This window comes from Allobosea sp. GW821-FHT12C12, assembly GCF_058807355.1.
The window spans coordinates 1-54952 of sequence record NZ_JBXAQP010000014.1 but is presented as its reverse complement, the minus strand read 5'-3'; the positions used below and the strand labels follow the sequence as shown (position 1 = coordinate 54952).

At 68.5% G+C, this 54952-nt stretch carries 54 protein-coding genes, 1 tRNA gene and 1 pseudogene (1 of these 56 cut by a window edge); 28 read left to right on the top strand and 28 right to left on the bottom strand.

The features are described from left to right. From AC1RRW_RS18215 to AC1RRW_RS18195, 5 genes are all read right to left on the bottom strand, one after another. Nucleotides 1-1146 carry the 5' portion of a winged helix-turn-helix domain-containing protein gene (locus AC1RRW_RS18215; RefSeq protein WP_492902539.1) on the bottom strand. The gene continues 15 nt to the left of window position 1, outside the view, so the window shows 1146 of its 1161 coding nt (coding positions 1-1146); the start codon lies at nt 1144-1146; its stop codon lies beyond the left edge, outside the window. 81 nt (nt 1147-1227) lie between these two features. After that, entirely contained in the window at nt 1228-2769 is a 1542-nt protein-coding gene (locus AC1RRW_RS18210) for a hypothetical protein (RefSeq protein ID WP_492902537.1), read from the bottom strand. Between the two features lie 429 nt (nt 2770-3198). Continuing rightward, nucleotides 3199-4212, bottom strand: coding sequence for a WD40 repeat domain-containing protein (locus AC1RRW_RS18205; protein ID WP_492902535.1), 1014 nt, complete (start codon nt 4210-4212; stop codon nt 3199-3201). A gap of 87 nt (nt 4213-4299) precedes the next feature. After that, nucleotides 4300-5262 (bottom strand): CobW family GTP-binding protein, encoded by a 963-nt coding sequence (locus tag AC1RRW_RS18200; protein ID WP_492902534.1) that lies wholly within the window; start codon nt 5260-5262, stop codon nt 4300-4302. Nucleotides 5263-5360: 98 nt separating this feature from the next. Next, nucleotides 5361-5654 (bottom strand): metal ABC transporter solute-binding protein, Zn/Mn family, encoded by a 294-nt coding sequence (locus AC1RRW_RS18195; protein WP_492902532.1) that lies wholly within the window; start codon nt 5652-5654, stop codon nt 5361-5363. Between the two features lie 135 nt (nt 5655-5789). Here AC1RRW_RS18195 and AC1RRW_RS18190 point away from each other — a divergent pair. Further along, nucleotides 5790-5972 (top strand): annotated as a pseudogene (locus AC1RRW_RS18190) (BrnA antitoxin family protein); the annotation flags it as partial. 15 nt (nt 5973-5987) lie between these two features. Here AC1RRW_RS18190 and AC1RRW_RS18185 read toward each other — a convergent pair. Beyond that, nucleotides 5988-7598, bottom strand: coding sequence for an OpgD/OpgG family glucan biosynthesis protein (locus AC1RRW_RS18185; protein WP_492902531.1), 1611 nt, complete (start codon nt 7596-7598; stop codon nt 5988-5990). 149 nt (nt 7599-7747) lie between these two features. Beyond that, on the bottom strand, nt 7748-7987 hold the full coding sequence (locus tag AC1RRW_RS18180) for a hypothetical protein (RefSeq protein ID WP_492902529.1): 240 nt from the start codon (nt 7985-7987) through the stop codon (nt 7748-7750). A 147-nt stretch (nt 7988-8134) separates the two neighbouring features. On the opposite strand from AC1RRW_RS18180, the gene AC1RRW_RS18175 reads away from it, so the two are divergent. The 6 genes from AC1RRW_RS18175 to AC1RRW_RS18150 all read left to right on the top strand — a co-directional run bounded on the left by AC1RRW_RS18175 (nt 8135) and on the right by AC1RRW_RS18150 (nt 13818). Beyond that, entirely contained in the window at nt 8135-9724 is a 1590-nt protein-coding gene (locus tag AC1RRW_RS18175; RefSeq protein WP_492902527.1) for a gamma-glutamyltransferase family protein, read from the top strand. A 16-nt stretch (nt 9725-9740) separates the two neighbouring features. Next, on the top strand, nt 9741-10937 hold the full coding sequence (locus AC1RRW_RS18170; RefSeq protein ID WP_492902525.1) for an amidase: 1197 nt from the start codon (nt 9741-9743) through the stop codon (nt 10935-10937). Between the two features lie 144 nt (nt 10938-11081). Further along, nucleotides 11082-11696 carry a nitrile hydratase subunit alpha gene (nthA, locus tag AC1RRW_RS18165; RefSeq protein WP_492902523.1) on the top strand — a complete coding sequence of 205 codons (615 nt, stop codon included), beginning with the start codon at nt 11082-11084 and terminating at the stop codon, nt 11694-11696. Beyond that, the gene (gene nthB / locus AC1RRW_RS18160; protein ID WP_492902522.1) at nt 11693-12352 is read left to right on the top strand and encodes a nitrile hydratase subunit beta; all 660 of its coding nucleotides are present in this window, start codon (nt 11693-11695) and stop codon (nt 12350-12352) included. Before nthA ends, nthB begins: the two co-directional genes overlap by 4 nt. After that, nucleotides 12339-12740, top strand: a complete 402-nt coding sequence (locus tag AC1RRW_RS18155) for a nitrile hydratase accessory protein (RefSeq protein WP_492902520.1) — start codon at nt 12339-12341, stop codon at nt 12738-12740. The genes nthB and AC1RRW_RS18155 overlap by 14 nt, the downstream gene beginning before the upstream one ends. A gap of 136 nt (nt 12741-12876) precedes the next feature. Next, a complete protein-coding gene (locus tag AC1RRW_RS18150) occupies nt 12877-13818 on the top strand; it encodes a DUF6454 family protein (RefSeq protein ID WP_492902518.1) in 942 nt (313 codons plus the stop codon). A 221-nt stretch (nt 13819-14039) separates the two neighbouring features. On the opposite strand, the gene AC1RRW_RS18145 is transcribed toward AC1RRW_RS18150, so the two are convergent. The 7 genes from AC1RRW_RS18145 to AC1RRW_RS18115 form a co-directional block, all read right to left on the bottom strand. Further along, nucleotides 14040-14174: a hypothetical protein gene (locus AC1RRW_RS18145; protein WP_492902516.1), complete on the bottom strand. Its 135-nt coding sequence runs from the start codon at nt 14172-14174 to the stop codon at nt 14040-14042. A 107-nt stretch (nt 14175-14281) separates the two neighbouring features. Beyond that, nucleotides 14282-14470, bottom strand: coding sequence for a hypothetical protein (locus AC1RRW_RS18140; protein ID WP_492902515.1), 189 nt, complete (start codon nt 14468-14470; stop codon nt 14282-14284). An 85-nt stretch (nt 14471-14555) separates the two neighbouring features. Then, a complete protein-coding gene (locus AC1RRW_RS18135; protein WP_492902513.1) occupies nt 14556-15362 on the bottom strand; it encodes an aspartate dehydrogenase in 807 nt (268 codons plus the stop codon). Next, nucleotides 15359-16183, bottom strand: a complete 825-nt coding sequence (locus AC1RRW_RS18130; protein ID WP_492902512.1) for an alpha/beta fold hydrolase — start codon at nt 16181-16183, stop codon at nt 15359-15361. Before AC1RRW_RS18130 ends, AC1RRW_RS18135 begins: the two co-directional genes overlap by 4 nt. Beyond that, entirely contained in the window at nt 16180-16500 is a 321-nt protein-coding gene (locus AC1RRW_RS18125) for an NIPSNAP family protein (RefSeq protein WP_492902510.1), read from the bottom strand. The genes AC1RRW_RS18130 and AC1RRW_RS18125 overlap by 4 nt, the downstream gene beginning before the upstream one ends. Nucleotides 16501-16659: 159 nt before the next feature. Then, on the bottom strand, nt 16660-18006 hold the full coding sequence (locus AC1RRW_RS18120) for a sensor histidine kinase (RefSeq protein WP_492902509.1): 1347 nt from the start codon (nt 18004-18006) through the stop codon (nt 16660-16662). Continuing rightward, on the bottom strand, nt 18003-18719 hold the full coding sequence (locus AC1RRW_RS18115) for a response regulator (protein ID WP_492902507.1): 717 nt from the start codon (nt 18717-18719) through the stop codon (nt 18003-18005). Before AC1RRW_RS18115 ends, AC1RRW_RS18120 begins: the two co-directional genes overlap by 4 nt. A gap of 278 nt (nt 18720-18997) precedes the next feature. Between AC1RRW_RS18115 and AC1RRW_RS18110 the strand changes: the two genes are divergently transcribed. The 5 genes from AC1RRW_RS18110 (at nt 18998) to AC1RRW_RS18090 (ending at nt 24217) form a co-directional block, all read left to right on the top strand. Continuing rightward, entirely contained in the window at nt 18998-20005 is a 1008-nt protein-coding gene (locus AC1RRW_RS18110; protein ID WP_492902505.1) for an LLM class flavin-dependent oxidoreductase, read from the top strand. A 70-nt stretch (nt 20006-20075) separates the two neighbouring features. Beyond that, complete coding sequence (locus AC1RRW_RS18105) at nt 20076-20894, top strand: transglutaminase-like domain-containing protein (protein ID WP_492902503.1); 819 nt, start codon at nt 20076-20078, stop codon at nt 20892-20894. Between the two features lie 297 nt (nt 20895-21191). Then, nucleotides 21192-21641, top strand: coding sequence for a Fur family transcriptional regulator (locus tag AC1RRW_RS18100; protein ID WP_492902502.1), 450 nt, complete (start codon nt 21192-21194; stop codon nt 21639-21641). A gap of 79 nt (nt 21642-21720) precedes the next feature. Continuing rightward, entirely contained in the window at nt 21721-22965 is a 1245-nt protein-coding gene (locus tag AC1RRW_RS18095) for an aminopeptidase (protein WP_492902500.1), read from the top strand. Between the two features lie 22 nt (nt 22966-22987). Continuing rightward, nucleotides 22988-24217: an MFS transporter gene (locus AC1RRW_RS18090; protein ID WP_492902498.1), complete on the top strand. Its 1230-nt coding sequence runs from the start codon at nt 22988-22990 to the stop codon at nt 24215-24217. 8 nt (nt 24218-24225) lie between these two features. Here the strand turns inward: AC1RRW_RS18090 and acs are convergent, their stop codons facing one another. Beyond that, a complete protein-coding gene (gene acs / locus AC1RRW_RS18085; protein ID WP_492902497.1) occupies nt 24226-26172 on the bottom strand; it encodes an acetate--CoA ligase in 1947 nt (648 codons plus the stop codon). 253 nt (nt 26173-26425) lie between these two features. On the opposite strand from acs, the gene AC1RRW_RS18080 reads away from it, so the two are divergent. Beyond that, the gene (locus AC1RRW_RS18080) at nt 26426-27565 is read left to right on the top strand and encodes a T6SS phospholipase effector Tle1-like catalytic domain-containing protein (RefSeq protein ID WP_492902496.1); all 1140 of its coding nucleotides are present in this window, start codon (nt 26426-26428) and stop codon (nt 27563-27565) included. Nucleotides 27566-27577: 12 nt separating this feature from the next. On the opposite strand, the gene AC1RRW_RS18075 is transcribed toward AC1RRW_RS18080, so the two are convergent. The 4 genes from AC1RRW_RS18075 to tsaD form a co-directional block, all read right to left on the bottom strand. Next, nucleotides 27578-27985 (bottom strand): EVE domain-containing protein, encoded by a 408-nt coding sequence (locus AC1RRW_RS18075; RefSeq protein WP_492902494.1) that lies wholly within the window; start codon nt 27983-27985, stop codon nt 27578-27580. 68 nt (nt 27986-28053) lie between these two features. Beyond that, a complete protein-coding gene (locus tag AC1RRW_RS18070; protein ID WP_492902492.1) occupies nt 28054-28380 on the bottom strand; it encodes a hypothetical protein in 327 nt (108 codons plus the stop codon). A 10-nt stretch (nt 28381-28390) separates the two neighbouring features. Continuing rightward, on the bottom strand, nt 28391-29389 hold the full coding sequence (locus AC1RRW_RS18065; protein ID WP_492902490.1) for an NAD(P)H-dependent glycerol-3-phosphate dehydrogenase: 999 nt from the start codon (nt 29387-29389) through the stop codon (nt 28391-28393). A 13-nt stretch (nt 29390-29402) separates the two neighbouring features. After that, nucleotides 29403-30446, bottom strand: coding sequence for a tRNA (adenosine(37)-N6)-threonylcarbamoyltransferase complex transferase subunit TsaD (gene tsaD / locus AC1RRW_RS18060; RefSeq protein ID WP_492902488.1), 1044 nt, complete (start codon nt 30444-30446; stop codon nt 29403-29405). Between the two features lie 197 nt (nt 30447-30643). Here tsaD and hemC point away from each other — a divergent pair, with 197 nt between their 5' ends. From hemC to rpoH, 5 genes are all read left to right on the top strand, one after another. Continuing rightward, the gene (hemC, locus tag AC1RRW_RS18055) at nt 30644-31594 is read left to right on the top strand and encodes a hydroxymethylbilane synthase (RefSeq protein ID WP_492902486.1); all 951 of its coding nucleotides are present in this window, start codon (nt 30644-30646) and stop codon (nt 31592-31594) included. A 26-nt stretch (nt 31595-31620) separates the two neighbouring features. After that, on the top strand, nt 31621-33573 hold the full coding sequence (locus tag AC1RRW_RS18050; protein WP_492902485.1) for a uroporphyrinogen-III synthase: 1953 nt from the start codon (nt 31621-31623) through the stop codon (nt 33571-33573). A 17-nt stretch (nt 33574-33590) separates the two neighbouring features. Continuing rightward, entirely contained in the window at nt 33591-35330 is a 1740-nt protein-coding gene (locus tag AC1RRW_RS18045; protein ID WP_492902483.1) for a heme biosynthesis protein HemY, read from the top strand. Nucleotides 35331-35376: 46 nt separating this feature from the next. After that, entirely contained in the window at nt 35377-36408 is a 1032-nt protein-coding gene (locus tag AC1RRW_RS18040) for an RluA family pseudouridine synthase (RefSeq protein WP_492902482.1), read from the top strand. A 213-nt stretch (nt 36409-36621) separates the two neighbouring features. Beyond that, nucleotides 36622-37518 carry an RNA polymerase sigma factor RpoH gene (gene rpoH, locus AC1RRW_RS18035; protein ID WP_492902480.1) on the top strand — a complete coding sequence of 299 codons (897 nt, stop codon included), beginning with the start codon at nt 36622-36624 and terminating at the stop codon, nt 37516-37518. Between the two features lie 52 nt (nt 37519-37570). Here the strand turns inward: rpoH and AC1RRW_RS18030 are convergent, their stop codons facing one another. After that, entirely contained in the window at nt 37571-38623 is a 1053-nt protein-coding gene (locus tag AC1RRW_RS18030) for a DUF2125 domain-containing protein (RefSeq protein ID WP_492902478.1), read from the bottom strand. Between the two features lie 114 nt (nt 38624-38737). On the opposite strand from AC1RRW_RS18030, the gene AC1RRW_RS18025 reads away from it, so the two are divergent. Further along, nucleotides 38738-39337, top strand: coding sequence for a gamma-glutamylcyclotransferase (locus AC1RRW_RS18025; RefSeq protein WP_492902476.1), 600 nt, complete (start codon nt 38738-38740; stop codon nt 39335-39337). Here AC1RRW_RS18025 and AC1RRW_RS18020 read toward each other — a convergent pair. The 5 genes from AC1RRW_RS18020 to ftsE all read right to left on the bottom strand — a co-directional run bounded on the left by AC1RRW_RS18020 (nt 39294) and on the right by ftsE (nt 43065). After that, entirely contained in the window at nt 39294-39683 is a 390-nt protein-coding gene (locus AC1RRW_RS18020; protein WP_492902475.1) for a hypothetical protein, read from the bottom strand. The two genes, AC1RRW_RS18025 and AC1RRW_RS18020, sit on opposite strands and share 44 nt — an antisense overlap. A gap of 98 nt (nt 39684-39781) precedes the next feature. Continuing rightward, complete coding sequence (locus AC1RRW_RS18015; protein WP_492902473.1) at nt 39782-40543, bottom strand: lysophospholipid acyltransferase family protein; 762 nt, start codon at nt 40541-40543, stop codon at nt 39782-39784. A 48-nt stretch (nt 40544-40591) separates the two neighbouring features. Then, a complete protein-coding gene (locus tag AC1RRW_RS18010) occupies nt 40592-41389 on the bottom strand; it encodes a YdcF family protein (protein ID WP_492902472.1) in 798 nt (265 codons plus the stop codon). A gap of 67 nt (nt 41390-41456) precedes the next feature. After that, entirely contained in the window at nt 41457-42419 is a 963-nt protein-coding gene (locus AC1RRW_RS18005; RefSeq protein ID WP_492902470.1) for a cell division protein FtsX, read from the bottom strand. Beyond that, the gene (gene ftsE, locus AC1RRW_RS18000; RefSeq protein WP_492902468.1) at nt 42406-43065 is read right to left on the bottom strand and encodes a cell division ATP-binding protein FtsE; all 660 of its coding nucleotides are present in this window, start codon (nt 43063-43065) and stop codon (nt 42406-42408) included. Before ftsE ends, AC1RRW_RS18005 begins: the two co-directional genes overlap by 14 nt. A gap of 272 nt (nt 43066-43337) precedes the next feature. Here ftsE and AC1RRW_RS17995 point away from each other — a divergent pair, with 272 nt between their 5' ends. From AC1RRW_RS17995 to AC1RRW_RS17955, 9 genes are all read left to right on the top strand, one after another. After that, nucleotides 43338-44111, top strand: coding sequence for a zinc-ribbon domain-containing protein (locus AC1RRW_RS17995; protein WP_492902466.1), 774 nt, complete (start codon nt 43338-43340; stop codon nt 44109-44111). 157 nt (nt 44112-44268) lie between these two features. Then, a complete protein-coding gene (hpt, locus tag AC1RRW_RS17990; RefSeq protein ID WP_492902465.1) occupies nt 44269-44829 on the top strand; it encodes a hypoxanthine phosphoribosyltransferase in 561 nt (186 codons plus the stop codon). An 11-nt stretch (nt 44830-44840) separates the two neighbouring features. After that, nucleotides 44841-45215 carry a response regulator gene (locus AC1RRW_RS17985; RefSeq protein WP_492902463.1) on the top strand — a complete coding sequence of 125 codons (375 nt, stop codon included), beginning with the start codon at nt 44841-44843 and terminating at the stop codon, nt 45213-45215. A 15-nt stretch (nt 45216-45230) separates the two neighbouring features. Beyond that, nucleotides 45231-45542, top strand: coding sequence for an RNA-binding S4 domain-containing protein (locus AC1RRW_RS17980; protein WP_492902461.1), 312 nt, complete (start codon nt 45231-45233; stop codon nt 45540-45542). Between the two features lie 208 nt (nt 45543-45750). Next, entirely contained in the window at nt 45751-46089 is a 339-nt protein-coding gene (fdxA, locus tag AC1RRW_RS17975; RefSeq protein ID WP_492902459.1) for a ferredoxin FdxA, read from the top strand. A gap of 384 nt (nt 46090-46473) precedes the next feature. Beyond that, nucleotides 46474-47076: a CarD family transcriptional regulator gene (locus tag AC1RRW_RS17970; protein ID WP_492902457.1), complete on the top strand. Its 603-nt coding sequence runs from the start codon at nt 46474-46476 to the stop codon at nt 47074-47076. A 611-nt stretch (nt 47077-47687) separates the two neighbouring features. Continuing rightward, nucleotides 47688-48557, top strand: coding sequence for an RNA polymerase factor sigma-32 (locus AC1RRW_RS17965; protein WP_492902456.1), 870 nt, complete (start codon nt 47688-47690; stop codon nt 48555-48557). Nucleotides 48558-48748: 191 nt separating this feature from the next. After that, on the top strand, nt 48749-49072 hold the full coding sequence (locus AC1RRW_RS17960) for a hypothetical protein (RefSeq protein WP_492902454.1): 324 nt from the start codon (nt 48749-48751) through the stop codon (nt 49070-49072). Beyond that, nucleotides 49063-49139: transfer RNA gene (locus AC1RRW_RS17955), tRNA-Arg, on the top strand. The genes AC1RRW_RS17960 and AC1RRW_RS17955 overlap by 10 nt, the downstream gene beginning before the upstream one ends. Nucleotides 49140-49636: 497 nt before the next feature. Here the strand turns inward: AC1RRW_RS17955 and AC1RRW_RS17950 are convergent. Genes AC1RRW_RS17950 through AC1RRW_RS17940 form a run of 3 tightly spaced genes read right to left on the bottom strand, consistent with a single transcriptional unit; the run spans nt 49637 to nt 53857 of the window. Beyond that, nucleotides 49637-50302, bottom strand: coding sequence for a hypothetical protein (locus AC1RRW_RS17950; RefSeq protein WP_492902452.1), 666 nt, complete (start codon nt 50300-50302; stop codon nt 49637-49639). After that, nucleotides 50286-53372, bottom strand: coding sequence for an HsdM family class I SAM-dependent methyltransferase (locus AC1RRW_RS17945; protein ID WP_492902451.1), 3087 nt, complete (start codon nt 53370-53372; stop codon nt 50286-50288). The genes AC1RRW_RS17950 and AC1RRW_RS17945 overlap by 17 nt, the downstream gene beginning before the upstream one ends. Beyond that, a complete protein-coding gene (locus AC1RRW_RS17940) occupies nt 53369-53857 on the bottom strand; it encodes a hypothetical protein (RefSeq protein ID WP_492902449.1) in 489 nt (162 codons plus the stop codon). Before AC1RRW_RS17940 ends, AC1RRW_RS17945 begins: the two co-directional genes overlap by 4 nt. Nucleotides 53858-54952: the final 1095 nt, after the last annotated feature.

Below are 54952 nucleotides of genomic sequence, written 5' to 3'. Positions count from 1 at the left end.
GAAGCGCTCGAACCGGGCGAGCGCGGTCTCGATCAGCGCCTTCTCCTGCAGCGTGCCCTGTCCGTGCAGCCAGGTCCATTGCTGGATCAGGAGCCTGCCCGCCGCCCGGTCGGTCTTGAGGTCGAGCACCGCGACGATCCGGTCCCCGACAAGCACCGGCAGCGCGAAATAGCCGAAGACGCGCTTCTCTTTCGGCAGATAGGCCTCGAAGACATGGCCGTAATCGAAGATCAGCCTGGTCCGCTTGCGCTGGATGATCAGCGGATCGAAAGGCGAGAGGATGTGGACGAGGCCGGCCTCCAGCTCCGGAATGGGTGTGTCGAGCAGGTCGCGCCTGATCCAGTGCGGCGTCTTCTCGGCGCCTTCGATTTTGACCTGCACGAGCTCCCGGCGCTTCACCCGGGTCGCGATCAGCTCGGCCACCGCCTTCTTGCGCGGTGCATCGAGATGGCAGATCGAATCGAGGCTGACCACGCCCTGCGCGCGCAAGGCCCGGTCGAGCACATAGGCCGTGACCTGCCGCTCGCTCGCCGGCATCGGACGCTTCTCCCAGCCGAAATGCCGCTCCATCAGCTCATAGGTCTTGAGCATCCCGGCGCGGGCCGAGATCACCAGCTCGCCATCGTGGAAGGCGCGCTCGAGCAGGCCTTTGGACGGCTTCTTGCTGGCCCAGAGATGGGCCTTCTCGATCAGCACGTCGGTGTCGATGTCGCGGATGGTGAGCGCGCCGTCCCTGCGGATGCGGCGCAGCAGCTTGCGCGTCTCCTCCCGCCCGCCGACGGCCGACCAGCGCTTCGGCTCCTCGCGATGCGCCTTCATCGCCGGCAGGACATAACGCAGGTCGGATGTCGCGACGTAGGACAGCGCATGCGTCCAGTACTCGAACACGGATTTCTCGAGGGACTGCGCCGCCGCGAGGTCGGCGCGGCGGTAGGATGGAATGCGGCTGTAGAGGATGTGGTGGTGGCAGCGCTCGATCACGTTGATCGTGTCGATCTGGACATAGCCGAGATGCGCCACCGCCGCCGCCACGGCTTGCGGGCCTGACCCGAAGGGCTCCGGCGTATCGAGCCGCTGGGCGCTGAGCCAGATGGCGCGGGCCTGGGACGTGGTCAGGGTCGGAAGCGGTCTCGGTCGGAGGGCCATCCGGCGAGGATAGCAAAGCCAACCGGTAAGGGCAGCGCCCGTCGGCGCGCTGCTGACAGCAGCCGGCAGGAGGACGCGATCTCAGAACTCGCCCGTCATCCCCATCCTGGCTCCGCCGAAGCTGCTGCCGTTGAAGCTGACGCCGGCGTTGACCGCGACCGGAATGGCGACGTTGAGTCGGTGCGCCACCGAGAAGCCGGCGGCCCATTCGCCCTTGTAGACCGCGGTATTGCCGCTCCAGCTCGTCCGGCCCACGCCCGAGGGCATCGGCGCGCCGGTCATCGCCATGGCCGAGGCGATGCCCTGGCGGGCCTCCTTGCGGCTCTCGGTCGCATAGGTGTCGAGCGCGGCGACGCGCCCGTTCAGCGCGCCGAGATCGACGGTGCTGGTCGCGAGGTTGCCGGCCGCGTCGGCGGTGACGACCTGGGTCGGGCCGCTCTGCGCCGCCCGGCTCGCCGCCGAGGCGATGCCCGGCATCGTATAGGTGCTCGCGGCCGTGCCGATCGCGATCTGGCGGGCCCGCGTCGCGCTGGCCCCGGGGCCGAGCGCCATGCTGCCCTCGCCGCTGGCCGACGCGCCCGCGCCCAGCGCGACGCTGCCATCGCCCGCGGCCTGAGCCTGCGTGCCGACGGCCGTGGCGCGCGCGCCATCGGCTCTGGCGCCGTAGCCCGCCGCCAGCGCATCGGCGCCCTGCGCGACGGCGAGCGCATAGTTGCCGGTGTTGTTGCCGGCGATCACGCCGCTTGTCCGGTCGAGCGCCGAGAGCGCCGAACCGACATCGGTGTAGATGCCGCTGCGCAGCCCGTAGCGCGGCCCGGTGAAGCTGCCATCCGCGGCGAAGCCGGCCCCGCCGCCCAGCGCCGTCGAGACATTGCCGGCGACCGAGCGCAGCTGCCGCAGATTGACGGCGTCGGTCTCCTGCGTTCCGCCCGCGACATTGGCGATCTGCCGTTCGTTGCCGGCCGAGCCGACCGACAGCGCGCCTTGCGCCGAGGCGACGCGCGCGCCGCTGAACGCCTCGGCCGCGCCGCCGAGCCCCGCGCGCAGCGCCACCGAGCCCGCGCCAAGAGCGATCCCGCCCGCGGCCGAGACAGTCGCGTCACGGCCGATGGCGACGCCGTCGGCGGTCGTGACGGCCCCGCGCAGCCCGATCGCGACCGCGCCCGTGGCGGCTCCGTTCGTCGCCGCGCCATGGCCGAAAGCGATCGCGTTCTGGTCCGCCGCCGACGCCGTCGGGCTCGTCGTGCTGCCGAGCCCGCTGATCTGGCCGCCGCCGATCGCGATGCCGCCGGTCGATTCGACCTGGACACGGTCGGCCTTGACGCCGCATTGGCCAGGCGCCGTCACCAGATTGCCGTTCTGGTCGATCGCGGTCAGGCCGATGTTGCGGCCGCTCAGCGCACCGCGGAGGTTGAGGTTCACGTCGCCGACGATGCCGTTGAGCACGGGATCGAGCGTGCCGGCCAGCAGGCCCGTGGTCACGCCGGCGATCGGCTGGAGGACCGGCAGGTTGACGCTGAGCCCGGTGCAGACGTCGACGACCGAATTGGCCTGCGCGAGGACGGGAGCCGGCAGGGCAGCCGCCAGCGGCAAGGCGCATAACGCATGGGACAAGCGACGCATCCGCAACTCCGTCGTTTCTGGCGATAACGCATGGGTGCATTATCAGATATAAACAACTTTAAGTTGCAATGGTTGACGAACCTCTAAAATTCCCGCTCAGGTTGTGTCGGTGGCGACGGCTATGACTGTGGCGCGGCGCCGCTGCTCAATTGGAGCGCTGGCTTTCCAGACTGTCGGCAAGCATCCCGCGCGTGATCTCGGCCATCGCAGCCGGCGCCATGAACGCCTTCGTCTTCTCGCCCGGATTCATTACAAGGATGATCGTCTCGGGGCCCGGACAGGCCGGATCGGCGCAGAGGATCTCGTTGACGGCGACGGCGGCGGCAGGCTCGGCAGATCGCGGACATCGGCCTTGATGCGCGGCATCGCCCACATCCTTCGCCTTCCCGGCCGCGCTCCTGCCGGACAGGCCGAAGCGCGTCGCGACGCTCAGCCGGCCGCCGGCAGCGTCAGCACGCCGGCCGCGCCGTCTTCCGCCCCGAACGCCAGCCGCTTGCCGGTCTTGTCCCAGGCGAAGGCGGTGATGCCGCTGCCCTTCAGCGCCGGGCGCACCAGAAGCTCGGAGGCGTCGGTCAGGCGGATCATCAGGATGCAGCCGTCGTCGTAGCCGACGGCCAGCACGAGCGCGCGCGGATGGAAGGCGACGCGCGTGACTTTCGCATGGCGCGCGCCGCATTCGCGCGGCGCCTTGCCCTGCGGCCCGTCGCCCTGGAACGGCCAGATGATCGCGGCGTCCGCGCCGCTGGAGGCGAGCCAGAGCCCGTCATGCGACCAGGACAGGCTGCGCGGCTTCGACGGATAGCCGGTCATGCGCATATGGCTCGGCTTCTCGCCGAGCCGCCAGCCATGCAGCGCGTTCTCCTGCATGGCCGAGACGACGAAGCGCCCGTCCGGCGACCAGGTCACGTCGAGATGCGAACCCTTCCATTCCAGGAAGTCCGGCTTCGCCTCGGTGTTGGGATACCAGAGACAGACGCCGTTCATCTGGGCGATGGCAAGGCGATAACCCTTCGGCGCGAAGACCAGCCCCTGCGGGGTCGAGGCGACCTCGAGCGACTTGACCCGCCCCTTGTCGTCGCGGGCATGGACGCAGCGGCCGGTGTTCCAGGCCAGGCTGCCGGAGGCCGACAGCGCGAGCGAATCGATCCAGCGCCGCTTCTCGTCGCGCGCCAATTCGGCCGGGGGACCGTCCGCCGCGATCGCCAGCACGCGGCCGTCGTCGCCGCCGGTGATAAGCCGTTCACCGTCGGAGCAGGCGCTGAGCAGGCCGCCGGCATGGACCTCGATCGTCTCGCTTTCGCCCTCGCGCCAGCGCAGCGCCCGGCCGTCGGCGAGCGCCAGCACGAGCGTCGCTTTCAGCCAATGGGCGGCGACGACATGCTCGCCGGCCCCGACGGGGACGACATGCTCGCGCAGCGAGACGGGTTTGACGATCGTGTCCATGGGCAACGCTTTAACTTCGAGCGAGGATTTCGCAAACCACTGTCATGCCGGGGCGGCCCGGAGGGCCGAACCCGGAATGACAAGTGGTTACGCCGCGCAGGCCAGAAAACCCTTGCGGAGCTCGGCCTCGTCGAGGTCGCGGCCGATGAAGACCAGCCGCGAATTGCGCGTCTCGCCGCTCTTCCAGTCGCGCTGCAGGTCGCCGTCGAGGATCATGTGCACGCCCTGGAAGACAAAGCGGCGCGGCTCGTCCTTGAAGGCCAGGATACCCTTGGAGCGCAGGATGTTGGGGCCTTGCGCCTGGCTGAGACCGTTGATCCAGGGCATGAATTTTTCCGGATCGACATCGCCGGGGATGGTGAAGGACAGCGAGCGCACCTCGTCGGAATGGTGGTGGTGATGCCCCGATTCGAGGAAATCCGGCTCGATGTCGAGGATGCGGTCGAGATCGAAGGCGTTGCGCTCGAGCAGCTGGTCGATCGGCAGCTCGCAGCGCGTCGTCTTGTGGAGCTTGGCATAGGGGTTGATGGCGCGGATGCGGGCCTCGACCTCAACCAGTTCCCCGGGCGTCACGAGATCGGTCTTGTTCAGGATGATGACGTCGGCGAAGGCGATCTGGTTCTTCGCCTCGGGCGCGTCCTTCAGCCGCTCGGTCAGCCATTTCGCGTCGGTGACGGTGACGACCGCGTCGAGCCTAGTCGCGTCGCCGACATCCTGGTCGACGAAGAAGGTCTGCGCCACCGGAGCCGGGTCGGCCAGACCAGTCGTCTCGACGATGATCGCGTCGAACTTGCCCCTGCGCTTCATCAGCCCGTCGAGAATGCGGATCAGGTCGCCGCGCACGGTGCAGCAGATGCATCCGTTGTTCATCTCGAAGACCTCCTCGTCGGCGCCGACCACGAGGTCGCCGTCGATGCCGGTCTCGCCGAACTCGTTGACGATCACGGCGAATTTCTTGCCGTGATCCTCGGTCAGGATGCGGTTGAGGAGCGTGGTCTTGCCGGCGCCCAGATAGCCTGTGAGCACCGTGACGGGAATTTTCTCGGGCATGGCCGATCCTGAGGCTTCAATGGGCGACGTCGCATGTCGTCCAGCCTGCGCTATCCCAGCTTCAGCCCTCGGGATGAGGGCTGGAGTTGGGACTGACGTCAGACCGGGCCGGCGGCGAGCGCCTTCTCGATCTGGCTTATATTGTGTTTCATCATCGCGATGTAAGTCCCGGCCGGGCCGTCCCGCACTGGGAGCGCATCCGGGCACGGCCGCCCGCCGACCTTCGCCCCGGCCTCGCGCGCGACCTGCTCGGCCGGGCGCGGATTGGCGACGTTCTCGAGGAAGACGGCCGGGATCTTCTCCGCCTTCACCTGCCGGACGATGCGGGCGACGTCCTGGCCGAGGCCCCGGCCTCGGTCGAGACGCCCTGTGAGGGACGAAGGCGATGCCATGGATCCTGACGAAGTAGTCCGCCTTGCGAGCCGGGCAGGAGCGAGCCGAGATGGAATAAGCCGGCCGCCGGATCGGCCAAATGGTCGTGATCGTCTACCGCGGCCGACTGGGTTGATCCGGACGCCGCTCCCGGACTGAGCGATGAGTGGTTCGACACGGCCGATGTTCATGGCGGCGGCGTGCTGATCCGCCGCGGTCGCGGCAGGCTGAAGCTCGAAGCGTCGAAGAAGCAGATCACGCTGCATCTCGACGCCGATGTCGTCGAGCGATTCCGCGCGACCGGACCGGGCTGGCAGTCACGCGTCAACGAGACGTTGCGCAAGGCGGCCCGATCAGAACGGCAGATACTGATACAGCCAGGTCTCGGTCAGCACCTGTTCGCCGCCGCGCAGGAAGCAGCGCATCTCGACCGGGTCGTTGCCGTCGACGGTAAGGTCGAACTGCGCCCGCCAGTGGCCGGGCACGTCGTTGGGCACGGCCTCGGCGAAGACGTAGGAGAACGCCCCCCGCGAGGCCGAGAGCACGACCTCGGGCTTCACGCCGAAGGGAATCGTCTCCAGCGACGGCCCCTTGAACTCGACCATGAACTTGCGCACGCCCTTGGGCCGGGTCGTGCCGGGCTGGCCGCCATTGCCGAGCCGCGTCGCGACGACGCGCCCGAGCGGCGACGGGAACGGCTCGTCGGCGAGCCAGTGCAGCCGGTAGCGGAAGGCGTAGGCCGCGCCGGCCCTGGCCTGCCCGTCCGGCACCCACATCGCGACGATGTTGTCGTGGATCTCGTCGTCGGTCGGGATCTCGATGAGCTGGACCGCGCCCTTGCCCCAGTCGCCTTGCGTCTCGACCCAGAGGCTCGGCCGGCGCTCGTAGAACACCCCGTCGAGATAATTGCCGATCTCGCGGTCGCGCTGCATCAGGCCGAAGCCGCGCGGCGCGTTGTCGGAGAAGGCGGAGGCGATGGTGCGGCTCGGATTGTTGAGCGGCCGCCAGGCGCGCTCGCCCGTGCCGGTCCAGAGCGCAAGCCCGTCGGAATCGTGCACCTCCGGCCGCCAGTCGACCGCGGTGGGCTTCGCCGTCTCGGAATACCAGAACATCGAGGTCAGGGGCGCGATGCCGAGCCGCGACACGTCGTTGCGCAGATAGAGCGCGGTCTCGATATCCATGGTGACGCCCTTGCCGCGATGCATGCGGAAGCGATAGGCGCCGGCCACGCTCGGTCCCGAGAGCAGCGCGTAGACCATGACGTATTCGGCGCCCTCCCCGGGCGTCTCGAGCCAGACATGGGTGAAGTCGGGGAACTCCTCGGCCTTGCCGCCGACGGCGGGATCGATCGCGAGCCCCCGCGCCGAAAGCCCGTACTGGTAGAGCTCGCCGATGGCGCGGAAATAGGAGGCGCCGAGAAAAGCGACCCAGTCGTTCTTCTGCCAGTCGAGCTTCTCGCCCTTGCGGCCGGGATGGCCGGTGCGGCTCTCCTGGAAGCGGAAGCCGGCGAAGCCCGCCCCGGCCGGCAGGTCGCGCGCCGGCGAATCCGCCGGCATGTCGAAATAGCGCTCGTCATAGACGATCTCGCGCGCCTGCCCGCCATCGAGCACATGCATGCGCGCGGGCTTCTGGAAATAGCGTCCGAGATGGAAGAACGTCACCGGCCAGGGCGAGGGCCCGTCGGCCCAGAGCGCCATCTCCGGCTTGAAGCGGATCTTGCCATGGGCGTCGTAGTCGATCCGCTCCAGCACGTCGGGACGCGAGGCCGGCGGGGCCTGATAGGGCTTTGAGGCCAGATCGCGCGCGCGCGCCTTCAGTCCGTCGAAGCTGAAGGCCTCGGCCGTTCCCAGCGTCAGGCCCTGCTGCGCCAGCGCGGCCGGCGAAAAGCCGAGCGCCGCAAGCGTCGCGGTCGCAGCCGAACTGGCCAGCAGGGTGCGGCGGTCGAGGCGGTGCTTGGTCGTCATGGTCGGATGGGCTCGCAGGGCTGATGGCGGGCGTCATTCTCGGGCCGGGTCATGCCCGGGGGCAAGCGCGACGCGAAATGTCGCGGAGCTATCGCCTCGAAGCATGGCGAAGCGACGGCAGGCTCGGCAGCTCTCGCTCAGCCGCGGTCTCAGCCGCCCTGCCCCAGCCGCTCGACCTTGATGACGCGGCGCATCAAATTGAGCATGGCGTAGGCGGCGAAGCCCGAGAACAGCGCCATCAGGATGTATTCGAAGATCGTGCCGAGCTCGAACAGGCCGGCGAGCGCCCAGCCCGCCGCCAGCGCGACGCCGAACAGCTCGACCGCGATCAGGATGCCGAGCGACACGACCATGATCAGGTTGCGCCCGTTGCTGCGCCTTTCGGCCATTCTCTCGATCCCAGCTTCCAGGATGACAAAGACACTTAATGCCCAGGACGACCTAGCGGAGGCTGCGGCGGCATGCAACAAAATCGCGCCGCCGGCGTCCGTCGCTAACAGCACATGGTCGTTCCCTCCCCGCTTGAAAAGACCCTGATGATCGATACGCCCGTTTTTGCCTCAGCCGCGGTCGCCGCTCCCCATGCGCTTGCCTCTCAGGCCGGGCGCGCCATCCTCGCCGAGGGCGGCAACGCGATCGAGGCGATGGTGGCGATGGCGGCGACCATCGCGGTCGTCTACCCGCACATGAATTCGGTGGGCGGCGACGGCTTCTGGCTGGCGCGCCAGCCCGGCGGCAAGGTCCACGCGATCGAGGCCTGCGGCCCGGCGGGCTCGCTCGCCACGATCGAGCGCTATCGCGAGAAGGGCCACGACACGCTGCCGGCGCGCGGACCCGACGCCGCGATCACGGTCGCGGGCGCGATCGCCGGCTGGCACGCGGCGCTCGCGCTCTCGGCCTCGCTCGGCGGCCGGATGCCGCTGAAAGACCTGCTCGCGGATGCGATCGCCCATTGCGACGCCGGCTACGACGTCTCCCCATCGGAGTTGCGGACCTGGCCCCAGGAGGTCGAGGCGACCAAGCTCGCGCCCGGCTTCGGCAGCTTCTTCTGGCCGGGCGGCGAGCAGCCCAAGCCCGGCGCGCGCCGCAGGCCCGAAGCCTTGGGCGCGACACTGAAGCAGCTCGCGGCCGCCGGGCTCGACGACTTCTACCGCGGCGACATCGGCCGCGAGATCGCCGCCGACCTAGCGGCGATGGGCTCCCCCGTCACGCGCGGCGACATCGAGGCCTATCAGGCCCGGATGGTGGAACCGCTCGCGCTCAAGCTCGAGGGGCTGACCCTCTACAATTTCCCGCCGCCGACGCAGGGGCTGGCCTCGCTGCTGATCCTCGGCATCTTCGAGAAGCTCGGAGTCACGCGTGCGGAGGGCTTCGACCATCATCACGGGCTGGTCGAGGCGGTGAAGCGCGCCTTCGTCATCCGCGACCGCCACATCACCGACCCGGACCATCTCACGGCCGATCCGGCGAGCTTCCTGACCGACGCCGTCTTCGCCCGCGAGGCCGCCGCGATCGACCGCAGGCGCGCCGCGCCGTGGCCGCCAAAACCCGGCAATGGCGACACGATCTGGATGGGCGCGATCGACGGCACCGGCATGGCCGTGTCCTATATCCAGTCGCTCTACTGGGAATACGGCTCGGGCTGCGTGCTGCCCAAGACCGGCATCCACTGGCAGAACCGCGGCGTTTCCTTCTCGCTCGACGGAACCGCCGTGAATCCGCTTCAGCCCGGCCGCAAACCCTTCCATACGCTCAACCCGGCCTTCGCGCGTTTCGATGACGGTCGCATCCTGTCCTATGGCGCGATGGGCGGCGACGGCCAGCCGCAATTCCAGGCGCAGATCCTGTCGCGCTACCGCTTCGGCCAGAACCTCGCCACCGCCGTCGACGCGCCGCGCTGGCTGCTCGGCAAGACCTGGGGCGCGGGCTCGGTCTCGCTCAAGCTGGAGAGCCGCTTCGACCCGATGCTGCTGGCGCGGCTGACCGCCGCCGGCCATCCTGTCGAGGAATATTCGGAAGCCTATTCCGACCAGTTCGGCCATGCCGGCATGCTGCTGAAACATCCGCGCGGCGAGGTCGAGGCGACGCATGATCCGCGTTCCGACGGCGACGCGCAGGGTATCTGACAAGGGATTTGACGCTATGCCTGTCGACGACCCGTTCCGCTGTTTCGTGCCTTATCCGGACGTGGCCGTGAAGAGCGCGCCGTCCGGCCCTCTCGCGGGGCTGACGCTTGCGGTCAAGGACCTGTTCGACGTCAAGGGCTATCCGACCGGTGCCGGCTCGCCGTTCGTGCTGGCGCAGTCCGGCGTCAAGACCAAGACCGCGCCGATCGTGAAGACGCTGCTCGACGCCGGCGCCCGCTTCGTCGGCAAGACCCATACCGACGAGCTGGCCTTCTCGCTCAATGGCAAGAACGCGCATTTCGGCTCACCCGTAAATCCTTCGGCGCCGGACCGCATCACCGGCGGCTCTTCCTCGGGCTCGATGGCGGCGGTCGCCGGCCGGCTCGCCGATATCGGGCTGGGTTCCGACACCGGCGGCTCGGTGCGCGCGCCGGCGAGCTATGGCGGGCTCTTCGGCATCCGCCCGAGCCATGGCCGGCTCTCGCTGAAGCGCGCCTGGCCGCTGTCGGAGAGCCTCGACACGCCGGGCTGGTTCTGCCGCGACGGCGAGACCTTCGCGCGCGTCTCTGACGCCGTCTTCGGCAAGGACCGGATCGCGCTGCCTGAGACGCCGCGCCTGCTGCTGGCCGACGACATGTTTGGCCAGGCCGTGCCCGAGGCCGAGACAATCCTGCGCAATGTCGTCCAGCGCGCCATGCATTCACTTGGCGAGCCCGAGACCGTGACGGTCGCGCGCGATCTCGACGCGCTCTACTGGGCCTTCCGCTGGGTGCAGGGCCGCGAGGCCTGGCTCACGGACGGGGCGATGATCGAGCGCTTCGCCCCACCGCTGGGCCCGGGCGTCGCCGAGCGCTTCGCCTTCTCGAAATCCGTCACGGACGCCGAATACGCCAAGGCCGGAACGACCCGGAACGGGTTTCGCGCCAAGCTGGCGCGAATGCTCGGCTCCGACGGCGTGCTGATCCTGCCGACCGTGCCCGACATCGCGCCGCTGGTCGGCGCGCCGGAGCCGGAACTCGACGATTTCCGCAACCGGGCGCTGCGCCTGCTCTGCCTCGCCGGGCTGTCCCGATTTCCGCAGGTGACGATGCCGGTGGCGCGGCGCGCGGGCGCGCCGCTCGGCCTCTCGCTGATCGGGCCGAAGGACTCGGACAAATCGCTCGTCGCCTTCGCGGTCAGGTTCGAGCGGGCGGTGCGCGTGAGGATCGCGTGAATTCCTCAGGGCGAGGCCGGGGAGCCGCGAAGCGGCGTGTCGAAGGATGCTCCGGTAGGGGTAAAGTCGGGCTGGACGATCCTTCGAGACGCGAGCTTGCTTGCTCCTCAGGATGAGGGCCGAGAGTTGGATGGAGCGCACGGGATGAGCCGACACCATCACGACCACGACAACCACCTCGCCCCGATCGAGGCGCGGGTGAAGGCGCTGGAGACGCTGCTCGTCGAGAAGGGCTATGTCGATCCCGCCGCGCTCGACGCCATCGTCGACACCTACGAGACCAGGATCGGCCCGCGCAACGGCGCGCGCGTCGTCGCCAAGGCCTGGACCGACCCGGACTTCGCCGCGCGGCTGAAGGCCGACGGCACGGCCGCCGTCGCGGAACTGGGCTATGGCGGGCGCGGCGGCGAGCATATCGTCGCGGTGTTCAACACGCCCGAGCAGCACAATCTGATCTGCTGCACGCTCTGCTCCTGCTATCCCTGGCCGGTGCTCGGCCTGCCGCCGGTCTGGTACAAATCCCCGCCCTATCGCGCCAAGGCTGTGATCGACCCGCGCGGCGTGCTCGCCGATTTCGGCGTGACCCTGCCGGAAGGCCGGAAGATCCGCGTCTGGGATTCGACCGCCGAGACGCGCTTCATCGTCGTCCCGATGCGGCCAGACGGCACCGAGGGCTGGCCGGAGGAACGGCTCGCGGAGATCGTCTCCCGCGATTCGATGATCGGCGCCGGCCTCCCTCTCGTCGAGGCCGCGCCATGAACGGCGGCCAGGATCTCGGCGGCCAGATGGGTTTCGGCCCGGTCCGGCCGGAGCCGAACGAGCCGGTCTTCCATGGCGAGTGGGAAAAGCGCGTGCTGGCGCTGAACGTCGCCGCCGGCGCGATGGGCCACTGGACGATCGACGAGATCCGCCATGCCCGCGAAAGCCTGCCCCCAGCCGATTACCTCTCGTTCAGCTACTACCAGATCTGGCTGACGGCGCTGAACGCGACGCTGGTCCGGCATGGCTTTCTGAGCGAGGCCGAACTCGACAAGGGCGAGCCGCTGAGCCCGCCGAAGACGCCGAAACGCGTCCTCAAGGGCGACGAGGTCGCGGCGATGCTGCGGCGCGGTTTCCCCTATGAGCGCGACGCGCAGGCCCCGGCGCGCTTCGCGATCGGTGACAAGGTCCGCACCATCGTCATGCATCCACAGCACCACACTCGTCTGCCGCGTTATGCGCGCGGCAAGCGAGGGATGATCGAGCGCGTCAGCGGCTGCCATGTCTTCCCCGATACCGGCGCGCATGGCGAGCGGGAGACGGCGCAATGGCTCTACACCGTCGTCTTTGCCGGCCCGGAGCTCTGGGGCCGCGACGCCGACCCCGCGACCAGCGTCAGCATCGAGGCCTGGGAGAGCTATCTTGAGCCGGCCTGAGGCCGATCTCGCCTTGGCGCTCGCGGCCGGCACACCGATCCCGCGTGACGCGGACGGCCCGGTCTTCGCCGAGCCCTGGCAGGCGCAGGCCTTCGCGCTCGTCGTGGCGCTGCAGGGCAAGGGCGTCTTCACCGCCGACGAATGGGCGCAGGCCCTGGGCGCCGAGATCGCGGAGGCGGTCGCGCATGGCGGCTGCCGCGACGGGTCGGATTATTACGAGCGCTGGTGCGAGGCGCTGGAGCATCTGCTCGTCGCCAAGGGCTTGGCGTCCCATGACGGGATCGACGCGCTCGCCGCCGCTTGGGCGCGCGCCGCGGAGGCGACCCCGCACGGCCGGCCGATCCTGCTGGAAAACGATCCGCTTGCCCAAGATCGCCTTGCCGGCTAATTTTCCGACCGACGCAAGAGCGGCCGCGGGCTGCCCGTCCGGATGTCGTGCGGGCGTCACCGACGGTCGTTAGCCTCGACCATCCGCAGCGCATTCGCCCGCGACCGGATCGCCGGACCGGGCACGGGAAACGCCGATGAGAACCCTGATCGCAAGCATGTTCGTCGCGGCCGGCCTGATCGCTGCCCCGCCAGCCCAGGCCGCCGACCCGGCCCTCGCCACCCTGCTGCCGAAGCTGACGCGCGCCACGCAATGGAAGCAGGTCGCGGCGATCCCGATGCAGTTCCCGACGAACCATCCGCAGGGCATGCTGAAGATCGGCGACGCCTTCTTCGTCTCCTCCGTCGAGATCAAAAAGCCGACGACGCGCTTCCCCACCCCGCAGGACGGCTATGACCGCGACACCGGCGAAGGCGCGGGACATCTCTACAAGATCGACGCGCAGGGCAAGCTGCTGGGCAGCGTGACGCTCGGCGAAGGCTCGATCTATCATCCCGGCGGCATCGATTTCGACGGCAAGGACATCTGGGTTCCGGTCGCCGAATACCGGCCCGACAGCCAGTCGATCATTTACAAGGTCGATCCCGAGACGCTGAAGGCGACCGAGGTGTTCCGCTTCAAGGATCATGTCGGCGGCATCGTCCACAACACAGACGACAAGTCGCTGCACGGCGTCTCATGGGGCTCGCGCCGCTTCTACACATGGCCGCTCGGGGCCGACGGCAAGCCGACCAATCTCGCGACCCCGCCGGAACAGCTGCGCGTCGCCAATCCCGCCCTCTATATCGACTATCAGGACTGCCACTTCATCGGCTCGAGCCGCATGCTGTGCTCGGGCCTGAATGCCTACCGCGCCGGACCGGACGCGCCGGTCTTCCGGCTCGGCGGCTTCGAGATCGTCGATCTGAAGGACAACCGGCCGATCTTCCAGATGCCGGTCGAGCTCTGGTCGCCGTCAGGCCTGCCGATGACGCAGAACCCGTTCTGGGTCGAGCCGACGGGCGACGGCATCCGCGCCTATTTCATGCCCGACGACGGCAAGTCGACGCTGTTCGTCTACGAGGCCTCGGCGAAATAACCTGCCTCAGCGGCCGGCGAAGACCGGCTCGCGCTTGCAGAGGAGGCGGCGCGCCTTCCGCGAAGTCGGCGGTCCCGGTCGCGGCGAGGAAGGCCTTGGCGCTCGGCCTCGATCTGGTCGGACCTCGGCGGGCTCATCGCCGAAGCTCGCCACGTCTCCGCCGGCCATGAAGGCCCGCCCCGCGCCGGGCAGGACGATGCAGCGCAAGCCTTCGCGATGCGTCAAGGCGCGACCGCCTCGCCAAAGGCTCGTGCCGTCGCGAGGTCGATCGCGTTCAGGACCTTCGGGCGATCGAAGGCGATCAGCGCGATGCCGGTCGCGGCGTCGAAGTCGTGCGTGACGGGAGGTTGCGCCATCCAGAGATCGCCCGGTTCGGATAAGGCGTCAGACGGCCACGAGGTCAGACCGTCGCGGCGGCGTCCGCAGCGCGCGGATCTCGGATCCAGCCGGGCGAAAGCGCCTGCTACGCCGTTTTCTTGGCCGCCTTGCCCGGTCTGGTCGGGGCCTGCGTCGCGACGGGGTCGCTCGCCGGAAAGGTCTCCTTCAGCGCGTCGTGCAGAGCGGCGTCCTTGCTCTTGCCCTTGGCGGCGCGCTTCTGGGCTGCCTGCTCCCGGCGCAGGCTCTCCTTGGCGGGATTGGCGGTGGCGCCCATGATCGTTCCCTCATCTTTCGAGCCGGCGGGGCCGGCTTTGCATCGGAGAACGCGTTGGCGGCCGCGTCGTTCCGCGTCACCGCGCTCAAAGCATCTGGATCGGCGAGAAATACTGCTCGATCGCGGCCATCAGCGCGGCCCCGACGATCCACGAGGTCTTGGGATTGGCGGGCGACGGCCGGTTGGCGATCTCCAGGCGCATCGTGCCGAAGGCGCTCGACGCCGCGACGACATGGGTGTTGCCGGCCGCCGCCGGATCGCAGACCACCGCGACCTCGACGCCGGCGAAGCCCGGACCGGCCAGCGCCAGCGCGGCCGCGACGTTGAGGTTCTGCGGATAGGCGGCGGCGGCGGCGCGCGCTTCGCCCGAGAACAGCGTCACGGGTGCATCGAGCCGCGCGGGATCATGACCGAGCCGCTCGAGCTCGGCTTTCCACGCAGCCGCCGGCTTGCGCGATTCATAGCGCAGCGAAAGATCGGCCGCGCCACGCACGGCCCGGACATAGTCGAGCCCACCGAGCGCGCCTGACGGGAGCAGGATGCGTCCGCCGCCGGCGCGGGCGGCGTCGGTCAAGGCGCTCAGCAGCGCCTCGTCATGCAGCGCGCCGATCGACGAGACCAGCAGCGGCAGCCCGAGCGCGAGACAGCCCGGCCCATGCGCCCGGATCGCGCCATGCCCGGCCGCCTCGACCACGAGATCGGGCGCGAAGGCTTTGAGCCCCGCCATGTCGGGGACCAGCACGCAGGACGGCGGCACGCGCTCGCGCGATGGCGAGGCCGCGCCGAGCAGGACGCCGAGGTCGTAGCCCGGCGTCTCCGCCGTAAGCAGCGCGGCAGTGAGATCGCTCGCGATCGCACCATAGCCGATCAGGACGATGCGCCGCTTCCTCACCCGAGTTCTCCGATCCATTCGGCGACCGTCGCGGTGAAGGCGTCGGGCCGCGAGACCGGGAAGAAATGCCCGCCCGTGTCGAGCATGGTCTTGCGCGCGCCCGGCAGCGCGGCGGCGAGTTCCTCCTGCAGGAAGCAGGGCACGATCATGTCGTCGCGCGCGCCCAGGATCAGCACCGGCATGGCCAGCGAAGCCGCGTAGGTCGAACCGTCGAAGGCCAGCAGCGCCTCGATCCTCTCGCGCACGACGGCGCGCGCCTCCACTGAGACGGGCGCGGCCCTGGCCGCCGCCTCAAAAGTCTGCCAATGCGCCTCGAGCCATGTCGGCGGATAGGCCATCAGCGCGGCCGTCGTCGCATAGGCCAGCGGATCGGCGTCGAGGATCGACAGGCGCGTGCCGAACAGGCCGGACATGTAGCGGCTCGGCTTCAGCCAGGTCGCGCTCAGGATCAGCCCGTCGAGCCGCTCGGGCGCGAGCCGGCCGAGCTCCTGGCCGATGCAGCCGCCGGTCGAATGGCCGAGCAGCACGGCCCGCTCGATGCCGGCTGCGTCCAGCACCGCGGCGCAGTCCAGGGCGAGCTGCGCGATGGTGCAGGGCGCCTGCCCGCGCGTGCTGGCGCCGATGCCGCGCTGGTCGAAGCGGATCACGCGGAATGAGCGCGCCAGCGTCGCGGCGTTGTCGGCCCAGAAGCCGGCCGTGCCGCCGAGCCCGCTGACCAGCAGCAGCGGCTGGCCAGCGCCCTCGCTGCAAGCCTTCAGGACGGCGCCGTCGGCCGTCCCGACCTCGAAGCGCCCGTCGGCGCTGGCTTGCGCGGCGCTCATTGCAGCGGCGAAAACGAGACGGGCGTGAGGATGCGCGTCCGCTGGATGTCGATCAGCCCGTCGACGCGCGCGAGATAGCCCTGCCACTCCGGATCGGCCAGCATCGCCTTGCGCCGCGCCGCCCGGTCGTCGAGGCTGTCATAGCCCCAGAGCGCCACGACATGGTTGAGCTCGCCGATCTCCGTGGTGAAATAGGACACGAAGGCGCCGAGATGTTTCTTCTGCAGGGGCAGGCCGAACTCGCCATAGACGGCGACGAACTGGGCGAGCTTGCCGGCCCGGATGCGATAATCGCGCTCTTCGTAGATCACGGACATCCTCCCCTTGCGACGCGTCCTGCCTTGCCGGCTGGGCTTCCGGGCCCGTCGCGTTGCGTCCGGCGCAAGATGGCGCAGTCCGGGACGCGCCGCTATGCCCCTGGCGACGGGGCCGGGACGCGGGCCATGCAAGGCGGGCCGGCGGGGCGTCTGTCGCTGCTACCAGCGGCGCGGCCAGGCGATCGTCGCCCGCAAGCCGCCGCCGGGCCGCTCGGACAGCGCGAGTTCGCCGCGATGTCCTTGGGCGATGGCGCGCACGATGGCGAGGCCCAGCCCGAAGCCGCTGCCCTCGCGCAGCGTCCGCGCCAGGTCGCTGCGGTAGAACGGCTCGAACACCTTCCCGCGCTCCTCCGCCGCGATGCCCGGCCCGTCATCCTCGACCGTGATCGCGATCCGGTCGGGATCGGCGTCATCGAGCCTGACGGCCGCCTTGCCGCCGAACTTGATCGCGTTGTCGACGAGGTTCGTCACCGCCCGCATCATCTGGTCGGAGTCGCACAGCGCCGAGGCGCGCATCGATCCCTGATAGACGACGATATGGCCGAGATCGCCGAAATCGTCGCAGATGGTCTGGAGCAGCGCCGGGATGTCGGTCGCGACCATGCTGCCCGACGCGCGGCCCTCGCGCAGATAGGACAGCGCGCCGCCGACCATGCGCTCCATCAAGGCGAGATCGGACAGGATCGCCTGGCGCTTGTCCGCCTCGCCGATGTCCTCGGCGCGAAGACGCAGCCGCGTGATCGGCGTGCGCAGATCGTGGCTGACGGCGGCGAGCATCCGCGTGCGTTCGTCGATCAGCCGCCGGATGCGGCGCGCCATCGCGCCGAAGGCAGCCGCCAGCCGCTTGACCTCGACCGGCCCGCGCGCGATCGCGACCGTCTCGTCGCGGTCGGGATCGAAGCGGTCGGCGGCCTCGGCCAGCCGCGTCATCGGCGAGACCACGGCCCGGGTCGCCCAGAGCGACAAGAGGCCGATCAGCGTCGCCAGCGAGGCCAGCATCGCGATCAGGAAGATGATGAAGGCGAGCCCGCGCGGCGGCGGCGTCATCGGCGGCGGCGCCATCACGAGGCCGGACCCGTCGGGGAAGCGCAGGCCGACCGGCGGCGGCCCGGGGAAACCGCCGCCCTGCCTGTCGACGGTGAAGCTGTCGGCGATGCCGCGAAGCTCGTCCTGCAGGCTCCTCTGCATCTCGTGGTCGAGTTTGTGCGGCGACCGGGCGGTGGCGGCCACGCCGTCGCCGAGCCGCGACAGCCGCGGATTGGCGGCGAGCGCGGCGGAGAGGACGACCTCGCGCGCCTCGGGACTTCCCGCCGCCTGCATCTGCCGCGCGACGGTGACGAGCTCGACGACATAGGGAAAACTCGGCAGCCGCCTGAATTCGCGCGGCAGCGTCACCAAGAGCACGACGGCCGTGACGACATTGGCGAGGATCAGCGAGCCGACGACGATGACCGCGATCTGCGCCGCCGCGCGCTCCGGCAACAGCCGCAGGAAAAGGCGTTTCATCCGGCCGTGATCTCCGGCGAGAACATGTAGCCGCCCGAGCGGATCGTCTGTATAAGCTCGGGCTCGCGCGGATTGCGCTCCATCTTCTGGCGCAGCCGGCTGACCAGCACGTCGATCGAGCGCTCGAAGGGGGCCGCGGCCCGCCCTTGGGTCAGGTCGAGCAGCTGGTCGCGCGAGAGCACGCGCCGCGGCCGCTCGCAGAAGGCGAGCAGCAGGTCGAGTTCCGCCCCGGTCAGCGCGACGCGCTCGCCCGCCGGGTTGAACAGGCGGCGCACCGCCTTGTCGAGCTTCCAGCCCTCGAAGGTGATCGTGATGCTTTCGCCGATCCCGGGCTGGGCCAGCGCCTGCGCGCGCCGCAGCACGGCCCGGATCCGCGCCAGCAATTCGCGCGGGTTGAACGGCTTCACCAGATAGTCGTCGGCGCCCATCTCGAGCCCGAGGATGCGGTCGATCTCCTCGGCCTTGGCCGTCAGCATGATGATCGGGATCGCGCCGTCGGAGCGCAGCCGGCGGCACAGCGACAGGCCGTCCTCGCCCGGCAGCATCAGGTCGAGCACGACGAGATCGAAGCGCCCGTCCCGCAGCGCCACGTCCATCTCGCGGCCGTTCGGCACGGCCTTCACCCGCATGTCGTGGTTGCGCAGGAAGCGCGAGACGAGGTTGGCGATCTCGCGGTCGTCCTCGACCATCAGGATATGCGGCGTCCGGTTCATGCCTGCCTCGACTCCAGCGCGGCCGGAAACCGCCGCGAAACGGCTCTACGCCTGCCTTCTGCGAGGGTCGCCCGTCGAATTGTGTCCGAATGTTTCCGTATAAGATCGGGAAACCGGCCGACACCAAAAACCCCGCAGGCGCCGCGATCGCGCGCAGAACCCGGGCGCAGGGACGCATGACGCCGTCGTCGCGGCTCTGGAAACGCGCCCCGGCGCAGCCCATTCTCAGGGCGTCGGACCGGCGCATGATCGCGCCGGCAAACGCGGACGGAGCGGCCATGATTGCGATTTCGGTGCTGGACCTCGTGCCGGTCAACGAGGGCGAGAGCCCGGGAGACGCCCTGCGCAAATCGATCGAGCTGGCGCGGCATGTCGAAGGACTGGGCTACACGCGCTATTGGGTCGCCGAGCATCACAACATGACCGGCATCGCCAGCGCCGCCACCGCCGTCGTGATCGGCCAGCTCGCCGCCGCGACCAAGACCATGCGGATCGGCGCCGGCGGCGTGATGCTGCCGAACCATGCGCCGCTGATCATCGCCGAGCAGTTCGGCACGCTCGACGCGCTGTTTCCGGGCCGGATCGATCTCGGTCTCGGCCGCGCCCCCGGCGCCGACCAATTGACCATGCGGGCGATGCGGCGCGATCCGCATGCGGCGCACGACTTCCCGCGCGACGTCATGGAGGTGCAAGCCTATTTCGAGCCGGCCGAGCCCGGCCAGTCGATCCAGGCCGTGCCGGGCGCGGGGCAGAACGTGCCGCTCTGGATTCTGGGGTCGAGCCTGTTCGGGGCGCAGCTCGCCGCCGAACTCGGCCTGCCCTATGCCTTCGCCTCGCATTTCGCGCCCGAGGCGCTGATGCAGGCGCTCGGCCTGTATCGCGAGCGCTTCAAACCCTCGGCGCAAGCGGCCAAGCCCCATGCCATGCCGGGCGTCTCGGTGATCGCGGCCGATACCGACGCGCAGGCGCGCCGGCTCTTCACCTCGCAGCAATTGCGCTTTCTCGACATGATCCGCGGCACGCGCGGCAAGCTGAAAGCCCCGGTCGACGACATCGACCGGCATTGGGCGCCGCATGAAAAGATGCAGGCCTCGCAGATGCTGCGCTACGCCTTCGTCGGCTCGGCGGACACGATCGCGCGCGAATTGTCCGACTTCATCACGGCGACACTCGCCGACGAGATCATGGCGACCGCGCCGATCTTCGACCTGCAGGCGCGCAAGCGCTCCTACGCCATCCTCGCCGAGGTGGCGCAGGGCTTGGAAGCGGCCCGGGACGCGGCCTGATCATCGCCCGGAACATCGGCGGCGGGGCGGCGTTGGCCTGTCTCACCACATGATGGTCCGGGGAATTTGGATGAAGCTCGATATCGAGGCTGTGCTGACCTATGGCTTCGGCAGCGCCACGCAGGTGATCGCCGCGATCGAGGCGGCGCGCTCGCCCGACCAGACGATCCTGTCGGAAAGCCTCGAGATCTCGCCGCACGCGACCCTGATCCGCGACCAGGACGCCGAGACCGGCGAGCGCCGCTTCCGCACCGCGCTGAGCGGGCAGGTCGAGATCCGCTACCGCGCCGTCGTCGACAACGGCCTGCGCAGGCCGCTTGGCCCGGATGCCTTCCAGCACGACTGGTCGCAATTGCCGCGCGAGGTGCTTCCTTATGTGCTGCCGAGCCGCTTCTGCCCCTCGGACGAATTCATGCGCTTCGCCCAGCGTGAATTCCATGACGTGCCGCTGGGCGGCGCGCGCGTGCTCGCGGTGCTCGACTGGCTGCACGAGCATGTCGATTACGTCCACGGCGTCAGCAACGCGACGACCACGGCCGAGCGGACCTTCATCGACCGCGCCGGCGTCTGCCGCGACTTCAGCCATCTCGGCATCACCCTGACCCGGGCGCTGAACATTCCGGCCCGCGCGGTCAGCGCCTATGCGCTCGATCTCGACCCGCCGGATTTCCACGCCGTCTTCGAGGTCTATCTCGGCGAGCGCTGGCACCTGGTCGATCCGACGCGGCTCGCCCCCGTCGAGGGCATGGTCCGCATCGGCAGCGGCCGCGACGCCGCCGACATCGCCTTCCTGACCAGCGAGTTCAACTGCCAGTGCCTGAACCAGAGCATCACGGTCAGCCGCGCCGAGAGCGATACGCAGGACGGCGAGACGCGGCAGGCTGCGTGAGGGCTGCGGTGGCCTTCCATGCCAGCCTCTTCGACGCGCCCCGCCCGCCCATTCCGCAGGGTCGGTTGGCGTCGCTGGGACGATCTCCTCACGCGATTGCAAGTCGTTGCATCTTTTGACGCTTCCGACAATGATTTGCAACAAGCCCGCTTTCCGCTCGGCCGATCGCGGCCGAGCAAAAATAATTCGCGCCTGATCAAAATGTTGCCCATGCTCTGATCGAAAAAGCGGTGTCCATTTTTCGGAGCAGGCGCGACGCTTTTTGCAAACGCCTCTCAGCATTGCTATGACGTCTGCATGACGGGAATCGATCAGCGCGTGGCCGGTTTCGAGGGCCAGCTCCGCAATGCCGGGCTGCGCATGACGCAGCAGCGCCGGCTGATCCTGCGCGTGCTGGCCGAGGCCGACGACCATCCCGACGCCAAGGGCATCTTCAGCCGGGCCTTCGCGCAGGATCCGACGTTGTCGCTCTCGACCGTCTACCGCACGATGAAGCTGCTGGAGACGCAAGGGGCGATCGAGCGGCACGCCTTCGAGGACGGCGTCTCGCGCTACGAGCATGCGGATCAGCAGCACCACGACCATCTGATCGATATCGAGAGCGGCCTGGTGGTCGAGTTCTCCTCGCCCGAGATCGAGGCGCTGCAGGCCAGGATCGCCGCCGAACTCGGCTACGAGATCGTGCGCCACCGGCTCGAACTCTACTGCCGCAAGCTCGAGCCGGGGAAACGGCGCGGCCGACGCTGACCTTGCGCCATGGGTTGACCGCGGCCGGAATTCGGCGAGCAATGCGCTCCCGACGAATCCCGAAACGGCCGCTCCGCTCATGACCCTGCACACCACCCCGATCGATTCCGCCAGGCTCGACCGTCTGGCGGAGGTCGCCGTCAAGGTCGGCCTCAACCTGCGGGAGGGGCAGGATCTGTTCCTGACAGCGCCGGTCGCGGCCCTGCCGCTGGTGCGCCGCATCGCCGAGCATGCCTACAAGGCCGGCGCCGGCCTTGTCGTTCCGATGCTCGCCGACGAGGAGACGACGCTGGCGCGCTACAGGTTCGCCAACGACGCCAGCTTCGACCGCGCCGCCGGCTGGCTCTACGAGGGCGTGGCCAAGGCCTTCGCCGCCAACACGGCGCGCCTCGCCATCGTCGGCGACGATCCGATGCTGCTCTCCGGGCAGGATCCGCAGAAGGTCGGCCGCGCCAGCAAGGCCAATTCGATCGCCTACAAGCCGGCGCTGGAAAAGATCGCCGGCTTCGACATCAACTGGAACATCCTCGCCTATCCGACACTGTCATGGGCGCGGCAGGTCTTTCCGGGCGAGGCCGACGACATCGCGGTCGGCAAGCTGGCGGAGGCGATCTTCGCGGCCTCGCGCGTCGACCGCGACGATGCGATACAGGCATGGGCTTCGCATAACGCGACGCTGGCCAGGCGCACGCAATGGCTGAACGGTCAGCGCTTCGCCTCGCTGCGCTACACCGGCCCCGGCACGGACCTGACGATCGGGCTGGCGGACGGCCATGAGTGGCAGGGCGGCGCCTCGACCGCGAAGAACGGCGTCACCTGCAACGCCAACATCCCGACCGAGGAGGTCTTCACCACGCCGCATGCGCTGCGCGTCGAGGGCCATGTCCGCTCGACCAAGCCGCTCTCCTATCAGGGCACGCTGATCGAGAACATCGCCGTCCGCTTCGAGGGCGGGCGCATCGTCGAGGCCCACGCCACGCGCGGACAGGAGGTGCTCGGCAAGGTGCTGGAGACCGACGACGGCGCGAGCCGGCTCGGCGAGGTGGCGCTGGTGCCGCATTCATCGCCGATCTCGCGGAGCGGACTGCTCTTCTTCAACACGCTCTTCGACGAGAACGCCGCCTGCCACATCGCGCTCGGCCAGTGCTACGCGAAATGCTTCCTCGGCGGGGCCGATCTCTCGCCCGAGCAGATCGCGGCGCAGGGCGGCAATGCGAGCCTGATCCATATCGACTGGATGATCGGCTCGGACCGGATCGACATCGACGGCGTGCGCGAGGACGGCGGTCGCGTGCCGGTGTTCCGCAAGGGCGAGTGGGCCTGACGCGGCGCGCGGGACAGAGACGATGGCGCGGACCGAGAGCTCGATGGGCGCGCTCGGCGCGATCATCTGCGGCGCGCTGATCCTGCAGGTCGCCAACACGATCGTGCATACGGTCGTGCCGCTCTGGATGGCGACCTCCGGCCAGCCGCCGATCATGATCGGCGCGGTCGGCTCGGCCTATTCGGTCGGGTTTCTCGCCGGCTGCTTCGTCGCGCCGGCGCTGATCCGCCGGATCGGGCACATCCGCGGCTTCGCCGTCTTCGCGTCGCTCCAGGCCGCCGCGACCATCGCCTTCGCGTTGATCCCGGAGACGGCCTGGATCCTGCCGCGTCTCGCCATGGGCGCCTGCGGGGCGGGACTCGGGGTCTGCATCGAGAGCTGGATCAGCGGACAGGCCAGGGGCACGCATCGCGGACGCGTCTTCGGCGCCTACCAGATCCTCAACCGCATCTCCCTGATCGGCTCGCAGATCGGCGTCGGCTATGTCTCGCTGACGACGCCTGACGTCTTCCTCTATGCCAGCATCGCCTTCTCGCTGGCGCTGATCCCGGTCGGCCTGACCCGCGCGCGGGGACCGGAAACCAGCGAGGTGGTCTCGGTCATGCTGCGCTCGCTCTGGCGGCAGGCCCCGACCGGCGTCGTCGGCTGTCTCTATGTCGGGCTGATGGGCGGTCCGCTGACCTCGGTCGCGCCCGCCTACGGCATCCTGATCGGGCTCGACCAGCGCGGCACCATCCTGCTGACGGCGGCGGTGCAGATCGGCGCGCTGCTGCTGCAATGGCCGCTCGGCTTCCTGGCCGACCGCGTCGCCAGCCGCCTGATCATCCTGGCCGGCACGGCCCTCACCACGTTCGCGGCGGGCCTGCTCGCGACGCTGATCTCGCTCGGCGTCCCGATGACGCTGCCCGTGCTCGCCGGCCTCTTCGCGCTGATCGGCGCCTGCAGCATCCCGCTCTACACCGTCGCGGTGACGCACACCTATCTCAGGCTCGGCCCGGAGCGGGCCGTCGGCATCTCGGCGAAGCTGCTCTTTCTCTGGGCCGTCGGCTCGACCATCGGCCCGCTGCTGGCCAGCGCCTTCATGCAGGCGATCGGCCCGCAGGGGCTGCTGCTTTACATCGTCACGCTCTCGGCCGCGGTCGGCAGCTATGTCGTGCTGCGCATCGCGCGAAAACCCTCGCCGCCGACGCCGGAGGGCGAGCGCCCGGCGACGCCGCCCGTCCTGCCCGAGATTGATCCGCGGCGGCGCTGAGGACCGCCCTACCCCGCCTTGCGCTTGTTCTGCCGGTTGGCGATCAGGTCGTCGACCACCGCCGGATCGGCCAGCGTCGAGGTGTCGCCGAGCGCCCCGAACTCGTCCTCGGCGATCTTGCGCAGGATGCGGCGCATGATCTTGCCCGAACGCGTCTTGGGCAGCCCCGGCGAGAACTGGATCAAATCCGGCGAGGCGATCGGCCCGATCTCCTTGCGCACATGCGCGACCAGTTCCTTGCGCAGCGCGTCGGAGGATTTCTCGCCGGTCATCAGCGTGACATAGGCGTAGATGCCCTGCCCCTTGATGTCGTGCGGATAGCCGACGACGGCGGCCTCCGAGACCTTGGGATGCGCGACCAGCGCCGATTCGACCTCGGCCGTGCCCATGCGGTGGCCCGAGACGTTGATCACGTCGTCGACGCGGCCGGTGATCCAGTAATAGCCGTCGGCGTCGCGCCGGCAGCCGTCGCCGGTGAAGTACTTGTTCGGATAGGTCGCGAAATAGGTTTCCTCGAAGCGCTTGTGGTCGCCATAGACCGTGCGCATCTGGCCGGGCCAGCTCTCGGCGATGACGAGGTTGCCCTCGGTCGCGCCCTCGAGCACCTTGCCCTCGGCGTCGACGATCTCGGGCTTCACGCCGAAGAAGGGCCGCGTCGCCGATCCCGGCTTGAGCTTGGTCGCGCCGGGCAGCGGCGTGATCAGGATGCCGCCGGTCTCGGTCTGCCACCAGGTGTCGACGATCGGGCAGCGCCGGTCGCCGACGACGCGGTGATACCACTCCCAGGCCTCCGGATTGATCGGCTCGCCGACCGAGCCGAGCAGGCGCAGCGACCTGCGCCTGGTCTTCTTCACCGGCTCCTCGCCGGCGCCCATCAGCGATCGGATCGCGGTCGGCGCGGTGTAGAAGGTATTGACCTTGTGCTTGTCGATGACCTCCCAGAAGCGCGAGATCGTCGGATAGGTCGGGATGCCCTCGAACATCAGCGTCGTCGCGCCGTTGGCGAGGGGACCGTAGACGATGTAGCTGTGGCCGGTGACCCAGCCGACATCGGCCGTGCACCAGTAGATCTCGCCGTCATGGTAGTCGAAGACGTATCTGTGCGTCATCGCGGCGTAGACGAGATAGCCGCCGGTCGTGTGCAGCACGCCCTTGGGCTTTCCGGTCGAGCCAGAGGTGTAGAGGATGAAGAGCGGGTCCTCCGCCTTCATCTCGACCGGCGGGCAGTGCCCTGAGACCTTCGCCGCCTCCTCGTGATACCAGACGTCGCGGCCCGCCTTCATGGTCACGTCGCCGCCGGTCCGCTTCACGACGATCACGGTCTTGACCGGCGCCTTCTCGGCCGCCGCATCGACATTGACCTTGAGCGGAACCTTGCGCCCGCCGCGCAGGCCCTCGTCGGCGGTGATCACCACGTCCGACGCCGCGCCCTCGATGCGTCCCGAGAGCGAATCCGGCGAGAAGCCGCCGAAGACGATCGAATGCACCGCGCCGATGCGCGCGCAGGCGAGCATCGCATAGGCCGCCTCCGGGATCATCGGCATGTAGATTGTGACGCGGTCGCCCTTCCTGACGCCGTTCGCCTTGAGCACGTTGGCGAACCTGCAGACCTCGGTGTAGAGCTGGCCATAGCTGATCTTCTTCGACTCGGACGGGTCGTCGCCCTCCCAGATGATCGCGGTCTGCTTGGCGCGGGTCGCCAGATGCCGGTCGACGCAGTTGTAGGCGACGTTGGTGGTGCCGTCCTCATACCATTTGATCGAGACCTTGCCGGGCTTGTAGCTGGCGTTGCGGACCTTGGTGTAGGGTTTGAACCAGTCGATCTGCTGGCCCTGCTCGCCCCAGAACCTGTCCGGATCCTTGATCGAGGCCGCATACATCTTCTTGTATTTGGCGTCGGTGAGATGCGCCTTCTTGGCCCATGCGGCCGGCACGTCATGGATCGTCTCGGACATTTAGGCATCTCCCCAGACTTGGGCGTCTTGAACTTGGGCCGTCTTGATTGGCGCGGTCTTGATGTCGGTCATCGCGGCTGCCGAAACCGGCGAAAACGCCGGCCTCGGTCCGTTTCGTATCGTCGGCGGCATCATAAGGACCAGCGTCCGCGCGGCAAGCGTGCGCGCCTCGCACTTTGGTGGCAGAAAAATCCTGCGTGGCTTACGCTGCCCTCAATCCTGGGTTGTTCTGGCCTTGCTGAAGGAGCACGCGATGGAAACCGGCAAGACGATCTGCATCTTCTCGGACGGCACCGGCCAGGCCGGCGGCGTGAACCCGATCAACTGGACCAACGTCTATCGCCTCTTCAAGGCGACACGGGATGTCGATCCGGCCGGCCAGCTCTGCTTCTACGACCCGGGCCTGGGGTCTAACCCGGATGCCGGCGAGGTTCGCGGCCCCTTCCGGCGCATGAAGGACTGGTTCGCCCGGGCCACCGGCTACGGGATCACCGACAACATCATCGATTGCTACGCCGCCCTGTTGCTCGCCTGCGAGCCCGGCGACCGCATCTTCCTGTTCGGCTTCAGTCGCGGCGCCTACACCGTGCGCAGCCTTGGCGGCGTGCTTGGCCTGTGCGGCGTTCCGCCCGTCCAGAGGAAGGTCAGGCGTTGGGACGCCTTCGCGGAGGCGCTCCAGGAGCCCGCCATCCGCGAACTCGCGAAGCAGGCGGTCGAGCAGGTCTACATGACCACCGACGACAACCAGCGGGCGGCGGCGGCCGGGCGCTTCCGGTCCGAGCACGGCTCGGCCCCGCGGCCGCCCTATTTCGTCGGCGTCTGGGACACCGTCCGGGCGCTCGGCCTGCCGGGGATCGGCAGCTTGCCGGGACGCCACAGGTTTCACGATCCGGTGCTCGACAAGGGCGTCGCCCATGGCCGCCAGGCGCTGGCGATCGACGAGAACCGGCTCGTCTTCGCGCCCGACCTCTGGGACGAGCGCGAAGCCCGGAAGGACCAGATCAAGCAGATCTGGTTTCCCGGCGTGCATACCGATATCGGCGGCGGCTATGGACTGAAAATGGGCCTCTCCGACCTGACCCTGGGCTGGATGACGGACGAAGCCACCGCGATCGAACACCCGCTGGTCGTCGATCCCTCCCTGCTGGCGGAACTGGCTCCGGACGCGCGTGGCCAGCAGCATGACGAGCGTCAGACCTCATGGCTGCCCTGGCGCGAGGGCACGCGCGAGCACTTCGTCGCCGACCCCTTCCAGCCCTTGCCGGCCGCGATGGCGAGCGCGGTCGAGGTCCGCCTCAAGGCGCCGCAGGTTCCGGTCCTCGATCGCGCGCGACCCTATCGCCCGCGCGCCTTGGCGAGCTATCCGCCGTTTTCGGCGTATTACCGACGCTGAAGCCGCGCCCGCCTAAAGTCCGCCCATCTTGCAGACCAGCGCCCACTCGTCGTCCGTCACCGGCTGGACCGAGAGCCTGAACGAGGTCACCAGCGCCATCTTGGCGAGCTTCGGCTCCGCCTTGACCTGCGCCAGCGTCACCGGCCTGGGCAGCGGCTTCACCGCCCTGAAATCGACCAGCACCCAGGGTTCGCCCGGTATCCAGTTATAGGCCTCCTTGACGACCTCGACGATGCCGACGATCTCGAGCCCCTCGTTGGAATGGTAGAAGAAGACCTGCTCGCCCTGCTTCATCGCCATCAGGTTGAGCTTGGCGGTGTGGTTCCTCACGCCGTCCCAATGCGTCCCCTTCGCGCCGGCCGCGACCTGCTGCTCCCAGGACCAGGTCGACGGTTCGGATTTGATCAGCCAGTGGGGCATGGGACGCTCGGCAATCGGCAATAGGCAGTCGATAGCGGAGATTATCCCGACTGCCTACTGCCGATTGCCTACTCTTCTTCTGGTAGCGGCGCCGGCGGCCGCGACGCCGCCTGCCCGTTCTCGTTCCAGAAACGGACCATCTCGCGCGTCAGCGCGGCATAGTCCCCAGGATCGAGATCGACCCTGACCTCGCCCTCGCCGAAGGGCAGGATCAGCACGAAGCGATGGGTGTCCTCGACCCGTCTGCGCCGGAGCTGGATCACCGGCCCGGCCGGCACCCGGCCGGCAAGCGCCACGGGCAGGCTCTCGCTGACGAGTTCCGAACCCGTGGTCTTCTTGACCTCGGCCAGGCCGCGCGCCACGCGCTTCTTCAGATCGGACCAGTCGCCAGCCATGCCGTTCTCCTCACGATTCCGCGCGGATCGGCCGGGCGAGCAGGCCCGCGACCGCCTCGCGCACGCCGCCGCGCCCGGCGATGACGCCCGCGATCGCCTCGGCGATCGGCATTTCGATCCCTCTCGCCTGCGCCATTCCCGCCAGGGCCTGCGCCGTGAAGGCGCCCTCGGCGAGCTTGCCGCCGGCCGCCTCCGCCAGCGCTCGCCCCTGCCCGAGCGCAAGCCCGAACGAGAAGTTTCGCGACTGCGGCGAGGAACAGCTCAGCACGAGATCGCCCAGTCCCGATAGCCCCATCAGCGTCTCCGCCTGGCCGCCATAGGCCGCGCCGAAACGCCGCAATTCGGCGAAGCCGCGCGCCACCAGCGCGGCGCGGGCGCTTTCGCCATAGCCCAGTCCGATCGCGATGCCGGCCGCGATGGCGAGCACGTTCTTGGCCGCCCCGCCGATCTCGACGCCGCGCGGATCGGCGCTGTGATAGATCCGGAAGGCGGCCGAACTCAGCGCCTCGGCCAGCGCCTGCGCGAGATAGGGGTCGGCCGCGGCCAGCGTCACGGCGGTCGGCAGCCCGCGCCCGACATCGGCGGCGAAACTCGGCCCGGACAGGATCGCCGGCGCCGAGCCCGGAAACGCGTCCGCGATGATCTCGGTGGTGAAGAGATCGCTGCCCTGCTCGATGCCTTTGGCGGCGGAGATCGCGGGCAGCCCCGCCGGAAGGGCCAGCACCAGGCCCTCGCAGACCTGCCGCAGCGCCTGCGTCGGCACGGCCAGCACGAGCGCGCGGGCCTGCGCCAGATCGGCCAGCGACCCGGTCGGGCGGATCGTCTCCGGCAAGGTCACGCCGGGCAGGCGTGGCGCGACGCGGCGCGTCGCGATCGCATCCACCGTGGCGTCGTCGCGCGCCCAGAGCACGACCTCTCGCCCGGCGCGCGCCGCCGCCAGCGCCAGGGCCGCGCCCCAAGAGCCCGCGCCGACGACGCCGATCGTCTGGAACAGCGTCGCCCCGCTCATGGCTTCTGGCGTTTCATGGCTTGGGGCGCAGCTCGTCCAGCGGCCAGCGCGGCCGCGCCAGCGCGCCCATGTCGTCGACCATGCCGAGCTTGAGCCGCTCCAGCCCGGCCCAGGCGATCATCGCGCCATTGTCGCCGCAGAGCGAAGGCGGCGGCGCGATCATCGGCAGGCCGGCCTCGGTCGCGAGCCGCGTCAGCCCGCGCCGGATCGGCTGGTTGGCCGAGACGCCGCCGGCGACGACGAGCGCGTTCGGCATGACGCCGGCCTCGCGGCAGCCGCGCAGGCCGGCCCGCGTCCGGTCCACGAGCAGATCGACCACCGCCGCCTGGAAGGAGGCGCAGAGATCGGCGACGTCGCGATCCGACAGGGGCGCGATCCGCTCGGCGACGAGCCTGACCGCCGTCTTGAGGCCAGACAGCGAAAAGTCGGGCTTGGGCCGCCCGCTCATCGGACGGGGGAAATCGAAGCGCTCGGGATCGCCGGCCTCGGCCTCGCGCTCGACCGAGGGCCCGCCGGGATAGGCCAGCCCCAGCATCTTGGCGATCTTGTCGAAGGCCTCGCCGACCGCGTCGTCGATCGTGCCGCCGAGTTTGAGATAGTCGCCGACGCCGCGCACCGCGAGCAGTTGCGTATGCCCGCCCGAGACCAGCAGCAGCAGGTAAGGGAAGGCGAGGTTGTCGGTCAGCCGCGCCGTCAGCGCATGCGCTTCGAGATGGTTGACCGCGATGAACGGCTTTCCGGTGACGAGCGCGATCGCCTTGGCGGTGGTCAGCCCGACCATGACGCCGCCGACGAGGCCGGGGCCGGCAGCCGCCGCCACCGCGTCGATCTGGTGCGGTTCGAGATCGGCTTCCGCGAAGGCGCGCGCGACGATGCGGTCGAGCGCCTCGACATGGGCGCGCGCCGCGATCTCCGGCACGACGCCGCCATAGGCGGCATGCGCCGCGATCTGGCTCAGCACCTCGTTCGACAGGATCTTCGGCCGGCCTGACGGCGTCAGGCCGACGATCGCGGCCGCAGTCTCGTCGCAAGTCGTCTCTATGCCCAGAACACGCATGGTCGGTCGATCGGGTCTCGCGAAGGGCCAGGGAACGAAGAGCTACAGGACATGCGGCGGCGTGGCGGTTTCGCGCCGGGAATTCCCTCGTATAGTGCGCGGGCGAGCATAAGGCCAAGGGTCTGCGGCGTCGGTCGGTTCATCCGGGCCGGAAGCAGCGCCCGAGGACCGTAAAAACGGGGGACGACGTAAGGCGCATGACCGAGATCGCAGCTTCGCTTCAGGCCAGGGCAGCCGGCCGATTCGTGATCGGCACGCGCGGCAGCCCGCTCGCGCTGGCGCAGGCGCACGAATTCGCCGGCCGCCTCGCCCAGGCCCATGGCTGGGACGTCGAGGAGCTGCCGCTCGACATCATCAAGGTCACAGGCGACGCGATCCAGGACCGCCCGCTGGCGGAGGCCGGCGGCAAGGGCCTTTTCACCAAGGAGATCGACACGGCCCAGCTTGCCCGACGCATCGATTACGCGGTCCACTCGGCCAAGGACCTGCCGACCGCCCTGCCCGAGGGTCTCGTCATCGCCGGCTACCTGCCGCGCGAGGATGCCCGCGACGCGCTGATCGCCCGCGACGCCGGCCGCATCCTCGACCTGCCGCGCGGCGCGGTCGTCGGCTCGGCCTCGCTGCGCCGGCAGGCGATGCTGCGGCGGCTGCGGCCCGACCTGGAGATCATCCTACTGCGCGGCAATGTCGGCACGCGGCTCTCCAAGGTCGCGAGCGGCGAGATCGGCGCGACCCTGCTCGCGCTGGCCGGGCTCAAACGCCTCGGCCTCGCCGACAAGGTCTCGGGCGTGCTGCCGGTCGACGAGTTCCTGCCGGCCGTCGGCCAGGGCGCGATCGCGGTCGTGGTCCGCGCCGGCGACGAGGCGGCGGCCGATGCCCTCGGCCCCATCCTGTGCCGCGACACCGGCATCGCGCTTAGCGCCGAGCGCGCCTTCCTGACCGAGCTCGACGGCTCCTGCCGCACCCCGATCGCGGGCCACGCCACAGTGTCGGACGGCAAGGTCCATCTGCGCGGGCTCCTGCTCTCGCCCGACGGCACGGCGAGCGCGGAAGACGAGCAGACCGCCGCCGCCAGCGACGCCGCCGCAATGGGCGCCGAACTTGGACGCGCGCTGCGCGTTCGGGCTCCGCATGGAATCTACAGCTGACGCTAGGCAGGACCGAAGGACATCTCATGCGCATCTTCGTCTTCCGCCCCGAAAGTGACGCGCAGCGCAGCGCGCAGGCGATCCGTGCGCGCGGACACGAGCCGGTGCTGGCGCCGCTGTTCACGATCGCCCGGCTGCCTGAGGCCGCGCCCGCCGGGGACTTCGTCGCGATCGTGCTGACCAGCGCCAACGCCGTGCCGGCTCTCTCGGATGGTCCGGCCGCCTGGCGCGACCTGCCGGTCTTCAGCGTCGGCACGCGCACGGCGGAAGCCGCGCGCGCGGCCGGGTTCGACGATGCCCGCAGCGCAGGCGGCGACCGGCACGATCTCGCCGAACTGATCGCGCGCAACATGCCGGAAGGCGCGCGCCTGCTGCTGATCGCGGGCCGCGACCGGCACGAGGATCTGCCCGAATTGCTGGCCAAGGCGGGCTTCTCGGTCGAGACCTGGGTGGCCTATGCGGCCGAGGCCGCCGCCATGCTGCCGAAGGAGGCCGCCAAAGCCATCGCCGACGGCGAGGTCGACGCGGCGCTGCACTATTCGCCGCGCGGCGCCGAGACCTTCGTCAGGCTGACCAACGCCGTCCATCTCGGCGACGAGGCCATGGCGCTGACCCATGTCGCGCTCTCGGCCGAGGTGGCGGCGCCGCTGATCGCCGCCGGAGCCGATACGGTCCTCGTCGCCGAGCATCCCGAAGAGGCGGCGCTGCTGGCCGCGCTCGATCAGGTCTCCGCTCGCAATCGCGGCATGGAGGGTGCTAAGGACAGCGCCGCTGCGCCCACCGGCGTCGAGACGGACAGGGACGCGATGGCCGAACCAGGGATTCCGGAAACGCCGCGTTCGCGCACCCGCCGCACCCCGCCGACGCTGGAGGCGAAGGCGGTGGAACTGGCCGAGACGCCGCCTGTCGCCAGGGAGGCCGCGCCATCGCCCGAGGCGGCGCTGCCGACGGAGGCCCTGGCGCACGAGTTCGCGGCCCCGCCGGCCGAGACGGACGGCAAGCCCCACACCGCGGCGCCGACTCCGCCGACTCCCGAGCCTGCGCGGCAGGAGCGCCGCTCGCTTCTGCCCGCCATGGCGCTGGCCGGGATCGTCGGCGGCGTCATCGGTGCGGGGCTGGTGATGCTGGCGCTCGGCCGCGCCGCGCCGGCGATCGGCGCCGAGGAGGTCGCGGCCCTGCGCAGCCAGATCGCGAATCTGCAGAGCCGGACCGAGGCCCTGCAGAGCCAGACGGCCGCCGCCGCCAAGGCTGGGGCCGACGCCCAGGCCGCCAGCGCCCGCGCCACCGAACTCGCCGCGGCCCAGCGCGCCCAGACCCCGGATGCGGGCGCGATCGCCGGCCTCAGCGATCAGGCGCGCCGCGCCGAGGCCGCCGCCGCCGCGATCGGGCAGCGTCTAGACCAGGCGGCCCAGCGCATCGGCAGCGTCGAGACGCTTGCCAGGACGGCGTCCGCGCCGAGCCCGCAATCCATGGCAGCGGCCCGCATCGTGCTGGCCGAGCGCATCCAGACCGCCATCGTCTCGGGCAAGCCCTTCGCGAGCGATGTCGCCGCGCTCGAGAAGGGCGGTGGCGCGCCCGCCGAGATCGGCGCTCTCAACGCCGTAGCCAGCACCGGCGCGCCGACGAACGGCGCCTTGCTGGCCCAGTTCAAGACGCATCAGGCGCTCTTCGCCAAAGAGATGACGCCTGCGACGGCCGGCTGGAAGGATAAGCTGCTCGGCATCGCCAGCCGCGTCGTCACGATCCGCCCGGTCGGCGACGCCGGGGCCAACGACCCCGCGACGCTGGTGATGCGGCTCGAGAACGCCATCGCCGCCGGCAGGATCGGCACGGCCGCGACGTTGTGGGGGCAGTTGCCGGAGCCGGCGCGCCGGGCCAGCGCCGAACTTGGCGAAAACCTCGGCAAGCGTGCCGCCGCCGATGTGGCCATCGCGAAAATCGCGCAGGATGCCGTCGCCGCGCTCGGCGCGGCCGGCTGACGAAAGGATAGAGGTCCATGGTTCGCGTTCTGCTCTATCTCGCCGTCATCGCCGCGCTCGCGGTCAGTGCGGTCTGGCTCGCCGACCGGCCGGGCGAGGTCACCATGGTCTGGCAGGGCTACCGGATCGAGACCTCGGTCGCCATCGCCGCGATCGGCGTCGTCGTGCTCGCCATGCTGGCGATGCTGGGCTGGAGCCTGCTGCGCTTCCTGCTCGGCCTGCCCGGCGCCTTCAGCTTCGCCTCGCGGGCCCGCCGCCGGGCGCGCGGTTTCGAGGCCGTCTCGCGCGGCATGGTCGCGATCGGCGCGGGCGATCCCGTCGCGGCCGGCCGTTTCGCCGGCGACGCGCGCCGCTTCGCCGGCAACGAGCCGCTGACCCTGCTGCTGGAGGCCCAGTCCGCCCAGCTTTCGGGCGACCGGGCCAAGGCCGAGGCCGCCTTCAAGCAGATGCTCGACCGGCCGGAGACGCGCGTGCTCGGCTTGCGCGGGCTCTTCGTCGAGGCGCGGCGTCGCGGCGACATGACCGCCGCGCGCGCCTTCGCCGACGACGCCGTGCGCCGGTCGCCCTCGCTCGCTTGGGCCAATGACGCGCTGCTGGACTTCCACACCGCGGCCGGCGACTGGCCCGCCGCGCGCACCGCCGTCGAGCGCCGCGCCGCCTTGCGGCTGGCCGAGAAGACCGAGGCCCGCCGCCAGCGCGCCGTGCTGCTCGCCGCCGAGGCGCTCGAAGCGAAGGGCCGCGAGCCGGAGAAGGCGCTCGCCGCCGCTTTGGAGGCCGTGAAGCTCTCGCCCGGCCTGACCCCGGCCGCGGCGCTGGCCGGCCGCATGCTGTCCGAGCGCGGCGACATCCGCAAGGCCGCGAAACTGCTGGAGGCCGCCTGGAAGGAGGCCTCGCATCCCGACATCGCCTCCGCCTATCTCGACGTGCGGCCCGGCGACAGCGCGCAGGACAGGCTCGCCCGCGCCACGACGCTGACGAAGCTCAGGCCCGCCGACCCGGAAGGCGTGCTGGCGCTGGCGGGAGCGGCGATCCACGCGCATGATTTCGCGAAGGCGCGCGAGACGCTCAGGCCCCTGCTGGCCGGCGGCGCGTCCGTGCGCGCCTGCCTGCTGATGGCGGAGCTCGAAGAGGCTGAGCATGGCGCGGCCGGGCGCGTGCGCGAATGGCTGGCGCGCGCCACCCGCGCCCCGCGCGACGCCGCCTGGGTCGCCGACGGGCTGGTCTCGGACGAGTGGATGCCGGTCTCGCCGATCTCGGGCCGTCTCGACGCCTTCGTCTGGACCGTGCCGCCGGCAACCCTCGGCAGCCGGGCCGAGAGCGTCGACGACGTGCTTTCCGACCTCGACGACCGCTCGGCCCCGCTGATCGAGGCGCGCGCCGATGCCAGCCGCGTCGAGCCCGATCCGGCCACGATCATCGCGCCCAAGGCGGAGCCCACGCCGCCGGAGCCGGCGCCCAAGCCCGTCGTCTCGGACCCGGTCGCTGCCTCGAAACCGGAACCGAAGCCGGACCCGGTCATCATCGAGCACGAGCCGAAGCCTGAAGCGAAACCGGAGCCGAAAGCCGAGTCAGTGCCCGGGCCGGTCGCCAAAGCGGCCGAAAAGCCGCCCGGGCCGCCCGCTCACGCCGCCGTCAACGGCGCGAGCCGGCCGAAGCCGGTGATCTTCCCGGTCTCGCATGCGCCCGACGATCCGGGCCCGGAGGAGATTCCGACGAACGAAGCGGACAAGAAGGCGAAGTTCCGCATCTTCGGCTGATCCGAAAGAGGGTGCGCTCGCCGGACGCACCCCTTATAGCGACGCCATGACCTCCGACATCGCCACCCACGCCACCGGCGTGACGCTCCTCGTCACGGCCGAACAGGCCGGAAGCCGGCTCGACAAGGCGCTGACCCTGCTGTCGGTCGAAATCTCGCGCGCGCGCCTGCAACAGGTGATCAGGGAGGGCGGCGTCAGGCTGAACGGCGTGGTCTTCACCGACGGCAGCCGCAAGGTCGTCGAAGGCGACGAACTGGCGCTGGTGATGCCGGCGGCCAAGTCCGCCGACCCGGCCGGCCAGGACATTCCGCTGACAATCGTCTTCGAGGACGAGTATCTGATCGTGATCGACAAGCCGGCCGGGCTCGTCGTCCACCCCGCCGGCGGCCATGAGGACGGCACGCTGGTCAACGCGCTGATCGCCCATTGCGGCGAGAGCCTGTCCGGCATCGGCGGCGTGCGCCGGCCCGGCATCGTCCACCGCCTCGACAAGGACACGAGCGGTCTCCTCGTCGTCGCCAAGACCGACAAGGCGCATCACGGACTGGCCAGGCAGTTCGCCGACCACGGCCGCACCGGCCCGCTGGAGCGCGCCTATCTCGCCATCGCCTGGGGCATGCCGCGCCGTCACAACGGCACGGTTCACGCCAATCTCGAACGCTCCAACCGCAATCGCGAGAAGATGGCGGTCGTCGCCGAGGACAAAGGCCGCGAGGCGATCACGCATTTCACCGTGATCGAGCGCTATCCGGCCCTGCTCAAGGGAACGCGGGAGACCGAGCCGCTCGCCAGCCTGATCGAATGCCGGCTGGAGACCGGCCGCACCCACCAGATCCGCGTGCATATGAGCCATATCGGCCACCCGCTGCTCGGCGACCGGCTCTACGGCTCCGGCTTCGCCACCAAGGCGTCGCGCCTGCCCGACAAGCCGCGCGCGGCGCTCGATGCGCTCGGCCGGCAGGCTCTGCATGCGGCGCTGCTCGGCTTCGCCCATCCGGTCACCGGCGCGGACATGCATTTCGAGTCCGATCCGCCCGAGGATTTTGCATTGCTGCAAGAAGAACTCTCAACTCTGTGAGCCGATCGGGCTCCTCTGCCCATTTTCCGCCTTGCTCGGCCGTATTATAAGCGTCGTCGGAAGCGGATGGCCAAGGGGGCGCCGCTTTCGATCTCGCTCATGAACCCGCGCGCATCCGGCGCGTTGGATCAGGTCATGGGCAAAGGCCGGCATGGCGATTTCGATCCATGCGGCTGGCTTGCCGCGAAGCGGGGGCCGGAAAGGAATAGGAGCATGGCTGCGGCTTCATTGCCCGTCCTGTCCGCCGAAGGCGGACTGTCACGGTATCTCGACGAGATTCGGAAGTTCCCGATGCTGGAACCGAATCAGGAATTCATGCTGGCCAAGAGCTGGCGCGAGCATGGCGACCGCGACGCGGCGCACAAGCTCGTCACCTCGCATCTGCGGCTCGTCGCCAAGATCGCGATGGGCTATCGCGGCTACGGCCTGCCGATCGGCGAGGTCGTCTCCGAAGGCAATGTCGGCCTGATGCAGGCGGTCAAGCGCTTCGAGCCCGACAAGGGCTTCCGGCTCGCGACCTATGCCATGTGGTGGATCAAGGCCTCGATCCAGGAATACATCCTGCGCTCCTGGTCGCTGGTGAAGATGGGCACCACCGCCAACCAGAAGAAGCTGTTCTTCAACCTGCGCAAGGCCAAGAGCAAGATCTCGGCGCTGGGCGAGGGCGATCTGCGGCCCGACCAGGTCAAGGTCATCGCGACCAGGCTCGGCGTGAACGAGCAGGACGTGGTCGACATGAACCGCCGCCTCGGCGGCGACGCCTCGCTCAACACGCCGCTGCGCGAGGACGGCGACGGCGAATGGCAGGACTGGCTGGTCGACGACAGCGAGAGCCAGGAGCGCCGCTATGCGGAATCGCAGGAAAGCGACAATCGGCATTCCGCCCTGCGCGAGGCGCTGAGCGTGCTGAACCCGCGCGAGCGCCGCATCTTCGAGGCGCGCCGCCTGGTCGACGATCCGATCACGCTGGAGCAGCTTTCCGAGGAGTTCGGCGTTTCGCGCGAGCGCGTCCGCCAGATCGAGGTCCGCGCCTTCGAGAAGGTGCAGGACGCGGTCAAGAAGGCGATCGTCCGCATCGAGGCGCCGCGCATGGCGCTGCCGGCGTCGTGAGCAGCCGAACTTCTGGAATAGTGCAAGGGGCGCGCGAGCGCCCCTTTTCGTTTCAGTACAACGGCGGAAGCGGCTGCAAGGGCAGGCGGATCGGGCCGAGATAGACCCGGCCCTCGCGCAGCACAACCGGCGGCAGGGGCGTCAGACCCGGAGCCGCGCCCGGCAGCTGCGCGCCGAGCCTCCCGCCCAGAACTCCGCCCAGACCGCTCATCAGTCCGCCGACGGGGACGCCGGCGATCTGGCGGATGCCGGCGAGCGAGGCCTGCACCTGTCCCGAAACGCGACGCGTCTGGTCGAGCAGGAACTGGCCCGTCGCCTCGACCCGCGCCGCGCCCTTCACCGAGACGAACTTGGTCAGTTCGAGCTGGCCGCCGGCACTGCGCCAGCCTTCCAGCGCGTCGGGGTTGAGGCCGATGCGGAACGCTTCGGTCTGGGTCGCGGTCGCCTGAATGTCGACGTCGCCGGGCTCGGCGATGCCGAGCAGCGTATCCAGCGCCGGCAGCACCGAGCCCTTGATCGCGATGGCGAGATCGACGGCCTGATCGCTCGCCGGACGCGTCGGATTGCGGCGCAGATGCGTCTCCAGCGAGGCCGCCCGCCAGGTCTCGTCGGCGAGCCCCGGCCCGGTCAGGGTCGCATTCGGGCCGGTCACGACGATCGCGACGCGCTCCGGATCGCCGGCGTTGTGGCTCAGGCTCGCCTCGAAACCCGTCCAGCCGAGATCGAGCTTGCGGCCCTCGGGCAGGCTCGCCCGCAGAGGCCCGGTGATCTGGGCGATGACGAGGCCCGGCGTATAGATCTGCCCGACCGCGACGGCGGGGCCGGTCTGCGCCCTGACGCCCTCGCCCCAGCGGGCCGAGGTCAGCGCCAGCGAGGAACAGCGCAGTTCGACTCGGAACGGGAAGCCCGAAATGCTGCGGTCGGCGCAGTCCCAGCTTCGTCCGAGTCCCGCCTCGCGGGCGAGCGCGACATCGACGGCCTCGGCGACGCGCCCGCGCACGACGAACCAGAAGCCGGTCCAGGCCGCGGCCGCGAGCGCGATCAGGATGTAGGGCAGATAAAGCCAGAAGCGGCCCGGGCGGCGCGCGGAGGCGGGAGCGGTCATGCGGTCGGCGTTCCTTGCGGAAGATCGGGCGGATTGTTAGCTGCGCTCAGTGACGGGTGCCAGCGATATCGGCCCGCTTGAAGCAGCCTGGCATGGCCAAATGATGGGACGACGATGACGACGCTCGCAACGGACGGCGATCTCTGGGTCTTCGGCTATGGTTCGCTGATCTGGAAGCCGGGATTCGCCTTCGAGGAGAGCGTGCAGGCAGGATTGCGCGGCTATCACCGCTCGCTCTGCGTCTTCTCGCATGTCCATCGCGGCACGCCGGAACGGCCGGGTCTTGTGCTCGGGCTCGATCGGGGCGGCATGTGCCGGGGGCTTGCCTTCCGCGTGGCAGTGGACAAGGCGGAGGAGACGATCGCCTATCTGCGCGCCCGCGAGCAGGCCACCTCGGTCTATGTCGAGAAGCATCTGCCGGTGCGGCTCGAGGACGGGCGGCAGGTCACGGCGCTGGTCTATGTCGCCGACCGCAAGCACCTGCAATATGCCGGGCGGCTGCCGCCGGAAAAACGTCTGGAACTCGTTCGCGGTGGTCGCGGCAGCTCCGGCGAGAACCCCGACTACGTCCTGCGGACCCATGATTATCTCGGCAGGATGGGCGTCTTCGATCCGGTGCTCGCGGCCTTGGCCGAGGAACTGCTCAACCTCGGCCGGCCTGATCGGCCGCTCAGACCTCCGGCATCAGGTCGAGCAGCGCGGCGCGGCGGCTGACGCCGTCCTCGGCCAGCAGATGGACATGGATCTCGGTCGCGCCGGCCTGCGCCACGGCCTGTCGCCAGCGCATCAGCGCGGATTCGACGCCGAAAGGCCCGCTGTCGCGCGCCGCGACGATCCGGCGCTCGGAATTGACCGCCAGCAGCACGGCGTCGGTGAAACCGAGCGCATGGTCGTCGCCGACCGGGAAGACCGAGGCGACGAAGCGCCGGCCCGAGCGGCCGCGCCAGGCGGTGAAGCGCTTGCCCGTCAGCCCGGCCGTGCTGCGCAGCGGCATTTCGCGCGCGCCGACAGGCTCGTCGTCGAACAGATCCTCGCGGTAGCGCAAAGCGAGAGCAGCCATATCGTTCCTCCTTTGTTCTTAAAACAAAATGGGAACGGGCATGCCCTTATGTCAAGCGGCTTGCCGGGGCTCGGTGATCGCTCCTGACAGATTCAGGTCTAGCGACCGGCCAGCGGATCGAGCCCCAGCGCGGCGAGTTCCGAGCGCCCCCGCGCCAGCAGGCGGCCGCTCGCCGTCTCGATGCGCTCCTGCAGCAGGGCCTGGAACTCCGCCTTGCCCATGCCCGGCGCGATCGGCGGCATGATCTCGACCCTGATCGTGCCCGGCCGGCGCAGGAATTTCCGCCTTGGCCAGTACAGCCCCGAATTGAGCGCGACCGGCAGGCAGGGCACGTCGAGATCGGCATAGAGATGGGCGACGCCGAACTTGTAGGCGGGCGGCGCGCCGGCGGCCGTGCGCGTGCCTTCCGGGAAGATCAGCAGCTGCCGCCCTCTCTCGCCCAGCTCGACCCGCGCCCGCCGCGTGACATGGGTGAGCGCCCTGGCGCGACCGCCGCGATCGACCGGGATCATCCGGAGCTTGGTCAGGCACCAGCCGAAGAACGGAATCCAGGTCAGCTCGCGCTTGAGGATGAAGACCGGGTCGGGGAAGACAGTCACCAGGGCGAAGGTTTCCCAGAACGACTGGTGCTTGGACGCGACCATCAGCCCGCCGGCGGGGATGTTCTCCAGCCCGCTGATCTCGTAGCGCGTGCCGACCGTCACCCGCATCAGCCAGAGCGCGGTCTTCGCCCATGTCACCGCGACCAGCAGCAGATGGCGCCGCGGCAGCAGCAGCGACGGGAACGCCGCGAAGACGAGCCAGCAGGCCAGGTTCAGATAGAACAGGATGTTGAAGAGAAGCGAGCGCAGGACGAGCATGGCGCGCAAAGAGCCTGCCGCGCCCGCGCCGTCAAGCCATGGACAAACTCAGCCGCCGCGCACGGTCGCGGGGAGTTGCGAACGGCGCTCGCTGTCGGGCCCGATCTCGCCCGGCGGTTTCGCCGAGACCGGCTTGCGGCCGCCGATGATGATCGAGAGCCGAGACGTCTCCGGATCGCCCTCGACCGCGCCGCGCAGTCTGGCGGCGAGATATTTGACGTATTCCGGCACGAGCAGCTTGGCCGAGGCCCAGTCGCGCCACCAGCCGGCCGCGTCGACCTTGCCGGTCGCCACCGGATGCGGCACGAGCTTGACCCCGGGCATGGCGTGGCCGAGCTCGGCCAAAGTGCGCGGCATGTGATAGTCCGAGGTCACCACCAGCAGCGAGCGGAATGCATGCTGGCGGACCCAGCGCCGCGTCTCGATCGCGTTGCCGATCGTGTTGCGGGCGCGATAGTCGAGGTCGACGCAGCAGGCGATCAGTTCGCGCGAAGCAGGATTGAGCTTGGCCAGTTCCTCGCGCCCGGTCTTCTCGTTGACGCCGCTGATCAGCAGGCGCGAGCCGCGTTCGGCCCCGAGCAGGCCGATGGCGTCGCTGATGCGCTGCGAGCCTCCGGTGACGACGACGATCGCATCGGTCCGCGGGACGGGGGTGGGCTCGTTCAGCGGAATCCGCGCGGCGAAGTCGGCATAGCCGAGCAGGAAGACCGCGATCGAAGCCAGGCCCAGGCCTGCGACAGCCCGCCTCGCCCAGCGCCGGCCAGACGACCCGCGCGGTGAATCCGACAGCGCTTCGCCGCGCCGCCCTCGTTCGATCGCGAAATCCCGGGGGCCGGTTCCGATCATCGCCATGATCTTGGAATACCCGCATAATCGGGCGTAAAGGCGGCGGGCGGGGTCGTGGCCATATCGGTTAAGCGAGCCCCCGGAGATTGCGCCGGACCGTGAAGCGCGAGACCACGCCGGCGATCGCGGCCACGACCATCGCGATCAGGATCACCGCGCCATAGCCGGTCCAGCCGATCTCGAAGGCGCCGAACAGCGCCTGCAACTGCTCGCCCTCGGGCGCGGCGCGCCAGCGCGAGGCGAGCCAGCCGAGCAGCCCGATCGCCAGGATGGCGGCGAGACCGCCGGCCGCCCCGCCGCGCAGGCCGAGCTGCACGAAGCGGCTCTGGAACTCGCGCGCGATGAAGGCGTCGTCGGCTCCGACGAGGTGCAGCACCTCGACGCTGTCGCGACTGCCCGCCATCGCCCCGCGCGTGGCGAAGGCGACGGCGAGCCCCGCCGCGCAAAGCACGAGCAGCACGACCGCGACGCCCGACAGGATGATGGTGTTGGCCATGGTCGAGAGCCTGCGCACCCAGAGCCGATGGTCATCGAGGCTGGCGCTCGGCACCTCTCGTCTGAGCGCCGCCCCGAACGCGGCGAGCTCCGGGCCGGACGGGGATTTCAGCTTCAGGATGATCAGCCGGGGCACCGGCAATTCGGCGAGGTCGAGCCCCGTCCCGAGCCAGGGCTCGAGCAGCCTGTCGGATTCAGCCTTGGGCACGACGCGCACGCTCTCGATCGCCGCGACGCCCGCCGCCATCGCGACCGCCTGCGCAAGGTCGGCCTCGATGTCGCGCCGGGCATCGGGCCGGATCTGGATCGTCATCTCGTTGGCGACAGCGCCGCGCCACTGCTCGGAGGCGCGCGCGGCCAGAACGGCGGCGCCCGCGCTCAACGCCGCCAGAAAGGTCAGGATCGCGATCACCGCCATCAGCGCCCGCCCCGCGACGGAATCGACCGGCACGAGCGGGCTGTCGCGCCGGAGATTGACCGGGAGCGCCGGCTCGGCCCGGACCATCTCCTCGGCGTCGGTCTCAGGCGTCGACATGAAGATGTCCGTCGGCCAGCACGAGACGCGGCGCGTCGTAGAGTTCCATCAGGGTCAGGTCGTGGGTCGCGATCACGACGGAGGTGCCGAGCGTCTGCAGCTCCATGAACAGGCGCAGCAGCCGCCGCCCCAGCGCGGGATCGACATTGCCGGTCGGCTCGTCGGCGAGCAGCAGTTCGGGCCTCGCGATCAGGGCGCGCGCGATCGCGGCGCGCTGCTTCTCGCCGCCCGACAGCACCGGCGGCACGGCATGCATGCGCTCGCCGAGGCCGACCCAGCGCAGGAGCTCGACCACCTCGGCGCGGTAGCTCGCCTCCTCCTTGCCGAGCACGCGCAGGGGCAGCGCGACGTTCTCGTAGAGCGTCAGATGATCGAGCAGCCGGAAATCCTGGAAGACCACGCCCATGCGGCGGCGAAAGGCGGTCAGCGTCTCGGCGTCCAGCCTGGCGACATCCTGCCCGAACAGGTTGACCAGCCCGCGCGTCGGCTTCAGCGCCATCAGCACGAGGCGGATCAGCGTCGTCTTGCCCGCGCCCGACGGTCCGGTGAGATACTGGAACGAACGCGGCGCGATGCTGAAGTTGATATCCTTCAGCACTTCCGGGCCCATGCCATATCGCAGGCCGACATTCTCGAACCGAACCAAGCCGGAATCCTCAAACACCGCGACGGCGAATCGGGCCACCCGATCCTACACCGCAACGACCGCATCGCATGCCCCGCACCGCGGGCGGTGGCGCGGCGAAAGCCGCGCCATCCGCGATTCATCATGGGCCACAGGTTCTTCACGAGGCGTTAACCATAAATCGCGCCAATAAGGCGGCGCATCCGGGCTGCGTGGCTGAAGGCGCTTGCGCCGGGCCGGCCACGCGACAAGGCTGACGCCCGACGCCTGCGAGGAAGCCCGCCGCGCCCGCCATGAAGATCGTCTGCCCGTCCTGCGCCAGCCAATACGAACTCGACGCGGCCAAGCTCGGCCCCGACGGGCGCAAGGTGCGTTGCGCGGCCTGCAAGACGCTCTGGCATGTCGAGACGACGCCGGAGCTGCCGGAGCCGCCCAGCGCCGAAGAGACGCAAGCCATGCTGAACGAGGAGCTGGCGCGGGCGAGTCTGGAGCTCCCCGAGCCGGAGCCGTTCGAGGGGAAGCCGGCGGACGCCCTGCCGGCGAGCCCGCTTCCACGCAAATCCCGCAAGGCGCGCCGTCGCAAATCGACCATGAAGCCGAGGGGCGAGCGCTTTGGCGGCTTCGCCGTTCCGCTGGCGATCTGCGGCGCCGGCCTGCTGGTGCTGGGGCTGGCGATCTGGCAGCGCGACCTCGCGGCGCGCGCCGCGCCGCAGTTGGCGGGCGTCTTCGAGGCGATGGGCCTTCCCGTGAACATACGGGGCCTGAAGCTGACGGCGATCGAAAGCGGCCTCGTCGATGACGGCCAGGGCCGGTTCCTGATCGTCGAGGGCGACGTCACCAACATCAGGCGCGGCGTCGTGCCGGTGCCGGCGATCGAGGTGATGGTGAAGGATGCGGCCGGCCAGACGCTCTATACCTGGACGACCGACCCGCCCCGCCCGAGCCTGGAGCCGGCCGAACTCGTGCGCTTCCGCGCCCGGCTGGCGCAGCCGCCCGAGAACGGCCGGTCCGTGCAGGTCCGCTTCACCTCGACCAAGGCCCTGCCGTTGCAAGCGCGCGCTGAATGACGCCTTCCGTCGCCGGGCCGATGCGCGTTTTCGTGAGCCTTGGCCCTGTTCCCGCCTGCCAGATCGTATAAACCTGCCCCGAGCGCCCATCCGCGCGGGCCTCGGGCCGCGCCAGCATGCCCGCGAACGGCTGACTGTGAAGAGAGACGACCAGACCATGTCCGAGCCACGGCGCATCAGGGTGCTCTATGACGAGGCGACGATCGCGCGCCGCAACGAGGAGATGGCGAGGGCGATCGCGGCCGACGCGCCGGCCGACCTGCTCGTCGTCGCCGTGCTCAAGGGCAGCTTCATGTTCGTCGCCGACCTGATCCGCGCCATGCACCGCGCCGGCATGACGCCGCAGGTCGAGTTCGTGCATCTGTCGAGCTATCGCTCGGCGACGATCTCCTCCGGTCAGGTCGAGATCCTGCGCGACGTCCAGAGCGAGGTGCGCGGCCGCCAGGTGCTGCTCGTCGACGACATCCTCGAATCCGGTCGCACGCTCGCCTTCGCCAAGGATCTGCTGGCGGCGCGCGGCGCGGCCCGGGTCGAGACCGTCGTGCTGCTGGAGAAGCCCGGCAAGCGCGCGGTCAACATCCAGGCCGATCATGTCGGCTTCGCCTGTCCCGACTATTTCGTCGTCGGCTATGGCATGGACGTCGCCCATTCCTACCGGCAACTGCCCTATGTCGGCGTCGTCGAGACGGCCGATCAGGCCGGCTTTCCGGGAATCTAGAGGCAGGTCGCATGTCGCGCATTCTGGTCGTCGACGACGAGGAATCCCTGCGGGCGCTGGTCGCGCGCGGTCTGGCCATGGACGGGCATGACTGCCTCATGGCGGCCGACGGCGCCGAGGCGCTCGAGATCCTGATCGCCGAGCAGGGCCGTTTCGACCTGCTGCTGACCGATATCCGCATGCCGCTGATGGACGGGATCGCGCTCGCGCTCGCCGCCAAGCAGGAATTTCCGGACCTCGCCATCATGCTGATGACCGGCTATGCCGAGCAGCGCGAGCGCGCCAAGAGCCTGGAGGCGATCGTCTCCGAGGTGATGATCAAGCCCTTCACCATCGCCGACCTGCGCGCGACCGTGCTCAAGGTCATCGAGCGCTCGATCGGCTGAACCGACGGGGGCCCCTTGCGCGCGGATCGGCAGCGTCTCGACAAATGGCTCTGGTTCGCGCGCTTCGCCAAGACCCGCGCGGCCGCCCAGCGCCTGATCGAGGACGGCCATGTCCGCCTCGGTGGCCGCCGGATCGAGACCGCCTCGCACGGCCTCAAACCCGGCGACGTCCTGACGCTGGCGCTGCCCCATGCCACGCTGGTCGTGCGGCTGGTCGCGCTCGGCCGGCGCCGGGGACCGGCCGAGGAGGCGCGGACGCTCTACGAAGCACTCTCGGGAGCGTCGGACGGCGATGCGCCGCTTGCATCGGGCCAGGTCGGGGGCTAGGTTTCAATTTGTTTGCATACAAATGAATTAACTGTCAGCGGCGAGGATGTTTCTTCTCGTCCGCCGCCGAAGAATGAATGGACGTGCTGCCGCAGGCGGCGGAATCGATCTTGAAACGCGCGCGCGTCGGGGCTTTATGAGCCCAGCGCGATCGCGGCACGGCGCATCGGGTCCGACAGGGCCGGCCCGACGAGGAAGGACTGGCGACATGACCTATGTGGTCACCGAGAACTGCATCAAGTGCAAGTATATGGATTGCGTCGAGGTCTGCCCGGTCGATTGCTTCTACGAAGGCGAGAACATGCTCGTCATCCATCCCGACGAGTGCATCGATTGCGGCGTCTGCGAGCCGGAGTGCCCGGCCGAGGCGATCAAGCCCGACACCGAGCCGGGTCTGGAATCCTGGCTGCAGCTCAACACGAAATACGCCGCCTCCTGGCCCAACATCACCCAGAAGAAGGAGGCCCCGGCCGACGCCAAGGCCTTCGACGGCGTCGCCGGCAAGCTCGAGGCGCATTTCTCGCCGAACCCCGGCGAAGGCGACTGAAATCCGGCCGCGCCCTCGCCGCCGGCGCGTTAACCAAACCTGCCATGCCTGACGCGCGCCCGTGATCGAGGCGCGTTTACCTTTGATTCGGCGTGTTTTTCGTGCTATGCCTCTCGGACAGTCGCATTCGTTCCGCCTGCCCCTGCGAGGTTTCATAAACGGGGCGTTCCCTTCAACGCGATGATGCCAGCTTCCGGTCCTTTCACCGGGGAGACGGTTCGTCGTCTGCGCGGGATCCGCAAGAAACGATCGGCTGCAAGGGAAGCGTGGAACCTCCGCCCAGAACGGGCCGAGCTGTTCCGAGCAGAGCGCCATCGGTCATCCCGGCCGACGGCGAAAACATCGCGAGCCCGCGCAAGCGGTCCGGTCAGGAGTGGTAACGGCATGTCCACGGTGAAGAAAGCTGTTGTGCGCCAAGGTTTCAAGACGGGCGAGTTCGTCGTCTATCCGTCCCACGGCGTCGGTCAGATCACGGCGATCGAGGAGCAGGAAGTCGCGGGCTTCAAGCTCGAACTCTTCGTCGTCAGCTTCGCCAAGGACAAGATGACGCTGCGCGTGCCGACCGCAAAGGCCATCGCCGTCGGCCTGCGCAAGCTCGCCGACGCCGAGAGCGTGACCAAGGCCCTAACCACGCTCACCGGCCGCGCCCGCGTCAAGCGGACCATGTGGTCGCGCCGCGCCCAGGAATACGAGGCCAAGATCAATTCGGGCGATCTCGTCGCCATCGCCGAGGTGGTGCGCGACCTCTACCGCTCGGAAGCCCAGCCGGAGCAGTCCTATTCCGAGCGCCAGCTCTATGAGGCCGCCGTCGACCGCATGACCCGCGAGATCGCGGTCGTCGACGACGTCACCGAGACCGAGGCGCTCAAGAAGATCGAGGCGCAGCTCGCCAAGTCGCCGCGCCGTCCCGCCAAGGGCGAGGTCGTCGAGTCGTCCGAGGACGAGGTCGAGAGCGACAACGACGACATCAAGGAAGAGGCGGCCTGAGCCGTTCTTCTTCTCACCAGAACGGAATACCCGGCGGGCGACCGCCGGGTTTTGTTGCCTCTCGCGTGTCGGTGACCGTGCCGCCGCCCCGGCAGAAGCCGGCCGCGCCGGTCTTGCCCCATGCGCCGCGTCACATCATCGATATTAGGGGTCGAGGCCGCGATTCTCGTGGATGACCAGGACGCCGCCGCGCTTGCCGGCCGCCTTCTGCGTGACGAGATAGCCCTTCAGCGCCACGCAATCGACGGTCTCCGGTCAGCCTTGTCGCGGTTACGTGGGCGTCGTCGGCCGCAATCTGCTCGGCGTGGGCATGTTGGGCTCCGGCAAAGCCAGCGCCGCCTCGGCGCGGCAACGGAGCCCGTGATCGCGAAGAGCCGGCTCACGAAGATGCGCTGGTCGAGCGGCTTGTGGGTTTATTCGTCGTAGGGTTCGACGATCCTGCGATCGAGCGCCATCGTAGGCCTCCTGCCATCCTCGGGGCCCGCGCGGCCGATAGTGTCGTCCGGGCCGCCGGACCGGCCGCCTGCGGAACATTGACGGCTGTTCAGCATTGGGTGATCCATCTGCGGCGCTTCGCCGTAGAGCAGCGAGCATAGCCATGGGAGGGACTCATGAGCGAGATCGCAGGCGTCGATCGCAATTTCGTCAAGGCGGCCATGGCCGCTCCCTTTCTCGCGCGTGACGAGGAACAGGTGCTGGCCAGGCGCTGGCGCGACGACGGCGACCAGGCGGCGATGCACCGCCTGACATCGGCCCATATGCGCCTCGTCATCGCCATGGCCTCGCGCTTCCGCCATTACGGGCTGCCGCTGGCCGACATGATCCAGGAGGGGCATGTCGGACTGCTCGAAGCCGCCGCCCGCTTCGAGCCGTCCCGCGAGGTCCGTTTCTCGACCTATGCGACCTGGTGGATCAGGGCCTCGATCCAGGACTACATCCTGCGCAACTGGTCGATAGTGCGCGGCGGCACATCGTCGAGCCAGAAGGCGCTGTTCTTCAACCTGCGGCGCTTGCGCGCCAGGCTGACGCGCGGCGGGCAGGATCGCGTCGGCGAGGCCGTCTACGGGACGATTGCGGCCCGGATCGGCGTCAGCCTTGCCGATGTCGCGGCGATGGACGCGAGGCTGTCCGGCCCCGACGTCTCGCTCAACGCCACGCTCGGCGAGGAGGAGGGCGAGGGCAGCGAGCGCATGGACCTGCTGCCCGACACCGCGGCCCTGCAGGACGAGACGGTCGGCGAAGGCATCGACGCCAATCGCCGCATGACCTGGCTGCGATCGGCTCTGGCCGTGCTGTCGGAGCGCGAGCTCAGCATCGTGCGCGAACGCCGCCTCGTCGAGGACAGCTGCACGCTCGACGTGCTCGGCCAGCGCCTCGGCATCTCCAAGGAGCGCGTCCGCCAGATCGAGAACCGCGCGCTGGAGAAATTGCGCCATGCGCTGCTGGCCGAGCAGCCGCTGGGCGCCGCCGCGATGCTCTGAGCGCTTGTCGGCGCAGGGCTCGCGCGCGGCGGCCTCCGGCCGGTCCCTGCGGCTGCGGCCGCATACCGATGAGGCCGCAGCCGCCAGATCGGCGGGGATCGTCGTCCGCCATCCGGATGTCGAGCGCATCCTCTGCGGCCACCATCGCCGCCCGATCGTGACGCGTTTCGCCGGCACGGTCGCGCCCGAGCGTGGCGCATCGGGCGTCGCTCGACCGGACCGAGAACGGCGCGGCCGCCTTCCGCATGGGGCCGCCGGCCTGCTGCATTCCGCGAGGCGCGGACTTCGTCAGCCGCACCGCCTATGTCGAGCGCTATCCCGCCCCCCGTCCTTTCGTGCTCGACGCCGATTACCGGATGCGCGGCCCTGAGCGACCGGCGCCCCTTCGGCGGCGCATCGGCGCCGGCCATGGGTCCGGTTGCGATTTCGGGGTTGCCAAGCGCTCCCGCAGCGGCTATCTCACCGCCATCGAACGGCCATGGGCTAATGCCCCGCCGAACGGCACGCGCCCGTAGCTCAGCTGGATAGAGCATCAGACTACGAATCTGAGGGTCAGAGGTTCGAATCCTTTCGGGCGCGCCAAATTCCGCCGATTGCCCTCTATTGCCGCCGATTATCGCCGAAACTACACCCGCGCAAAGAGCGGGAGATGGTCCTTGCGCGGAAAAGCGTAGAAACGGCGGCGTTTGGCGGTGAAAAAGTTCGAATCGCTTCCGGTCGATTGGTCGATTTTGACCCTGTGCAGACGTGGTGTATGGGGCTTTGGACGACAGCTATGCGCTTTGTTTCGGTCATTCAGACAAGCCGCGATTGATCCTAAAAGCCGCCGTCTGTTCATAACTATCGCCAGATGGGCTAAAATGGCTGGCTTTTGGGAACTTAGCTGTTCGTCCGATTCTGAGTTCAAGTAGTTATAAGCAGATATTCGTATCGCAGTATCGATCGCACTTACTTCGAACGTTCGCTGCTTGGTTTAGCTTCCTACAATGCCGTACGCCAATATTACTCGATAGTAGATCAGGTGCGATGCCGCATATATGGCCGCTCGCCTCAATCTTAACAATGGTCAGACCGCTTGTTCAGCCGTTCGCGGGTGCCGCCGGGACCATATCGACGATGATGTGGCGGAGGCGGATCGACGATCCATCCGGGCGTTGCATCGCTCCTTCGTGGATGGCGAGGGCATCGTTGTGAGAGGCCGCGGCAGCCAGCGCCGCGGCTGCGCCATAATCCGATTGAAGACGATTATTCACCGCCTGAACGATAGCATCCGCCGGTAGCGCCAGCGCATAGCCCAACATGAAGCCCCAGGCGTGGCCGGTCGCGTACTGGCCATTTATGAAGCGCTCGACCCCTTGTGTGACATAGCGGGAGTTGAGCTGGCTGAATGCACTGCCAGCACCGACACGCTTGCATTCAACGCCGACATAGTCGTCCTCATTTCCAAACTGTCGCAGGAACTTCAAGGTGATGTCGATGCGTCCGAGCAGTTCGGCCCCATCGGTCGCCATGTCGTCGATCTCGACCTCGCCTGCGACCTCCAGATTGGTCAGACCGAGATCGCGCTTCATCCGCCTCATGGCCTTCCGCACGATGACGGTAATCGGCACTTCGAGCAGGCCAGGTGTTATGTGCTGACGGGCTTCGCGGGCACCCTGACAGACAAGATCGATGACCGTTTCGATCTCATCTGTCTCCAAGCCGAAACAGGGGACACCGGCCGGTTGATCAGGCGTAAGCTGCATGCGACGCTTTGAGCCAATGATCGGCGAGGATGACGTCCGCATCGTTAAGGCCCGCCGTCTTGGTCCAGTAGCGGACTTCCGAAGGTTTCACGATGAACAGGCTGTCGCCAAGATAGAGCCGCAGATTGCGCCGCTCATTCAGATAAGGAGGCAGGTCCGACTTCATCCATCCTTTCAATTGGTCCGCCAGTGCAACCAGCTCGGCATCCTCGCCCAGCGCGATGGCCGGCTCGCGCGGCGGTGCTCCTGCTCCCATTCGGAAGCGAACGGCCGTGAGGCCGCCACCGCCATCGGCCCAACTCGCACTCACCAGCGGGCGGGAATAGACTGCCGCTTCTAAGTGCCGGGTGCCTCTGCTCCGCAAATAGCCATCGACAACGCTGGTGACAGTCGCGGCATACGCTTGGAGCGGTTCACGCTGGGGCGGCTTCACGAATGCCCGGCGGCGCTTGCGACCTTCGAAGATCAGCAGCCGTGCGCGTTCGACGCTTTCACGCGCCAGAACCAGTTCATGCCGATCGAACTCATAGAGCTCCGCAACCGAAGCATCGAGTGCTTGAAGATGCTCGGAAGTGGCTTCCCGAGCCACCGCAGCTTCGGCCTCAGCGATGAGCCGAAGGGTTGCCGCATCGACCTTGCGGAGATCAGGAACACGCAAGGACAAAAGATCCTTCGGCTCGACGGTCGACCGCTCAAGCCCCCAGGCTCCCCCGCCATAGGCAAGCTGAAACGTCGTCACGCAGGAATTGAGAATCCCGGTAAGGACCGGCGCCAGCTCGGGAGCATGGTCCGCGAACGAGATTCCATAGAAGCTCTCGGTATAGAGCAGGTCATGCGTGGCTGTGGCGGCACTGTAGCGCCCTTCTTCTACGCTCGACTTGAAGCTTGCCTTGGGACAGAGGAGCAGTGGACCGCGATAGATTGATTCATTCCGAATGCGGTGCAACGTCGGCTCCGCGAAAAGCGGCAGCGCATTGAAATCGATGCGAAACGGCTCATAGTCATCGGGGGTCAGCGCCGGCGTCTTATAGAAATAGGCTGGCGGGACATTGGGATCGCCCTCAACCTGATAGCCCTGTCCCCGACCTTCGAGAGCGAGGATGCCCAACGAATTGAGCGTCTCCTCCAGCGTCGGAAATTCTCGCTCGAGCCGCTCGATAAGCCAACTATCGCGGACGGTGCCGAACGTCGCCGCCTTGAGCATCGCCGGCGTGCGCAGAATCCGGCGGAGCGGGACGGCACGAAGCTCACCCGGGCCGATATGAAAAAGGCCGTTGCGAACGAAGTCAGGTGTCCAGGGGATCGAACCGACAAGCAGTTGGTCGGCTTCCGGCATCAGCGAGCAGCGCGCAAAAAACAGCATCGCCGGGCCGGTCGCATCAGGGAAAAGATGCTCCTTGCGCAACGCCGAAAGATTGACTAGCGCCGCCGGCTTCAAACGCGACAGAAGCGCCGCCCTTGCTTCGACGGCATGTTCATCCTTGGAGAAGAACGGCGACGCCTTCATCACCATGCCGATGCGTCCGTTCTCGCCAGCGAGCGCCGCCGCTACATCGAGAAAGGCCCAGTCGGGGCTACGCCGCGGTCGCGGCGAGCGCGCATTGCCCTTCTTCCTTGGCTTCGCTTTGATGGATTTGTCGAAGGTCCACGGCGGATTGCCAACGACAGCCTCGAACGGCCGGTCGACTAGCGCGGCCGGCAAATCCTCGCCGATCGTATCGGCCTCGAACAGAGTCGTTCCGATCAGCCGGTCGAATTTCAGCTCGGCGATGTCGGTGATCGGCTCCCCATCAAATTCGAGCGCTGCCAGATAAAGGCTGAACGCGGCGATCCCGAGCGCGGAGGGATTGATGTCGATGCCGAAGAGCTGATGGTAGAGAATGTCACGCACGACTGCGCGGGATGCCTGCTGGTCGCCGCAGCGCTTCCAGATCAGTCGGCGAAACGCCTCGACAAGAAAGGCGCCCGAGCCGCATGTCGGATCAATGACGCGCGCGGTCGCGGGGAGATCTTCGAAAACTGGATCGAGCGTCACATGAACAAGCTCGACGGGCGTGTAGTGCAAGCCCTGCACGCGCGTTTTCTTCTCAGCGCTCGATCGTGCGAACTGCTGGTATATCGAGCTGACGAGATCGACGGGGATCGCATCGAAGCGGAACCGAAACAGGCGTCCCTGGCCATGGTTTTCGGGGACAAGGCTGCGACCTTCAATGAAATCCCGCATCAATGCCAGATGGGCCGAACCCAATCGCTTATGCTCGGCGCCGGGGTTGTCCATCGGGAAGAGATCGCCGTTGAACGTGTCGCGCAGCCAAGAGAACAAATCAAACGCGCTCGTGGGAGTCGCCATCATTGCTGCTAGGTCGTCAGGCAACGAGATTGGAAGGAAAGGCTGCGCAATTTCGCGGTCGAGCAGATACCAAGTGAAAATGCAGCGGCCGATGAGCCGCTGCGCAAAATCTCGCGCGGCGGCGATTTCGTCTGGACCGTCCAACTGCGCCGCCCTTTGCGCGGGCGGCAGTTCGGTCAATCGGCCTTCGAGCGCATTGATCTCGGCGAGCAATTCGCGATCGACACGATATTGGCGATCGATCTTCTTGCCGATCAGGCTTGACCAGAAGGCTCCGGTTTCGGTCGCCAATCGGCCGCACATCGCATCGAGCGCGCGAAGCCGATCATCGGCGGCAAGGTCAAAACGGTCGAGCGGCGGCGCAGCAACGCCCGGATCGGCACCGCGCCAAGGCGACGCGTAGCAATCGTACAGACGAACTTCGGTCGGCGTGATGATCCAAAGCAGCGGCGCCACGCCAATATTCCAGGCCGCTTCGTGCCAGTGACCGACTTGCTCCTCGCTGGGCGCAGAATCGCCAGCGTCCTTGAAGATCGATGTCGGCATATTCTGCGCCGAGAAAACCGCATCTGCCTTCAACCCGACGCGCGTGTCTTTGAGGACGGCTCTCAGGCGCGCCGCTTCCGGCGCGTCATTGGTTACGAGACCTGGAGCGGGTTGTCCCTCGGGGCCAAGGTATCCCGTCGCCTGTAGTGCTTTGATGAAAGCGCCGGAACTCATGCCCGGCGCCGCGACGGTTGCTGTTGGACCTCAGCAGCCGTTTTATTGCCTCTGAGGGCGACTTCCGCCGATACCAGCCGGGCAGGGAAAAGTTCGAGTTGACCCGTCGGCGGCGGGCCTGGCATGGCAAACTCTTCCGCTAGCACGGCAAGGTGAGGATCGAGCTGGACGATGATGGCGTCGGCCGTCATCTCGCCAGCAGTATCCGCATCGATCAATTCCCAGGTTTCGCGGCCATAAATCGCAACGCTCGTGCCCCACAGTTTGAGGAACGAGATACCGCCCAGCGTCTCGCGCAGCGCCGCGAACAATCCACGGTGCGCGTGAAGCTCGATATGGAAGCAGTCCTTGAGCCGCAGCGCAATGCGCAGCAGCAAAATCGCCTGCCATCCATATTGAGCCTGCGAACCGCGCCCGCGGTTCTGGATGTCGGCAGGGATCAACGCCCGCCGGCTCGACCACTCGCGGAGTTGCTCGGTCGACAACCCGGTCAGGCTCGTCGCTATTCGCGTTGTGACAAGCCGCACCGACTCACCTTTCTGGTTCAGGGGCGATACCCGATTTCATGAGAACGGGTATCATACCCGACTCGCTGAGAGAAGTGCTCTTTTAGCAGATGACATGCTCGGTGATGCAGGCCGGTTCCCATTATAAGGCAGATGCTATCGGCATCGAAGATGGTAGGGCGTGCACGGTCGCTAGGCAGGGCCGGGCAGTCAATGTTTCTTGCGGCTACCGAATCCAACCAACCTTGTCGTTGCCGGCAATCCTCCCGCCTTCGGGCGTGCGTAAGGGGCCTGGGGAGGTTCTCATAGGCGGCGGCTTAGTAAGTTTGTCGCCGAAAAGCCGACGGCCCCGTAGTCGCCGGTTAGATGGAGGACCGTGACGACGATCCTCCAAGATGGTCCCACACGTCCGTGCCATCACGGCCCGCCCAATCCGCGGATGCGGGCAAGAATGATCGCCCGGTTGCAGTGGTCGAGGCCGCATTCAAGAGTATTGAGCCGCCTCTTTCGCAAAAAGGGGGGCCTTAGAGGGCTATGGAGTAGACATAGTTCGCATCATCGCCTGAGATGGTGCGCCATTTCTCCGCCGATTGCCCTCTATTGCCGCCGACAACCGCCGAAACTACGCCCGCGTAAAGAGTGGGAGATGGCCCCTGCGCGAAAAAGCGTACAAACGGCGGCGTTTGGCGGTGAAAAAGTTCGAATCGCTTCCGGTCGATTGGTCGATTTTCTTACCCATCGCAGGCATCGCGTATGGGCTTTGAGTGGCCGCTATGCGCCTCCATCGCGGTCGTTCAAGGCGCTCTCCCTATGCTTCGAAAGCGGACGTAATTTACCGCATGGAACAGGATCGAGTTCCGTCTGATTTGCTGTGTGGTCGCGCGCGCTCTGCCTTCGTGTAAATTGATGCGATCAAAGCCTCCGCGAACAAGCTTCTCGCATCGAGCATCCGATACTTTGACATCATCGATCTACCGACGATGGTCCGGAAGCGTTTAGCTGGAGACCCGCAAGAACCTACCGTGCTGGGCGGTTTCGTGGTTCACTGGCCCATCGGCGTGATCGGTGGGCTGG

Excerpts from the sequence above, each read along its gene's own strand:
- hpt (WP_492902465.1), top strand. The coding sequence starts at position 44,269 with ATGTCCGAGCCACGGCGCATCAGGGTGCTCTATGACGAGGCGACGATC.
- AC1RRW_RS18015 (WP_492902473.1), bottom strand. The coding sequence starts at position 40,543 with ATGCTCGTCCTGCGCTCGCTTCTCTTCAACATCCTGTTCTATCTGAAC.
- AC1RRW_RS17970 (WP_492902457.1), top strand. The coding sequence starts at position 46,474 with ATGTCCACGGTGAAGAAAGCTGTTGTGCGCCAAGGTTTCAAGACGGGC.
- AC1RRW_RS18090 (WP_492902498.1), top strand. The coding sequence starts at position 22,988 with ATGGCGCGGACCGAGAGCTCGATGGGCGCGCTCGGCGCGATCATCTGC.
- AC1RRW_RS18120 (WP_492902509.1), bottom strand. The coding sequence starts at position 18,006 with ATGAAACGCCTTTTCCTGCGGCTGTTGCCGGAGCGCGCGGCGGCGCAG.
- AC1RRW_RS17985 (WP_492902463.1), top strand. The coding sequence starts at position 44,841 with ATGTCGCGCATTCTGGTCGTCGACGACGAGGAATCCCTGCGGGCGCTG.
- AC1RRW_RS18075 (WP_492902494.1), bottom strand. The coding sequence starts at position 27,985 with ATGCCCCACTGGCTGATCAAATCCGAACCGTCGACCTGGTCCTGGGAG.
- AC1RRW_RS18030 (WP_492902478.1), bottom strand. The coding sequence starts at position 38,623 with ATGACCGCTCCCGCCTCCGCGCGCCGCCCGGGCCGCTTCTGGCTTTAT.
- AC1RRW_RS18205 (WP_492902535.1), bottom strand. The coding sequence starts at position 4,212 with ATGGACACGATCGTCAAACCCGTCTCGCTGCGCGAGCATGTCGTCCCC.
- AC1RRW_RS17965 (WP_492902456.1), top strand. The coding sequence starts at position 47,688 with ATGAGCGAGATCGCAGGCGTCGATCGCAATTTCGTCAAGGCGGCCATG.
- AC1RRW_RS18115 (WP_492902507.1), bottom strand. The coding sequence starts at position 18,719 with ATGAACCGGACGCCGCATATCCTGATGGTCGAGGACGACCGCGAGATC.
- AC1RRW_RS18170 (WP_492902525.1), top strand. The coding sequence starts at position 9,741 with ATGCCTGTCGACGACCCGTTCCGCTGTTTCGTGCCTTATCCGGACGTG.
- AC1RRW_RS18025 (WP_492902476.1), top strand. The coding sequence starts at position 38,738 with ATGACGACGCTCGCAACGGACGGCGATCTCTGGGTCTTCGGCTATGGT.
- AC1RRW_RS18195 (WP_492902532.1), bottom strand. The coding sequence starts at position 5,654 with ATGGCATCGCCTTCGTCCCTCACAGGGCGTCTCGACCGAGGCCGGGGC.
- nthB (WP_492902522.1), top strand. The coding sequence starts at position 11,693 with ATGAACGGCGGCCAGGATCTCGGCGGCCAGATGGGTTTCGGCCCGGTC.
- AC1RRW_RS17950 (WP_492902452.1), bottom strand. The coding sequence starts at position 50,302 with ATGCAGCTTACGCCTGATCAACCGGCCGGTGTCCCCTGTTTCGGCTTG.
- AC1RRW_RS18020 (WP_492902475.1), bottom strand. The coding sequence starts at position 39,683 with ATGGCTGCTCTCGCTTTGCGCTACCGCGAGGATCTGTTCGACGACGAG.
- AC1RRW_RS18200 (WP_492902534.1), bottom strand. The coding sequence starts at position 5,262 with ATGCCCGAGAAAATTCCCGTCACGGTGCTCACAGGCTATCTGGGCGCC.
- AC1RRW_RS17995 (WP_492902466.1), top strand. The coding sequence starts at position 43,338 with ATGAAGATCGTCTGCCCGTCCTGCGCCAGCCAATACGAACTCGACGCG.
- AC1RRW_RS18040 (WP_492902482.1), top strand. The coding sequence starts at position 35,377 with ATGACCTCCGACATCGCCACCCACGCCACCGGCGTGACGCTCCTCGTC.
- AC1RRW_RS18125 (WP_492902510.1), bottom strand. The coding sequence starts at position 16,500 with ATGTCCGTGATCTACGAAGAGCGCGATTATCGCATCCGGGCCGGCAAG.
- AC1RRW_RS18180 (WP_492902529.1), bottom strand. The coding sequence starts at position 7,987 with ATGGCCGAAAGGCGCAGCAACGGGCGCAACCTGATCATGGTCGTGTCG.
- AC1RRW_RS18065 (WP_492902490.1), bottom strand. The coding sequence starts at position 29,389 with ATGAGCGGGGCGACGCTGTTCCAGACGATCGGCGTCGTCGGCGCGGGC.
- AC1RRW_RS18175 (WP_492902527.1), top strand. The coding sequence starts at position 8,135 with ATGATCGATACGCCCGTTTTTGCCTCAGCCGCGGTCGCCGCTCCCCAT.
- AC1RRW_RS18210 (WP_492902537.1), bottom strand. The coding sequence starts at position 2,769 with ATGCGTCGCTTGTCCCATGCGTTATGCGCCTTGCCGCTGGCGGCTGCC.
- AC1RRW_RS18010 (WP_492902472.1), bottom strand. The coding sequence starts at position 41,389 with ATGATCGGAACCGGCCCCCGGGATTTCGCGATCGAACGAGGGCGGCGC.
- AC1RRW_RS18100 (WP_492902502.1), top strand. The coding sequence starts at position 21,192 with ATGACGGGAATCGATCAGCGCGTGGCCGGTTTCGAGGGCCAGCTCCGC.
- AC1RRW_RS18150 (WP_492902518.1), top strand. The coding sequence starts at position 12,877 with ATGAGAACCCTGATCGCAAGCATGTTCGTCGCGGCCGGCCTGATCGCT.
- AC1RRW_RS18130 (WP_492902512.1), bottom strand. The coding sequence starts at position 16,183 with ATGAGCGCCGCGCAAGCCAGCGCCGACGGGCGCTTCGAGGTCGGGACG.
- AC1RRW_RS18005 (WP_492902470.1), bottom strand. The coding sequence starts at position 42,419 with ATGTCGACGCCTGAGACCGACGCCGAGGAGATGGTCCGGGCCGAGCCG.
- AC1RRW_RS18050 (WP_492902485.1), top strand. The coding sequence starts at position 31,621 with ATGCGCATCTTCGTCTTCCGCCCCGAAAGTGACGCGCAGCGCAGCGCG.
- AC1RRW_RS18140 (WP_492902515.1), bottom strand. The coding sequence starts at position 14,470 with ATGGGCGCCACCGCCAATCCCGCCAAGGAGAGCCTGCGCCGGGAGCAG.
- AC1RRW_RS17945 (WP_492902451.1), bottom strand. The coding sequence starts at position 53,372 with ATGAGTTCCGGCGCTTTCATCAAAGCACTACAGGCGACGGGATACCTT.
- AC1RRW_RS18095 (WP_492902500.1), top strand. The coding sequence starts at position 21,721 with ATGACCCTGCACACCACCCCGATCGATTCCGCCAGGCTCGACCGTCTG.
- AC1RRW_RS18045 (WP_492902483.1), top strand. The coding sequence starts at position 33,591 with ATGGTTCGCGTTCTGCTCTATCTCGCCGTCATCGCCGCGCTCGCGGTC.
- rpoH (WP_492902480.1), top strand. The coding sequence starts at position 36,622 with ATGGCTGCGGCTTCATTGCCCGTCCTGTCCGCCGAAGGCGGACTGTCA.
- AC1RRW_RS18110 (WP_492902505.1), top strand. The coding sequence starts at position 18,998 with ATGATTGCGATTTCGGTGCTGGACCTCGTGCCGGTCAACGAGGGCGAG.
- AC1RRW_RS18080 (WP_492902496.1), top strand. The coding sequence starts at position 26,426 with ATGGAAACCGGCAAGACGATCTGCATCTTCTCGGACGGCACCGGCCAG.
- AC1RRW_RS18145 (WP_492902516.1), bottom strand. The coding sequence starts at position 14,174 with ATGGCGCAACCTCCCGTCACGCACGACTTCGACGCCGCGACCGGCATC.
- tsaD (WP_492902488.1), bottom strand. The coding sequence starts at position 30,446 with ATGCGTGTTCTGGGCATAGAGACGACTTGCGACGAGACTGCGGCCGCG.
- AC1RRW_RS18105 (WP_492902503.1), top strand. The coding sequence starts at position 20,076 with ATGAAGCTCGATATCGAGGCTGTGCTGACCTATGGCTTCGGCAGCGCC.
- acs (WP_492902497.1), bottom strand. The coding sequence starts at position 26,172 with ATGTCCGAGACGATCCATGACGTGCCGGCCGCATGGGCCAAGAAGGCG.
- AC1RRW_RS18070 (WP_492902492.1), bottom strand. The coding sequence starts at position 28,380 with ATGGCTGGCGACTGGTCCGATCTGAAGAAGCGCGTGGCGCGCGGCCTG.
- AC1RRW_RS18185 (WP_492902531.1), bottom strand. The coding sequence starts at position 7,598 with ATGACGACCAAGCACCGCCTCGACCGCCGCACCCTGCTGGCCAGTTCG.
- fdxA (WP_492902459.1), top strand. The coding sequence starts at position 45,751 with ATGACCTATGTGGTCACCGAGAACTGCATCAAGTGCAAGTATATGGAT.
- nthA (WP_492902523.1), top strand. The coding sequence starts at position 11,082 with ATGAGCCGACACCATCACGACCACGACAACCACCTCGCCCCGATCGAG.
- hemC (WP_492902486.1), top strand. The coding sequence starts at position 30,644 with ATGACCGAGATCGCAGCTTCGCTTCAGGCCAGGGCAGCCGGCCGATTC.